Genomic DNA, 56,752 nt, shown 5'->3' on the forward strand with positions numbered 1-56,752 from the left:
GAGAAGATCATTCCCCGCAACAGCACCATCCCGGTGGCGCGCGCGCAGGAATTCACCACCTTCAAGGACGGCCAGACGGCCATCGCCATCCACGTGCTGCAAGGCGAGCGCGAACTGGCGAGCGATTGCCGCTCGCTGGCGCGCTTCGAGCTGCGCGGCATCCCGCCGATGGTGGCTGGCGCGGCACGCATCCGCGTGACCTACCAGGTCGACGCCGACGGGCTGCTGTCGGTCTTCGCGCGCGAAACGCAATCCGGCGTGGAAGCAACCATCGCCGTCAAGCCGTCCTACGGCCTGGCCGACGATGAGATCGCCCGGATGCTGCAGGACAGCTTCCGCGAAGCCGAGCATGACATGAAGAGCCGTGCGCTGGCGGAGGAACGGGTGGACGCCGCGCGCCTAATCGAAGCCACGCGCCGCGCGCTGGAGCTCGATGGCGACCTGCTCTCGGCCGAAGAGCGCGCCGACGTGGAACGCCTGATCACGGCTACGAGCGACATCGCCGCCGGCGAAGATCACCACGCCATCAAGACGGCGGTGGAAGCGCTGTCCCACGGCACCGACGAATTCGCCGCCCGCCGGATGGACCGCTCGATCAAGAGCGCGCTGGCCGGCCGCAAGGTGCAGGACCTGGGCTGATCCCCGAGGCCAATCGCACCGTATCTCTATCCAGGACATTCCATGCCACAGATCATCGTATTGCCCCACGTCGAACTCTGCCCCGAAGGGGCTGTGTTCGAAGCCAAGCCCGGTATCAGCATTTGCGATGCGTTGCTCAGCAACGGCATCGAGATCGAGCACGCCTGCGAGAAGTCCTGCGCCTGCACCACCTGCCACGTAGTGGTGCGCGAGGGCTTCAACTCGCTGGACGAGGCGGAAGAAAAGAGGAAGACCTGCTCGACAAGGCCTGGGGCCTGGAGCCCAACTCGCGGCTCTCCTGCCAGGCCGTGGTTGCCGACAGCGACCTCACCGTGCAGATTCCCAAGTACACGATCAACCATGCCAAGGAAGAGCATTGAGCGCGGCGCGCTCGCTGACTTGCTGGCCTGACCCGAGCTGACCGGAGAGAATTCCCATGAAGTGGACCGACACCTACGACATCGCCGCCGCCCTGTACGACAAGTACCCGGACGTGGATCCCACCACCATCCGCTTCACCGACCTGCATCGCTGGGTCATGGAGCTGGACGGTTTTGCCGACGCGGCCGATCGCTCGGGCGAGAAGATCCTGGAAGCGATTCAATCCGCCTGGATTGAAGAAGCGGAGTAAGCGCAAGTACGAGCGCAAGAACGAAAAAAGCCGCGTTTTCCGCGGCTTTTTTATGCTTTGACCGATGCCGGCTCAGCCAGCGACCAGTTGGCCATCCTGCATGTGCACACGCTCGCCGACCTGCACGCCCGGATCGGCCTGATACGTGAAGGTGCGGTGGCTGCCGTTGTCCATCTGCACGCGGACCTGGTAGCTGGTGTCCTTGCGCACGGTCTTCTCGATCTGGTTGCCGGCAAAGCCGCCGCCCACGGCACCGGCCACGGTGCCCAGGATGCGGCCATTGCCCTTGCCGATCTGGTTGCCGAGCAGGCCGCCTACCACCGCGCCGCCGACGGCGCCCAGGCCGCTGGCCGGCTTGGCGGTTTCGATCGGGGTGATGGCGACTACGCGGCCGGCATACGCGCTTCCTGGCGCCGGCTGGCGTTCGGCGTAGGCGCCGTTGTCATTGCGGCTGGCCGCGGGGCCGTAGCCTGCGTCGCGGCTGGCGGTGCTGCGCTCCTGGGCGCGGCGTGCGGCGGGTGCCGGTGCCGGTGCTGGGGCGACCGGCGCTTGCGCCAGGTTCGCGGCTTCGGGCGGTCGAGTGGTGCTGCCCGGCGCCACCGGCTGTGGTGCGGTGTCGGCGCCATTGACGGTGCCATTGGCGGTGCCATTGACGGCGACAGGCGCGGTCAGGGACTGCGGCGCCCCCTGCGTGGCCTTGCTGGTGGGCAGCACGCCGGTCATGGCGGCGACCGCGGTCAGGCTGGCGATCACGATGGCCACTGCGGCGGCGCCTACCAGCGGGTGCAGGCGGCGTTGGGCGGGCAGGGAAGCGGGCAAGGCAGGCTCGTTGGATTGGTGCAAGGTCGGATTCGACATATTGTTTTCCTCGCAAAACGCTGCCGGTCAGCGGTACTGAAGGCTAGCGATTCGATGGACTTAGTTTGGCCCAATCCACCGCCATTTTCCGTTTGATTTTGTAAGTTTGTGTAGGCTGGAATTCTCTTTTAAATCATGGATTTAGCGGCGAAAGTGCATGGCTTTCGCGGACTATCTTTGTAACAATCGCGCAGCCGCAAGCAAAAAGCCCCACCAAAGTCGGTGGGGCTCAGCTTGCTGACAAAGCCGGCTCTGCGTTGTCGTGCTCCCCTCTCCCGCGTGCGGGAGAGGGGCTGGAGGAGAGGGCGGGCGCTCGTTACGCCCGTGTGCGGGACAAAACCGAAGGCTTCGCTTCAAGTGGCTCCTAGCTAAGCCACCCCTCTCCCCGGCCCTCTCCCCTGAGGGGAGAGGGAGAGACAGCCGTCGTCATGGCGCGCGGCTTTGGCCCATCCGGCGGCTTCGGCTTGCGCATCGGCGTGGCTGCCGAATGTGTGTCAGTCCTCGCGGCGCAGATGCGGGAACAGGATGACGTCGCGGATGTTCGGGCTGTCGGTCAGCAACATCACCAGGCGGTCGATGCCGATGCCGCAGCCGCCCGTCGGGGGCATGCCGTATTCCAGCGCGCGGATGTAGTCGGCGTCGAAGTACATCGCTTCCTCGTCGCCCGCATCCTTCTGGTCGACCTGCTTGCGGAAGCGCTCGGCCTGGTCCTCGGCATCGTTCAGCTCGGAGAAGCCGTTGGCGATCTCGCGGCCGGTGATGAACAGCTCGAAGCGCTCGGTGATGCCCGGCTGGGTATCCGAGGCGCGCGCCAGCGGCGAGACTTCGACCGGGTAGTCGATGATGAACGTCGGCTCCCACAGCTGGCTCTCGGCGGTTTCCTCGAACAGCACCAGTTGCAGCGTGCCCAGGCCCGCGTTGAGGAATTGCGGAGCGCCGGTGTTGATGCCGAACTTCTTCAGCTCGGCGCGCAGGAATTCGGTGTCGGCCAGTTGCGCGTCGGTATATTGCGGCGCGAACTTCTGGATCGCCTGCGTGATGGTAAGGCGATGGAACGGCTTGGATAGGTCCAGCTCGCGATCCTGGTACGTCAGCACGGCGCTGCCGCGCGCATCGATCGCCGCCTGGCGGATCAGGTCCTCGGTGAAGTCCATCAGCCAGCGGTAGTCCGTATAGGCCGCGTAGAACTCCATCATGGTGAACTCGGGATTGTGGCGCGGGCTCACCCCTCGTTGCGGAAGTTGCGGTTGATCTCGAACACGCGCTCGAACCCGCCCACCACCAGGCGCTTCAGGTACAGCTCGGGCGCGATGCGCAGGAACATCTGCATGTCCAGCGCGTTATGGTGGGTGATGAACGGCTTGGCCGTGGCGCCGCCCGGGATCGGGTGCAGCATCGGCGTTTCGACTTCCATGAAGTCGTTGTTGGCCATGTGCCGGCGCAGCGAGCTGATGGCGTTGGTGCGGGCGCGGAAGGTGGCGCGCGTTTCCGGCGACACGATCAGGTCGACATAGCGCTGGCGGTATTTCTGTTCCTGGTCGGCCAGGCCGTAGTAGTCGCCGGGCAGCGGGCGCAGGCTCTTGGACAGCAGGCGCAGCTCGGTCACCGCCACCGACAGCTCGCCGGTCTTGGTCTTCATCAGCGTGCCGCGCGCGGCCACGATATCGCCCAGGTCCCACTTCTTGAAGGCGGCGTAGTACGTCTTCACCGATCGCGTCGCGGCTGATGTAGAACTGGATGCGGCCCGAGCCGTCCTGCACGGTGGCGAAGCTGGCCTTGCCCATCACGCGCTTGAGCATCATGCGCCCGGCGATGGCGACTTCCACCGGGGTGGCTTCGAGCGCGGCCTGCTCGGTTTCGCTGTACTGCGTGTGCAGCGCGGCGGCCTGGTGGGTCGGGCGGAAGTCGTTGGGGAAGGCCGGGCCTTGCTGACGCAGGGCCTGGAGCTTCTCGCGCCGTTCCGCGATGATCTTGTTTTCGTCGGCTGCGGCCGGGACGTTGGTCTCGGCGGGAGCGCGGTTGGATTCGGTCATGATGTCTTGGTGAGTCGCTCGGGCCAGGCCCGCGCGAGGTTCATGTATTGCGGATGTCGTCGAGCTCGGTGCTGCCGAAGTCAGGCCGCTGCAGGTAAGCGGCGATGCGCTGCGCGGTGTCGTCGGCCGAGGCCAGCTGGTCGTTGTCCTTGAGGTCGCGGAAACGCTGCACCTGCGCAAAGTCGGCGCTGCGGATGGTGGCCTGCATGCCGGTATCGACCACGCCCGGCGCCAGCGCAACCGCACGCACGGCGCGCTCCGCCGGCGCCTGCGCGTATTCGGCGTTGATGGAGCGCACGAACATGTCCAGGCCCGCCTTGCCGGCGCAATACGCGCTCCAGCCCTCGACCGGGCGGCGCGCGGCGCCGGACGAGATCGCCAGGATCTTGCGCGGGCAGCCAAAGCGTTCGGTGTGCGCGAGGAAGGCCGCGGTCATGGTCATCGGCGTGGCCAGGTTGGTCAGCAGATGCTGCACCAGCGCCGGCTCACGCAGGTTGGCGATGGGGCCGATCGGATCGATCATGCCCGCGTTCAGGATCAGCGTGACGCTTGCGGGCGTTTCCTCGACGACATCGAGCACGCTGCCGAGCCAGGTTGCCGACGGGCCGGCCTGCGAGAGATCTTGCAGGTGCCAGGCTACCTTGACGCCGCTGGCGGTCGCGGCACGTTCCAGCTCGGGATTGCGGCTGCGGGACACGCACACCAGGCGGTTGCCCGGTTTGAGCAATACCTGCGTCAGCGCGGCACCGAGTCCGCGCGAGGTGCCCGTGATGATGATCAGATGCGTTGCTGCGGTCGATGCTGCGGTCATGGTCGAGATTGTCCCGGCAGGTGAGTTGCCGCACCTGCCGCCGCCACGCGCCGGTCCGTTCGGGGGCGCGTGGCGGCGGCGCGGCGCCGCTGCGTGTTACAGCCCTTGCTTCAGGCTGGCTACGATGAAGGGATCCAGGTCGCCGTCCAGCACCTTCTGCGTGTTGGACATTTCCACGTTGGTGCGCAGATCCTTGATGCGGCTCTGGTCCAGCACGTACGAGCGGATCTGGTGGCCCCAGCCCACGTCGGTCTTGGACGACTCCAGCTTGTCGGCTTCGGCCTGGCGCTTGCGCATTTCGTGCTCGTACAGGCGCGACTTCAGCATCGACATGGCTTCGGCGCGGTTGCGGTGCTGCGAGCGGTCGTTCTGGCACTGCACCACAATGCCGGTCGGGATGTGCGTGATCCGCACGGCCGAATCGGTCTTGTTGATGTGCTGGCCGCCCGCGCCGGAGGCACGGTAGGTATCCACGCGCAGGTCCGCCGGATTGACGTCGACCTCGAACGACTCGTCCACCTCGGGGTAGACGAAGACCGACGAGAACGACGTGTGGCGTCCGCCCGACGAATCGAACGGCGACTTGCGCACCAGGCGGTGCACGCCGGTTTCCGTGCGCAGGTAGCCGAACGCGTACTCGCCCTCGACCTTGATCGTGGCGCTCTTGATGCCCGCCACGTCGCCTTCCGACTCTTCCAGCACTTCGGCCTTGAAGCCCTTGCGCTCGCAATACTTCAGGTACTGGCGCAGCAGCATCGACGCCCAGTCGCAGGCTTCAGTGCCACCGGCGCCGGCCTGGATGTCGATAAAGGCGTTGGCCTGGTCCATTTCGCCGGAGAACATGCGGCGGAATTCCATGTCGGCGACGATGGCCTCGAAGCCGGATACGTCGGTCTCGATGGCTTCCAGCGTGTCGTCGTCGCCTTCTTCGCGCGCGAGCTCGAACAGCTCGTCGGCGCCGCTAAGGTCGTCGGTGAGCTTGCTGAGCACGCTGACCACGCCCTCCAGCATTTTCTTTTCCTTGCCGAGATCCTGGGCCCGCTTGGGGTTGTTCCAGACCTCGGGGTCCTCGAGTTCGCCGTTGACTTCGTCGAGTCGTCCTACTTTGACATCGTAGTCAAAGATACCCCCGTAGATCTTCCGTTCGCGAACGGAGATCAGAGATGGCACCGGAGATGGCGTTGAGGCGTTCTGCTTCCATGATGTTCCTGCGCTTTCAAAACCCTGAATTATAGCGGATCGGAGGCTTCGGCCCCCGCTGTGATAGCGTCTGTTGCGTGATTTCGAACGGATTGCCCCCTGGAGGGTCTACAGTTGCGGGTGCGGCATGGCCGACTCGAACGCGCCGTCGGCCCAAGGCAGGTGACAAGGCCGGCTTCAAGATATGGACAGGGAGGGACAATAAGTACGTGATGACGCAAAGCAACCACGACAAGACGAACGCGCGGCGCCGCGCGCTTGGCCTGCTGGCCGCCGCTGCTGCCGCGTGCCTGGCCGCCGGCTGCGGCACCCTGGCCAGCGAGCCCGCGCCGGATGGTTACTACCGGGTGCAGAGCGGCGATACCTTGTACACCGTGGCCCGGCGGCACAAGCGCTCGGTGCGCGACCTGGTGCGCTGGAACCAGTTGCCCAGCGCGGACCGCATCGAAGTCGGGCAGCTGCTGCGGATCCGCCCGCCGGCTGGCGCCAGCGCCAGCTCCGGTACGGGCGCTGGCAACGGCCCGGTGGCGGTCGGGGACACCCCGCGGGTGGACAACAGCGCGCCGTCGCGCGCGCCTGCCACCAGCATCCGCCTGCAATGGCCGGCCGACGGCCGCGTGACCGCCAGCTACGGGCCGCCCGCCAGCAAGGGCCTGCGCATCAACACGGCGCCCGGCAGCGTGGTACGCGCGTCCGCCGCGGGCAAGGCCATCCACGTAGGCAACCTGCGCGGCTACGGCATGCTGGTGATCATCAAGCACGACGACAACTGGCTGACCGTGTACGGCAACCTGGACAAGCCCTCGGTCAGCGAGGGCGCGCAGGTCTCCAGCGGGCAGGAGGTCGGGCGCATGGGCACGGCCGACAGCGAGCTGCATTTCGAGGTGCGCAACAACGGCAAGCCGGTGGATCCGGCGGGATTGCTCCCGGCGCGCGGCTAAGGTTAAGCCGCTGGCCAGCCGGGCGCGCTACTGCGCGTGCTCGATCACCATCTGCACCCGCGTGATGCCGTTGAAGGTGTTGTTGTCGAGCCGGTAGGCCACCAGCGCGCTGGCGCCCAGCGAATCCGCGTGGTTGAACCAGATCGCGTCGAAGCGCTGGCTGCCGCGCCCAAGCTGCAGCTTCAGGTGCTTGCCCTTGAGCACGCTCTGGCGCAGCACGTTGAACTCGCCGCAGAAGGTGGGCGCCGGGAAGCCCTGGCCCCAGACCTGCTGCTCCAGCAGCGAGACGAATTCCGGGCTGAAGCAGGCATCCTCGATGTCGCCATCGGTCTCGATCACCCGCGCCAGCTGCTCGTCGCTCAGCCATTCGCGCCCCACGGCCTCGAACGCTTCCATGAACTGCCCGAAGCTGTCGGCGCCGAGGGTCAGGCCGGCCGCCATGGCGTGGCCGCCAAACTTCTTCAGCAGGCCGGGATGGCGCTTGGACACCAGGTCCAGCGCATCGCGCAGGTGAAAGCCCGGGATCGAGCGGCCCGAGCCCTTGATCGTGTCCTCGTCGCCCGGCGCGAAGGTGATGGTGGGGCGGTGGTATTTTTCCTTGAGCCGCGAGGCCACGATGCCGATCACGCCCTGGTGCCAGGTGTCGTTGAAGACGCTGACGGTAAAGCGCGCGGCCGGGTCCAGCGCGCCCAGTGGGCCTTCCAGGATCTGCAAGGCTTCCTGCTGCATGCCGGCTTCGATGTCGCGCCGCTCGCGGTTCATGCCGTCGAGTTCCTGGGCGATCTCCCAGGCGCGGTTGGCGTCATCGGTCAGCAGGCATTCGATGCCTAGCGACATGTCGGCCAGCCGCCCGGCGGCGTTCAGGCGCGGGCCCACGCCAAAGCCCAGGTCGAAGGTATTGGCGCGCGTGGCCTCGCGCCCGGCGGCGCGGAACAGCGCGGCCACGCCGGCGTGCATGCGTCCGGCGCGCATGCGCTTCAAGCCCTGCGCCACCAGGATGCGGTTGTTGCTGTCGAGCTTGACCACGTCGGCGACCGTGCCCAGCGCAACCAGGTCGAGCAGGGTGTCCAGGCGCGGCTGGGTCTGCGCGTCGAACACGCCGCGGCGGCGCAGTTCGGCACGCAAGGCCAGCAGCACGTAGAACATCACGCCCACGCCTGCCAGGTTCTTGCTGGGGAATTCGCAGCCGGGCTGGTTGGGATTGACGATCACCGCCGCGTCGGGCAACTGGTCGCCGGGCAAGTGGTGGTCGGTCACTACCACGTCGATGCCGAGCGCATTGGCCGCCGCCACGCCGTCGACGCTGGCAATGCCGTTGTCCACTGTCACGATCACGTCCGGCTGCTGCTTCGCGGCCAGCGCGACGATCTCCGGGGTCAGGCCGTAGCCGTACTCGAAGCGGTTGGGCACGATGTAGTCGATGCGCGCCCCCAGCATGCGCAGGCCGCGCACGCCCACCGCGCAGGCGGTGGCGCCGTCGCAGTCATAGTCGGCCACGATCAGCAGGCGCCGGCCGGCGGCGATGGCGTCGGCAAGGTAGGTGGCCGCGTGGTCGATGCCTTTCATGGCCGCCGGCGGCACCAGGCCGGGCAGCTCGGTGGCGAGCTCGGCCGGCTCGCGCACGCCACGTGCCGACAGGATGCGCGCCAGCGTGGGATGCAGGCCGAACCCGGCCAGCTTGCCGGCGTGCTCGGCGGAAAAAGAGCGAACAGCGATTTTTGTCATTGCGGGGTCTTGCGGAAAACCAGGTGATCGGGCGGCATATCAGGCGGCATAAGCCAGGTCGGACAGCAGCGCGCGCCAGTCGCCGCGCTGCCCCAGGCCGCGCCAGAACTTGCGCAGGTCGGCGCGGCGGACGGTGAACTCGGCGTAGTGATTGTCGCCAGACAGCATCAGCGTGAGCGCCTGCAACTGCCCGCCTTCGAGGGCGGCCAGGGCGGGCGCGAACCATTCGGCGTCGAGCGTGTGCATGCGCTCGATCCACAGGCCCCAGTCCTGGGCGATATAAGACTCGATGGCGTCCTCCAGCAGCACCATGGCGCTGCCCTGCATGCCTTCGACGGCCTTGAAGCGGGGCGGCAGGGGCTGGCATGCGGCGCCGCCGGCCAGCGCCAGGCCGCGCACGAAGGCGTCGCCGGTCAGTACCGTGTCGGCCAGGCGCGGCACCGGTTGCAGGGTGCCGCCGCCGTGGAGCCAGACCGAATTGACGGAAAACTCCCCGGCAGCTTCCCTGGCCTGGTTCACCGGATGGTCGTGCCAGGTCATCTGGATCTCGTTCTGGATCCGGCGCCAGTCGCGCGCGCGCTCACCGGCCTGCATCCACACGTCGATGTTGCGGCCGGTGGCGCGCAGGGGCTGGCGGCGACAAGCGGCCCGAACACGGCTTGCGGGATGTACCAGCGCGCCGGATGCGGTGTTTCAAGCACAATGCCGGATTCCTGCAGCAGCGCCGCCACCGCGGCATGCAGGGCGGCGGACTCCTCTGCCCGGATATGCAGCTGGGCCGGGTCCATCAGCACCAGGTGGTCGCGCGCGGCATGGATATGCACCGGCTGCAGGCAGGCCCAGGCCTGGCCATCGTCCGCGGCGGCGCCCGTGCCGGCGGCGGTCATGTCGGCCAGGCGCATGTACGGGGCGCTGGGCACACGGGCTGTGTCGAGCCCGGCACGCCCGGCCAGCCAGCGCTCATGCGGCAGCGCGCGCAGGAAGGGGTCGTCGTGCCGCTCGCGCGGGCCGGGGCTGGCGCGCGTGAGCAACTTTCCCAGCGCCGGCAACTCCAACTGCCGCAGCAGGGCTTCGAGCATGGCGTCGTTGCCACCGCCGTCGGCGTCGATCGCGGCGCCGGGCGGGACAGAAAAGGGCACAATCAGGGTCAGGTGCGTCATCATGGTGCCGAGATTGTAAACTTGCGGCTGGCCGGCGGCGGAAATATCGTCCCCGGCCCGGTTGCGACAGTGGCGCGGGCGGCGCCTCGGGTGCGCGGCCGGCAAGCCATCAGCGGCGTTGGCGGTGTGGCGCCGGCGTTTCTCCTTAACAACAGGAACCCTCTTGAACTTTCCTTACGAGTGGCAGATCGGTTGGCGATACACCCGCGCAAGCAAGCGCGCCAGCCGCAACACCTTTATTTCCTTTATCTCGATGATTTCCATGCTCGGCATCGCGCTGGGCGTGGCGGCGCTGATCGTGGTGCTGTCGGTGATGAACGGCTTCCAGAAAGAAGTGCGCGATCGCATGCTCTCGGTGCTGTCGCACATCGAGGTGGTCGGCCCCGGGGCGCTGCCCGACTGGCAGAAGACCGCCGCCGAGGCGATGCGCAACAAGGAAGTGATCGGTGCCGCGCCCTATGTGGCCGCGCAGGCCATGCTGACCCGCGAGGATGCCGTGCGCGGCGTGCTGTTGCGCGGGGTCGAGCCTTCGGAAGAACCCAAGGTTTCCGATATCGGCAAGCAGTTCCGGGGCGGCAGCATGGATGGCCTGCTTCCGGGCGAATTCGGCATCGCTCTCGGCAATGAACTGGCCAACGCGATGGGCGTGCAGGTGGGCGACAAGGTCACGCTGGTGGTGCCGCAGGGCACCATCACGCCGGCCGGCGTGCTGCCGAGGCTCAAGCAGTTCACCGTGGTCGGGGTGTTCTCGTCCGGCCATTTCGAGTTCGACAACGCGTTGGCGCTGATCAATATCCGCGACGCCGAAGCCATGTTCCGTCTCACCGGGCCCACCGGCGTGCGTTTGAAACTGACGGACATGCAACGCGCGCCCCAGGTGGCCGACGAGCTGGCCGGCACGCTCTCCGGCGAGCTCTACCTGCGCGACTGGTCCAAGCAGAACCGCAACTGGTTTGCCGCGGTGCAGACCGAGAAGCGCATGATGTTCATCATCCTGACGCTGATCATCGCGGTGGCGGCCTTCAACCTGGTGTCCACGCTGGTGATGACCGTCACGGACAAGCAGGCTGACATCGCCATCCTGCGCACCATGGGCGCCCAGCCCAGTTCGATCACCAAGATCTTTATCGTGCAGGGCATTGCCATCGGCTTTATCGGGACCTTGGCGGGCGTTGCCGGCGGTGCGCTGATCGCCTTCAACATCGATGTGATCGTGCCCTTTATCGAGCGGCTGCTGCATGTGCAGTTCCTGCCGCGCGACATCTATTTCATCAGCGAACTGCCCTCGGATCCCCGCGTGAACGACATTGCGACCATCGGTATCGTCTCCTTTGTGCTGTCCATCCTGGCCACGCTCTACCCAAGCTGGCGCGCTGCCCGCGTCAACCCGGCGGAGGCGCTGCGCTATGAGTGAAACCCTGCTGCGTGCCGTGCCGGCTGGCAATGCCGCCGATTCCGCCGATTCCGCCGGCAAGGCCGCATCCGATACGCCGGTGTTGCTGGCCGAAGGCCTGACCAAGCGCTTCCGCCAGGGCGGCCTGGACGTGACCGTGCTCAAGGGCGTGGATGTCCGGGTGGATGCGGGCGAGAAAGTCGCCATCGTCGGTGCGTCCGGTTCGGGCAAGAGCACGCTGCTGCATGTGCTGGGCGGGCTCGACAACCCGGACAGCGGACGCGTCGCCCTGAAGGGCCGGCCCTTCACCGCGCTGCGCGAGAGCGAGCGCAATATCGTGCGCAACCGCGAGCTGGGCTTCATCTACCAGTTCCATCACCTGCTGCCCGAGTTCACCGCGCTGGACAACGTGGCCATGCCGATGCGCATCCGCGGGCTGCGCCAGCCCGAGGCGCGCGCGGCGGCGATGACGGTGCTGGAGCGCGTGGGCCTGGGCGACCGGGCGCAGCACCGGCCCGGCGAGCTGTCCGGCGGCGAGCGCCAGCGGGTCGCCATCGCCCGCGCGCTGGTGGGCGGCCCAGCCTGCGTGCTGGCCGACGAGCCCACCGGCAACCTGGACGACCACACCGCGGGCGGCGTCTACGACCTGATGCTGGAGCTGTCGCGCACGCTGGGCACCAGCTTTGTCATCGTGACCCACGACCTCGACCTGGCCAGCCGCTGCGATCGCGTGCTGCGCCTGCGCGACGGGCATATCCACCGCGAGCGCTAACAGCGCGCCAGCCCGGCACCAGCGGAGCCTGCCATGTGGATCGATACCCATTGCCACCTCGACGCCGGTGAATTCGATGCCGACCGTGACGCCGTTGCCGCCGCCGCTGCCACGGCGGGGGTGACGGGCATCGTGCTGCCGGCGGTGGCCGTGTCGAACTTCGCCGCGGTGCGCTCGCTGGCGCACCGCCACGATAGCTGCGTCTACGCGCTGGGGATCCATCCGCTGTGCACGCCGGGTGCGGGGCGGGGCGACCTCGACGCCTTGCGCCGCGAGGTGCAGGCCTCGCTGGCCGATCCGCGCTTTGTCGGCATCGGCGAGATCGGGCTCGACTTCTTCGTGCCCGGCCTCGATGCCGCGCATCAGGCCTGGATCTATGCCGAGCAGCTCAAGCTTGCCCGCGAGTTCGACTTGCCGGTGCTGCTGCACGTGCGCAAGTCGCAGGACCAGGTGGCGGCCCAGTTGCGCCGCATCGGCGTGCGCCAGGGCATTGCCCATGCCTTCAACGGCAGCGTGCAGCAGGCCCGGGGGTTTATCGACCAGGGCCTCAAGCTGGGCTTTGGCGGCAACCTGACCTTCAGCCGCGCCAACCAGATCCGGCGCCTGGCGGCGGAGCTGCCGCTCGACGCCATCGTGCTCGAGACAGACGCGCCCGACATCGCACCTGCATGGCTGTCCGACGACCAGTTTGGCGAGCAGCACAAGGCGCGCAACACGCCTGCCGAAGTGGCCGGCGTGGCCCGGGTGCTGGGCGAGTTGCGCGGCCTCGAAGCCGCGCCGCTGGCGCAGGCGATGTGGCGCAACTCCGTGGGCGCATTGCCGCGGCTGGGCGCGTTTGCGGCAACCATGTTCCCCTCAGCATTGCCTGCCCCGGCCCCGGCCGAAACAATCGGCAACCAACCCGTTTCATCCTGACAAGCCTCACGGCCGGTGACGGCCGTATAAGCGAGACGCATCCGATATCCCATCTAACCGTTGGGGAATCCGCATGCGTCTGTTCTTGCTCGCCTTCGTGGGGCGGGCTGCTGGTGGCTGCAGCAACAAGGCTCGCTGCCGCGTGGCGGCGCGGCGTGGGTGTTGGCGGCTGCCGGGCTCCTGGCGGCCGCGCTCGCGCTGCGTCTGCGCACGCGCCATACCGGCTGGGCGCGGTTGGCCTTGATCGCGTTGTCGCTGTTGGCTGGCTTCGGCTGGTCGGCGTGGCGCGCCGAGGTTCGCCTGGGCGAGCGCCTGGCGAGCGCGCAGGAAGGCGTGGACCTGGTGGTGAGCGGCGTGGTGGCCGGGCTGCCGGCCCAGGCCGCGCGCGGCCAGCGCTTCGCGTTCGCGCTCGACGATGCGGGCGGCATGCCTTCCCGCGTCTTGCTGGGCTGGGAGGACGCGCCGGCCGGCTTGCGTCCGGGCGAGCGTTACGTCTTCACGGTGCGCTTGCGCCAGCCCCATGGCCTGGCCAACCCACATGGCTTCGATTACGAGTTCTGGCTGATGGCGGCGGGGCTTGGCGCCACCGGCTACGTGCGCGATGCCATGGGCGAGCCGCGAGACGCTGTCGGCGAACGGCTCGCGTGGCGAATCGCGCGATGGCGGGCGCAGGTGCGCGATCACGTCTTGCAAAGCCTGCCAGCCGATGCCCGCTTTGTGCCAGTGCTGGCTGCCCTGGTGGTAGGCGATCAGCGCGGAATCCAGCAGCGCGACTGAACCTTGTTCACGCGCACCGGCATCGGCCACCTGATCAGCATTTCCGGCCTGCATATCACCATGATTTCCGGCCTTTTCTCCAGCCTCGTCTATTGGCTGTGGCGGCATTCGTTCGGGCTCGGGCGATGGCTGCCGCGGCCCTTGCCGCTGTGGTGGCCGGCACGGCGCGCCGCACTGGTGGGCGCGGTGATTGCCGGCTTCATCTACGGTCTGCTGGCGGGCATGCAGGTGCCGGCGCTGCGCACCGTGTCGATGTTGGTGGTGGCGGCGCTGGCGCTATGGAGCGGGCGCACGCCGCCGGTCTCGCTGGTGCTGTCCTGGGCCGCGTTCGTGGCGATCGGGCTAGACCCTTGGGCGGTGCTGTCGCCCGGCTTCTGGCTTTCCTTCGGCGCGGTGGGCGTGATCTTCCTGGCCGCGGCGCAACCGGCCAATCACGCTACGCTGACGCGTTGGCAGCGTTTTCGAGCCAGCCTGGCGCAGGCCACGCGCACGCAATGGTCCGTCACCATCGGGCTGGTGCCGCTGACCTTGCTGCTGTTCCAGCAGGTCTCGGTGATTTCGCCGCTGGCCAATGCGGCGGCGATCCCGCTGGTCAGCCTGCTGGTGACGCCGATGGCGTTGCTGGCGGCGGCGGTGCCGGCGCCGCTGGCGGGCTGGTTGCTCAGCCCCGCGCATCTGTTGCTGCACTGGCTGGTGCTGGGCCTGGAGTGGCTGTCGGCGCCGCCGTGGGCGGTGTGGCAGGCCGCGCGCGCCGGGCCGGTGGCGCTAGCGCTGGCCGTGCTCGGCTCGCTGCTGTTGCTGGCGCCCGTGCGCTGTGGCGTGCGCGCGCGCCTGCATGGCGTGGTGCTGCTGTTGCCGATGGTGCTGGCGGGGCGGCAGCCGGTGGCGCACGGGGAGTTTCGCGCCACCGCGATCGATATCGGGCAGGGCACGGCGGTGCTGGTGGAAACGCGCTCGCGCGTGCTGCTCTACGATGCCGGGCCGGGTCGGGTTACGGCTGGGGCGCCGGGCGTGGCGAGCTGGGCAGCAGCGCCGGCGCGCGGGCCATCGAGCCGTTCCTGCGCGGCGCCGGCGTGCGCCGGCTGGACACGCTGGTGATCAGCCATGAAGACGCCGACCATGCGGGCGGCGCGCGCGACATCATGGCGGCGCTGACGGTGGACACCCTGCTGTCGGGCGCGCCGCCGGGACATCGGCTGCTGGTGCCGCCGGCGAACGCTGCGCACCTGGAGGCGCAGCCCTGCGCGGCGGGCCAGCAGTGGGAGTGGGATGGCGTGCGCTTTGCCATGCTGCATCCCTTGCCGGGCGCCGCGCAGAATGCCGCCATCGACAGCAATGCGCGCAGTTGCGTGCTCAAGCTGGCGGGCAGCGCGCGCAGCCTCCTGCTGACCGGCGATATCGCCCGGCGCGACGAGGCGGCGCTGCTGGCGCGCCTGTCCACGCAAGACTTGCGCGCGGACTTCCTGCAGGTGCCGCATCACGGCAGCAACACCTCATCGAGCGGCGCGTTCCTGGCCGTGGTGGCGCCGGAGGTCGCGCTGTTCCAGGTGGGCTACCGCAACCGCCACCGGCATCCGCGGCCCGAGATCTGGGACCGCTACGGCTCGCACGAGATCGCGCGCTATCGCAGCGACGAAACCGGCGCGGTCCAGCTTACGACGCGCGGCGAGTCTTACGCGCTGCGGGCTTACCGCCAGCACGAGCGGCGCTACTGGCGCGCGGCGCCGCCTGCGCCTCGTTGAGGTGCGCGGGCTCGGCCTGGGCGATACGGCGCTCGCGCAGGTGCGCCTTGGCGCGTTGCAGGCCCGCGCAGACGGTGTCGGCGCGTTCCAGGGCAACGCCCGCTGCCAGCACGTCGCCCAGTACCAGGTGGCAGATGCGGGAGGTCATCGGGGTGTAGACCTGGCTGTCTTCTTCCACGTCCGAGAACACGCAGACGTCGGCCAGCGCGGCCAGCGGCGAGCCGCTGTGGGTCAGCGCCAGCACGCTGGCGCCGCTGGCGCAGGCCAGCGTGGCGGCGGCCAGCATGTCCCAGGTGCGCCCGCTGTTGGAGACCAGCACCGCCACATCGCCGGGCCCGAGCAGTGCCGCCGACATGCTGAAGACGTGCGAGTCCGAGTAGGCAACGGTGGGCATGCCGAGGCGGAAGAACTTGTGCTGGATATCCAGGGCGACGATGCCCGAATTGCCGCAGCCATAGAACTCGATGCGCCTGGCCGCGGCGAGCAGCTGGATGCCGTGCTCGATCTGGTCCGCGGACAGCGCGTTGCGCACCGTCATCAGGGTGGCGATGGTGCGGTCGAACACCTTGCCGGCGATATCGGCAGGGCGGTCCTCGGCCTTGACGTCCTGGTGCACGAAGGGCGTGCCGCCGCCCACGTTCTGGGCGAACTGGAGCTTGAACTCGCGAAAGCCGTCGTAGCCCAGCGCCGCGCAAAAGCGCGCAATGGTGGGCTGGGACACGCCCGCGCGCTCGGCCAGCTCGGGCATCGACAAGCGGATCACGCTGGCGCCGTGGCGGGCGACATAGTCGGCAAGGCGGCGTTCGGAGGGGCGAAGCGTGTCGTAGACGGCAAGAATTCGGTCGCGCATGGTAGAGGAGGGATGGCTGTCTGTGCCGGGGAATTGTTTTGGCTCTGGCCCCGGAATCCGTGGCTCGACGGATCGAGCCGCATGTAGATATTCTACAGAATTAGAGGCGATGTCATTGTGGCTTCGGTGAGGCGGATGGCTAGGGATTTCACCTATGTGAGCCAAAAATACCATGAATAAAGCGCTTTGTGATGCGTGCGCGTAGTGTTTTCAAATTGTCTTTAGATATAATGTAGAAAATCTACAAGCAATAGCACCCAGTAGCGCCAACTAAGTCCCCCAGTCCTCCCGGATACGATCAGGCATCACGACCAGGAACTCCCCAATGTCAAAAGCCCTCCACGCCGAAGTCCACGCCGTCACCGAGCGCGTGATCGCACGCAGCCGGCGCAGCCGCGCCGCCTATCTCGCGCGCTGCGAACGCGCCCAGCAGGAGCTCGGTCCCTTGCGCGGGCTGTCCTGCGCCAACCTCGCGCACGGCCTGGCCGCGCTGCCCGCGCATGACAAGCTCAAGCTACGGGTCGAGCATGCCGCCAACCTCGGCATCGTCACCGCGTACAACGACATGCTGTCGGCCCACCAACCGTACGAGCGTTATCCCGGCGTGATCCGCGAGGCCGCGCGTGCCGTTGGCGCGGTGGCGCAGGTGGCGGGCGGGGTGCCGGCGATGTGCGACGGCATCACGCAGGGCAATGCCGGCATGGAGCTGTCGCTGTTTTCGCGCGACGCCATTGCGATGGCCACGGCGGTCTCCTTGTCGCACAACACCTTCGATGCCGCGCTCATGCTGGGCGTGTGCGACAAGATCGTGCCGGGCCTGCTGATGGGCGCGCTGCAGTTCGGCCACCTGCCGGTGGTATTCGTGCCGGCCGGGCCGATGTCGACGGGCTTGTCCAACAAGGAGAAGGCACGCGTGCGCCAGCTTTACGCAACCGGCCAGGTGGGCCGCGAAGCGTTGCTGGAGGCCGAGTGCGAGGCCTATCACGGCGCCGGCACGTGCACCTTCTACGGCACCGCCAACAGCAACCAGTTCCTGATGGAAATCATGGGCCTGCATATGCCGGGCGCGGCCTTCGTGCATCCGGACAGTGGCCTGCGCGACGCGCTCACCGCCGCCGCCGCGCAACGCGCGCTGGCCCTGACGGCGCGGGGCGGCGACTACCTGCCGCTGGCCCGCATCGTGGACGAGCGCGCGGTAATCAACGCCGTGGTCGGCCTGCTGGCCACGGGTGGCTCGACCAACCACACCATCCACCTGGTGGCGATGGCGCGCGCGGCGGGCATCCTCATCGACTGGGACGATTTCGATCGTCTCTCTCGCATCACGCCGCTGCTGGCGCGGGTCTACCCCAACGGCTCGGCCGACGTGAACCACTTCCACGCCGCGGGCGGCGTGGCCTACGTGATTCGCCAGCTGCTCACCGCCGGCTTGCTGCACGAGGACGTGGAGACCGTGGTCGGGCGTGGCCTGGCCCGCTATACGCAAGAGCCCGTGATGATCGACGGCGTGCTCCAGTGGCGCGATGGCGCGGCTGTCAGCGGCGATGCCGCGGTACTGGCCACCGCGGCCGAACCGTTCTCCGCCGAGGGTGGCTTGCGCCTGCTGCAGGGCAATCTTGGCCGCGGCATGATCAAGGTGTCGGCGGTGGCGGACGAGCATCGCGTGGTGGAAGCGCCGGCACGCGTTTTTGACTCGCAAGAGCAATTGCAGGCCGCGTTCGAGGCCGGCGAGTTCACGGGCGACATGATCGCGGTCGTGCGTTTCCAGGGGCCCAACGCCAACGGCATGCCTGAACTGCACCGCCTCACCCCGGTGCTCGGCGCGCTGCAGGACGCCGGCCACAAGGTTGCGCTGGTGACCGATGGCCGCATGTCCGGCGCCTCCGGCAAGGTGCCAGCGGTCATCCATGTGGGGCCTGAGGCACTTGCTGGCGGCCCGCTGGCGCGCGTGCGCGACGGCGACCGGATCCGCGTGGACGCCGTGGCGGGCACGCTGGAATGGCTTGGCGCCGCCAACGGCGACGGTGACCTGGCGACGCGTGCCTCGGCCGTGCTGCCAGACGACGCCTTCACGAATTTCAGCGTTGGCCGGGGCCTGTTCGGGCTGTTCCGGCGCAATGCGCGGATCGCGGAGGAGGGCGGCAGCGCGCTGGACCTGTCCGAGGCCGACGCGCCCGGCGCTGTCCAAATGGGCGCGGCCGTCGCACAATAGGCAGCGCCCCATAAATTTGTGTCATTTGTGTCCCCGGCAGTCGACGGCTGGCGGGGACGACCCCGAGCCGGCCCATGCGGGTCCTATCATGGCTTCATGGCTGAATGCTTCCGGAACCGATCGGCGGCCGGCGCGGGGACTACCGACAAGGATGGGAAAACCATCCGAACATGATCGTTGGAGCAGACATGATCTACATCCTGATGGGCGTTTCCGGCAGCGGAAAGACCACGGTCGGCCAACTGCTGGCCAAGACCTTGCAATGCGGCTTCCATGACGCCGATGAATTCCACAGCGCCGCCAACAAGGCGAAGATGCACAATGGCATCCCGCTGACCGACGACGACCGCTGGCCCTGGCTGGCCGCGATGCGCGCGGCGATCGATACGGCCCGCGCCGAAGGGCGCACCCACGTGTTTACCTGTTCCGCGCTGCGGCAAACCTACCGCGACCGCCTGACGCCCGCCGACGGCGGCGTGACCTTTGTCTACATGAAGGGCGATGCGGCCGTCATTGGCGGCCGCCTGGCCGAGCGCAGCGACCACTTTTTCAATCCCGCCCTGCTGCAGAGTCAGTTCGAGACCCTGGAGGAGCCGCGCGATGCCCTGGTGCTCGATATTCGCCAGACGCCGGAGGCGCTGGTGCAGCGCATCCTGGCCGGAGTGCAGGCGCAAAGGCGCGGCGATCGCCCGCTAGGGCGATCGCCAATGCCGGCCCGAAGCCAAGGCTGGCAAACATCTTGCTTAATCCATGTTTGATGGCGCGAATGCTTGCCGCTTGCGGCTTTCGTGGTCATAGGTATCCTATAGGGACAGCACTTCGAAGCATGACGAGACGGTCCGCGGCCAGGCCGCCGGGCCTCGGGTGGTGATCTCAAGGTGCTGTGCCGGGAACAACAAGCCAATCAAAACGGGTAGCCGGCAGTTTGGGCGGCACTCAAATCATGGGGGAACGGCCATCATGGCGGCGCGGTTTTTCGACGAGATGCTCGATTGGCAAGATGGCGTGGCTGCAGCAATCCACGCTGGCGAGTCCCTGCCGGCAGGTGCCGTGCGGGGGCATTACAAGCAGTTCGCGGATTGGTTGGCGCGCCAGTCCGAAGGCACCATGGACAACAAGCGCGCCGAGGCTGATCTGATCTTCCGGCGCGTGGGCATCACGTTCGCCGTTTACGGTGAAAAAGACGAGTCCAACAGCGGCACCGAGCGGACCATCCCGTTCGACGTCATTCCCCGCATCTTCCCCGCCAGCGAGTGGGCAACGCTCGAGCGCGGCCTGCGCCAGCGGGTGTCGGCGCTGAACCGCTTCATCCACGATATCTACCACGGGCAGGACATCATCCGCGCCGGTGTGATCCCACCCGACCAGATCTATAACAACGCGCAGTACCGCCCCGAGATGCTCGGCATCGACGTGCCCCGCGATATCTATGCCCACGTGGCAGGCATCGACGTGGTGCGCGCGGGCGAGGGCGAGTTCTACGTGCTGGAAGACAACCTGCGCGTGCCCTCCGGCGTGTCCTACATGCTGGAGAACCGCAAGATGATGATGCGGTTGTTCCCGGACCTGTTCGCGCGCAATCGCGTGGCGCCTGTCGCGCACTATCCCGACCTGCTGCTCGACATGCTGCGCGGCGTCTCGCCGCAGAACATTGCCGACCCCACGGTGGTGGTGCTCACGCCCGGCATGTACAACTCCGCCTACTTCGAGCATGCCTTCCTGGCCCAGCAAATGGGCGTGGAGCTGGTCGAGGGCAGCGACCTGTTCGTGCAGGACGATCACCTCTACATGCGCACCACCCAGGGCCCGCAGCGCATCGATGTGATCTACCGCCGGGTCGACGACGATTTCCTCGACCCGCTGGTGTTCCGCTCGGATTCCACGCTGGGCGCGGCGGGCCTGCTCTCGGTCTATCGTGCCGGCAATGTCACCATCTGCAACGCCATTGGCACGGGCGTGGCCGACGACAAGTCGATCTATCCCTACGTGCCCGACATGATCCGCTTCTACCTCGGCGAGGAAGCGATCCTCAACAACGTGCCGACGTACATGTGCCGCCGCCCGGACGACCTACAGTACGTGCTGGACCACATGAGTGAGCTGGTGGTCAAGGAAACCCATGGCGCCGGCGGCTACGGCATGCTGGTGGGGCCTGCCGCCACGCGCGCGGAGATCGATACGTTCCGCGAGGTCGTGCGCGCGCGTCCCGAGCAGTACATCGCGCAGCCCACGCTGGCGCTTTCCACCTGCCCGACGTATGTCGAGTCGGGGATCGCGCCGCGCCACATCGACCTGCGTCCGTTCGTGCTGTCCGGCAAGGACGTGCGCATGGTGCCGGGAGGGCTGACCCGCGTGGCGCTGCGCGAAGGCTCGCTGGTGGTCAACTCCTCGCAGGGCGGAGGCACCAAGGACACCTGGGTGCTGGAGCGCTGACGCGCGGCGCACGCAAGGATTGTTTGTGATTCCCGCGCTGGCCGCCGCGTTGCCGGCGGCGCGCGGGTGAACAGCGCTGTACGAGGGGACTAAACATGCTTAGCCGCACCGCCGACCATCTGTTCTGGATGGCGCGCTATACCGAACGCGCGGAGAACACCGCGCGCATGCTGGACGTGAATTACCAGACGTCGCTGCTGCCGCAATCCGCGGAAGTGGCGGAGCAAGGCTGGTGGGCCATGCTCGATATCTCCGAGCTGACCACGGTGTTCGACGAAAAGTACGGCCTGCTCACGCGCGATGACGTGATCGATTTCATGGTGCGCGACATGACCAATGTCTCGTCCATCATGAGCTGCCTGCGCGCGGCCCGCGAGAACGCGCGCGCGGTGCGCGGCTCGCTGACCACCGAGGTCTGGGAGACCATCAACACCACCTGGCTCGACGTGCAGCGCATGATCGCCGACGGCGTGCTGGCGGCGGATCCTTCGCAGTTCTTCGAGTGGGTGAAGTTCCGCTCCCACCTGGCCCGCGGCGTGCAGTTCGGCACCATGCTCAAGGACGATGCCTTCCACTTCATGCGGCTGGGCACCTTCCTGGAGCGCGCCGACAATACCGCGCGGATTCTGGACGTGAAGTTCCAGGCCGGCACCGTCGACGACAGCGACCCCAATCGCGACGCAAACGACTTCTATCACTGGGCGGCGGTCTTGCGCTCGGTGTCGGGCTTCGAGGTGTACCGCAAGGTTTATCGCACCGTGATCACGCCCGAGCGCGTGGCCGAACTGCTGGTGCTGCGCCCCGACATGCCGCGCTCGCTGGTATCGAGCATGGATGAGGTGGTGTCGATCCTGGCGCTGGTGGGCAACCAGCATTCTTCGGAGACCGAGCGCCAGGCTGGTAAACTTCACGCCGATTTGAAATATGCGCGCATCGACGACATCTTCGCCGTCGGGCTGCATGCTTACCTGACCAGTTTCCTGGAGCGCATCGGCGACCTCGGCAACGGCATCAGCCGGGATTTCCTCGTGCCGTTGCTGGCTGCCTGACCTATAGAAGTGGGAGGGTCGTGCCGGCCTCGCCACATCATGAAATACAAGATTCACCACAAAACGGTCTACCGTTACGCCGAGCCGGTCCGGCGCAGCGTGCACGAACTGCGGCTCGCGCCGCGTTCGGGCCCGCTGCAGGCCGTGCAGGAATGGCAGTTGTCCGTTCCCGGCAACCTGTCCGAGGCGCGTGACGGCTTCGGCAATATCGTGCACAGCTTCACTGTGGCCGGGCCAGCACATACGCTGGTGATCGAGGCCAGCGGCGTGGTCGATGTAACGCCGCCAACTGACGCGGATGGGCCGTTTTTCTGCGATGCGCCGCCGGCCGGCGAGGCGCGTGTCTCGCCGCTGTATTACCTTGGCGGCACAGCGCTGACCGCCGCCAAGCCGGAAATGGTGCGTTTTGCCGCGCCGTACCTGGCGGCGGGGGCGACGGTGCCCGCGCTGCTGGCGCTGGCCAACGGCATTGCGGGGCGGGTGCGCTACCAGGCTGATAGCACCGACGTGGGCACGTCGGCCAGCGATGCGTTCGCGCTGGGCAGCGGGGTTTGCCAGGACCAGGCGCAGGTGATGGTGGCATGCTGCCGCGCCCTGGGCCTGCCGGCGCGCTACGTCAGCGGCTATTTCTATGACCCGGCGGCCTCGGAGCTGGCCAGCCATGCCTGGGCCGATGTCTGCGTGGATGCCGGCAAGGAGTTGTGGTGCAGCATCGACGTGACCCACGGCTGCCTGAGCGACGCGCGCCATATCCGGCTGGCGGTCGGGCGCGACTATCGCATGGCCGCACCGGTGCGCGGCATTCGCGAAGGTGGCGGCGGCGAGCGGCTGGCGGTCGAGATCGCCATTGCACCGCTGCAGTGAGTGAAGTGGTGCGTCGCGCACCAAGAGCGGGCGCGCCGCAAGGTTCCGGGCGCACCGGCGCGGCGCTAGAATGCGGCCTTGACCCGGGTGACAAGCTTGGCGATGCGCCGGGCGTGAATTTGCACCATTACAAGACAAGATCATGACGTACTGTGTAGCCATGCGGCTGGACACCGGGCTGGTGTTCCTTTCCGACTCCCGCACCAATGCCGGCGTCGACGCGATCTCGACCGCGCGCAAGATGACCGTGTTCGAGGAGCCGGGCGACCGCGTGATGGTCTTGCTGAGCGCAGGCAACCTGGCGATCAGCCAGGCGGTGCGCCAGATCCTGGCGGAGGGCCGTGACGAGAAGCGCTCGCTGTGGACGGCGCGCGATATGTTCGAGGCGGCCGCCATCGTCGGCGACGCAGTGCGCCAGGTGCACAAGCACGACGCCCATGCGCTGCGCGAGGCCGGCATCGAATTCAATGTGAGCCTGATCTTCGGCGGCCAGATCCGCGGCGAACGCGTGCGCCTGTTCCATGTGTACGCCGCCGGGAATTTCGTCGAGGCCACGCCCGAGAACTGCTATTTCCAGATCGGCGAGGCCAAGTATGGCAAGCCCATCATCGATCGCGTGGTGGAGCCGACGCTGCCGCTGGGCGAAGCCGCCAAGTGCGCGCTGATCTCGATGGACTCCACGCTGAAGTCGAATATCTCGGTGGGCCTGCCGTTGGACCTGCTGGTCTACGAGGGCGATTCGCTGCGCGTGACCCGCTTCGTTAATATCGACGAGAAGAACGCCTACTTCCGCATGATCCGCGATACCTGGGGGCAGCGCCTGCGCCAGGTCTTCGGCGAGATCAACGATCCCGAGTGGGATGCCGACGCGCCGGCCGAGTTTCCGCTGGCGCGCCAGGGCGCCGGCGACCGCTGGGGCCAGCCGGTGCGCGCCACGCGCGAACGTGCCGGCACGCAGGACTGAGGGCGCACGGCGAATACCCCGATGCGCGACATCCTGCATTTTTCGCATGCCAACGGCTTCCCGGTCAGCACCTACCGCAAGCTGTTTGGAACGCTGGAAGACGATTTCGAGATCCGCGCCGTGGACCGTTATGGCCACGACCCGAAATTCCCCGTCACGCGCGAGTGGCCGCACCTGGTCGATGAACTGCTGGCTTCGATCGACCAGAAGTACCGCGAGCCGGTATGGCTGGTGGGACATTCGCTTGGCGGTTTCCTGTCGCTGATGGCCGCGCTGCGCCGCCCGCAGTGGGTGCGCGGCGTGGTGATGCTGGATTCGCCCGTGATCGCCGGGTGGCGCGCCGCCTTGCTCAAGGCCGGCCAGCGCTTCGGCCTGGATGAGCGGCCCAGCCCGGCGGCCGCGACCCGGCGCCGCCGCACGCACTGGCCGGATGCCGAGGCGGTGTGGGAGCACTTTCGCGCCAAGCCTGTGTTCGCGTCGTGGGACGAGGAGGTGTTGCGCGACTATGCGATGCACGGCACGGAGCCGACCGGCAACGACGCCGAGCGCCGCCTGCGTTTCGAGCGGGAGATCGAGTACCAGATCTATCGCACGCTGCCCACCAGCCTGGGCGCGCGCGTGGCGCGCGGGGCGCCGGTGCCGGTCAGCTTTGTCGCCGGCACGCGTTCGCGCGAAGTGCGGCAATGCGGGCTCGGCGCCACGCGCAAGCTGGTGGGCGAGCGTCTGCGCTTTATCGAGGGCGGCCATCTGTATCCGATGGAGCGGCCCGGGCAGACCGCCGGGCTGATCCGCGATCTGGTCGGGCAAATGCGGGGCGATGGCGCCGCGAGCGCGCGTCCGTAGCCGGGGCAGGATAGCGCGGTGGCGGGGGCGCGGGCGCGAAGCGGCGAATGCGTCTCCGCGGCTGCCGGGCAAGGCGACTTGTCGCAAATGCGGCGCTGCAGCAGGCGGCCTCTCATGTATAATCCCGATTTCCCCGGCAAGCTCGGTTTATGACCAAATTCGTCTTCGTCACCGGTGGTGTCGTCTCTTCTCTCGGCAAGGGCATCGCTGCTGCTTCGCTCGCGGCCATTCTCGAGTCGCGCGGCCTCAAAGTCACCCTCCTCAAGCTAGATCCCTACATCAACGTCGATCCCGGCACGATGAGCCCCTTCCAGCATGGCGAAGTGTTCGTCACGGAAGACGGTGCGGAAACCGACCTCGATCTCGGCCACTATGAGCGCTTCGTCTCGGCCAAGATGCGCAAGTCGAACAACTTCACCACGGGCCAGATCTACGAGTCGGTGATCCGCAAGGAACGCCGCGGCGAGTACCTCGGCAAGACAGTGCAGGTGATCCCGCATATCACCAACGAGATCCAGGCCTTCATCGAGCGCGGCGCGGCTGCGTCGCACGGTGGCAAGGCGGACGTCGCACTGGTGGAGATCGGTGGCACGGTGGGTGACATCGAGTCGCTGCCGTTCCTGGAAGCCGCGCGCCAGATGAGCCTGCGCATGGGCCGCAACCATGCTGCCTTCGTGCACCTGACGCTGGTGCCGTTCATTGCCAGCGCCGGCGAGCTCAAGACCAAGCCGACCCAGCACTCGGTGCAGAAGCTGCGTGAAATCGGCATCTCGCCGACCGCGCTGCTGTGCCGCGCCGACCGCCCGATTCCGGACGAAGAGCGCGCCAAGATTTCGCTGTTCTCCAATATCCCGCAAGAAGCCGTGATCTCGGTGTGGGACGTGGACAGCATCTACAAGATCCCGCAGATGCTCAACGAGCAAGGCCTCGACCGCCTGATCTGCGAGGAGCTGCGTATCGATCCGAAGCCGGCCGATCTCTCCATGTGGCAGCGCCTGGTCAATGCCCAGGAAAATCCGCAGCACGAGGTCACCATCGGCATGGTGGGCAAGTATGTCGACCTGACCGAATCCTACAAGTCGCTGATCGAAGCGCTGCGCCACGCCGGCATGCACACCGCCACCCGCGTGAACATCGAGTACATCGATTCGGAAGAACTTGAATCGGGCCACCTTGAAGTGCTCAAGCCGCTGGACGCCATCCTGGTCCCGGGCGGCTTCGGCAAGCGCGGCACGGAAGGCAAGATCCGCGCTATCCAGTACGCTCGCGAGAACAAGGTGCCATACCTGGGCATCTGCCTGGGCATGCAGCTGGCCGTGATCGAGTTCGCGCGCCACGTGGCGGCGATGGCCGATGCCAACTCGACCGAGTTCAACCTGGAAACCGAACATCCGGTGGTCGCGCTGATCACCGAGTGGGTCGATCGCGAAGGCAAGGTCGAGCAGCGCTCCGCCGAGTCCGACCTGGGCGGCACCATGCGCCTTGGCGCGCAACGCGTGCCGGTCAAGGCCGAGACCAAGGCAAGCCAGATCTATGGCGCCGAAGTCAACGAGCGCCATCGCCATCGCTACGAAGTCAACAATCACTACGTGCCGACGCTGGAAAAGGCGGGCATGGTGATCTCGGCCCGTACGCCGACCGAAGACCTGCCCGAGATGATGGAACTGCCGGAAAGCCTGCACCCGTGGTTCGTGGGCGTGCAGTTCCACCCGGAATTCACCTCCACCCCGCGCGATGGCCATCCGCTGTTCAAGGCCTACGTGGAAGCGGCGCTGGCCAGCCAGCAGAGCAAGGCGGGCTAAGCCCCGGCACCGCAAGCAGGAGATTAGTGATGAAACTCTGTGGATTTGACGTCGGCCTGGACCGGCCCTTCTTCCTGATCGCCGGTCCGTGCGTGATCGAGTCCGAGCAGATGGCGCTGGATACGGCCGGTGAGCTCAAGGCGATCACGAGCGAGCTCGGCATCCCCTTTATCTACAAGTCCTCGTTCGACAAGGCCAACCGCTCGTCGGGCCGGACCTTCCGCGGCCTGGGCATGGAGAAGGGGCTCGAGATCCTCGCCACCGTCAAGCGCGAGATCGGCGTGCCTGTGCTGACCGACATCCACGAGATCGACGAGGTCAAGCCGGTGGCGGCCGTGGTCGACGTGCTGCAGACGCCGGCCTTCCTTTGCCGCCAGACCGACTTCATCCGTGCCTGCGCGCAGAGCGGCCGCCCCGTCAATATCAAGAAGGGGCAGTTCCTCGCGCCGCATGACATGAAGAATGTCATCGACAAGGCGCGCGATGCCGCGCGCGAGGCCGGGCTGCCGGAAGACAGCTTCATGGCCTGCGAACGCGGCGTTTCCTTCGGCTACAACAACCTGGTCTCGGACATGCGCTCGCTGGCGATCATGCGCGAGACCGGCGCGCCGGTGGTGTTCGACGCCACCCACTCGGTGCAGCTGCCGGGCGGCCAGGGCACCAGCTCGGGCGGCCAGCGCGAGTTCGTGCCGGTGCTGTCGCGCGCGGCCGTGGCGACGGGTGTTGCGGGCCTGTTCATGGAAACGCATCCGGACCCGAGCAAGGCCATGTCGGATGGCCCCAACGCCGTGCCGCTGTCGCGCATGAAGGAACTGCTGTCGGTGCTCAAGGATCTCGATACGCTGGTCAAGCGCTCGGGCTTCCTCGAAGACAATTTCGGCTGGCCGGCGGCTTGCGCCTGAGCTTGCCGTGCCACCCCGATCATGGCCGTCATCAGGCGGCCATGATCAGCCAAGTAGAATCAACATCATAAGAACACACGGAGATACGCCATGGCCAGCGGCTATATCATTGCCCACGTCGATGTCACCGATCCCCAGCAGTATGAAGAGTACAAATTGCTCTCCAGCCATGCCATGAAGGTGCATGGCGCCGAGGTACTGGTGCGCGGCGGCAAGACCGAGAAGCTGGAGGGCGACTGGGCCCCGACGCGCGTGGTCGTGCTGAAGTTTCCCAGCTATGACGCGGCAAAGTCGTTTCACGACAGCGAGGAATACCGCGCCGCGCGCAAGTCGCGCGAGCACGCCGCGCGTATGAACATGATCGTGGTGGAAGGCGCTTAAGCGTTGGTCGGCGTTAGTCGGCGTTAGTCAGCTTCATTCAGTCAGCGGTAGTCCAGGGCATGGCGCCCGTGTAGTAAGAAGTCATCAAGCATCAACAGTCCAAGAGGAATCCATGAGTGCAATCGTAGATATCATCGGTCGCGAAGTTCTCGACTCGCGCGGTAACCCGACGGTCGAGTGCGACGTCCTGCTCGAATCCGGCGTGATGGGCCGCGCGGCAGTGCCGTCGGGCGCATCCACCGGCTCGCGCGAAGCCATCGAGCTGCGTGACGGCGACAAGTCGCGCTACCTCGGCAAGGGCGTGCTGAAGGCGGTCGAGCATATCAATACCGAAATCTCCGAAGCCATCATGGGCCTGGACGCTTCCGAGCAAGCGTTCCTGGACCGCACCCTGATCGACCTCGACGGCACCGACAACAAGGCCCGCCTGGGCGCCAACGCCACGCTGGCCGTGTCGATGGCCGTGGCGCGCGCCGCTGCCGAAGAAGCCGGCCTGCCGCTGTACCGCTACTTCGGTGGTTCGGGCGCCATGCAGATGCCCGTGCCGATGATGAACATCGTCAACGGTGGCGCGCACGCCAACAACAGCCTGGACATCCAGGAATTCATGATCATGCCGGTGTCGCAGACGAGCTTCCGTGAAGCCCTGCGTTGCGGCGCTGAAGTGTTCCACGCACTGAAGAAGATCCTGTCCGACAAGGGCATGTCCACGGCGGTTGGCGACGAGGGCGGCTTTGCCCCAACTTCGCTTCCAACGAAGAGTGCCTGAACACCATCCTGCTCGCCATCGAGAAGGCCGGCTACCGCGCTGGCGAGGACGTGCTGCTGGCGCTGGACTGCGCGGCGACCGAGTTCTATCACGAAGCCGAAGGCCAGTACCACCTGGACGGCGAAGGCCTGAAGCTGACCTCGACCCAGTTCGCCGACTACCTGGCCAACCTGTGCGACAAGTTCCCGATCGTGTCGATCGAGGACGGCATGGGCGAAGGCGACTGGGACGGCTGGAAGGTGCTGACCGACAAGCTGGGCAAGCGCGTGCAGCTGGTGGGCGACGACCTGTTCGTCACCAACACCAAGATCCTGAAGGAAGGCATCGAGAAGGGTATCGGCAATTCGATCCTGATCAAGATCAACCAGATCGGTACCCTGACCGAAACCTTCGCCGCCATCGAAATGGCCAAGCGCGCCGGCTACACGGCCGTGATCTCGCACCGTTCGGGCGAGACCGAGGACAGCACCATCGCCGATATCGCGGTGGGCACCAACGCCGGCCAGATCAAGACCGGCTCGCTGTCGCGTTCGGACCGTATCTCGAAGTACAACCAGCTGCTGCGCATCGAGGAAGATCTCGGTGATATCGCCAGCTACCCGGGCAAGAGCGCGTTCTACAATCTGCGCTAAGCTCGTGTCCTGCCCCGGCCGCGCTCAATGCCGCGGCCGGCGCAGGACGCAACTCCCTTTTTTGCTTAAGCGCCAGAACCCATGCGCCTGATCTCGTTGCTGTTGTTTGTGCTGTTGCTCGCCATCCAGTATCCCTTATGGCTGGGCAAGGGCGGCTGGCTGCGTGTGTGGGATATGGACAAGCAGGTGCAGGAACAGAGCGCGCACAACCAGGCGCTCAAGCTGCGCAATGCCAAGCTGGAAGGGGAAGTGAAGGACCTGCAGGATGGCACCGGGGCCATTGAAGAGCGTGCCCGCTACGAGCTGGGCATGGTCAAGGATGGCGAGGTGTTCGTGCAGTTCGTGGCGCCGGCCCCCAAGGTCAGCGCCACGCCGCCGCTGCCGCCTCCGGCGAACTCCCCGGCATTCAATCGCCATTGACTGGCGTCAGCCTCGATCGGTAGCGGGCGCAAACACCATCGTCATTTCAGTCGGTTTTGGCGCATTCCCGCAAGCTCACCACCAGTACGGGTAGCCGCCCCAACCCCGGTAGTATCCCGGGCTGCTGAAGCCAACCCCGCCGCCCCAGTGGCCACCTCCCCATCCGCCGTAATACAGGTTCCAGCTTGGCGAAGGATAGCCATAGGTTGCGGCCCGCGCCATGGCCTCCGCCTGTTGCTGGCGGGCAATCGCGGCCTCCTGCTCGCGCAGCACCTGGCGGTTCAGCGCATCGATCTTCTGGATATCTTCTGCGGTGACGGGAGGCGGCGGCACGCCATTGGGCACCAGGCGGGCAGTAGGCGGCGAGCCGTTGATGTCGCGCGGCAACTGGGCGCAGCCGCCGCAGGCCAGTACGATGCCTAGAAGCAGGGCGCTGATCGTGGCGCACGGGTGAGAAGGCAAAGCGGGCATGATGACTCCCTGACTCTGGTGGGTCGCTGACGCTTGGACCCCGGCGCAGGGCAGAAAGGTTCCTGCCGCTGCGCCTGGTGTCGTCGCTTGCATCGTCCGCCGCGGCTGCCGCTCAGTGCTGCTGGCCCGCGCCGTCGCCGGCGCCGGTAGCCACGGGGACCGGCGTGAACAGCTGCGCGCAGTCGACCGGGTCGAAGTGGTATTGCTGGCCGCAGAAATCGCACTGGATTTCCACTTCGCCGCGTTCCACCAGGATGTCTTCAATCTCCACGCGGCCCAGGTTCTGCAGCATGCCCGCCACCTTGGCGCGCGAGCACGAGCACTGGAAGTGCGGGGTCAGCGGCTCGAACACACGCAGGCCGGTGGCTTCCAGGTCTTCCCAGAACAGGCGGCGCAGCAAGGTATCCGGCGTCTCGGCCAGCAGTTCGGCGTCCTTCAGCGTGGCGCCGAGCTGGCAGGCACGGTCCCAGGTGTCGAGATCCTGCGCGCGGCCGCTTTCCCCTAGCGGCGCGCCGGTTTCGCCGACCTCCGCGGGCGGGCGTTCGGCGTGGCCTTCCAGCGTGCCGCCGTAGGACGGCAGCTTTTGCAGCAGCATGCCCGCGGCGACCTTGTCGTCGGCGGCCAGCCACAGCCGCGTGTCGAGCTGCTCGGACGTCTGCATATAGTGCTCGAGCACGGCGGTCATGGATGCCATCGGGCCATGCTTGTCGGCCAGCGGCACGATGCTTTGGTAAGGCTGCTGCCCGGGGAGCTTGTCCTGCGGGTCCAGCGTGATGGCGAAGCGGCCGTGGCCGCTGACGTTGACGAGATCCGCCAGCGTGGCGTCGTCGGCCAGCGTCACGCCTTCGGCGAGCTTGGCGGTTGCGCGCATCGACAGGTCGGACAGGCACTCCACCACCAGCATGCGCACCGGGCCGTCGCCGTGCACTTGCATCACCAGCGCGCCGTTGAACTTCAGGTTGGCTGAAAGCAGGGCGGCGGCCGACATCATTTCGCCCAGCAGCCGGCGCACCGGCGTGGGGTAATGATTGCGGCGCAGCACTTCTTGCCAGGTGGCCTGCATGCGTACCAGCTCGCCGCGCACGGGGGCCGCGTCGAACAGGAATTTCTGCAGGGTGTCAGGGGTGGTGGTGTCAGTCACGATGATCCGTCGGTAAATCGGTGCCGCTGGCGCGGCGCCTTGGTCGCTTAGTCGATGCGTTTGAGTTGCGTCTTGTACATGGCCTGGCGCGTGGCGTAGGTCTCGGCATTGCGATACAGGTTGGCCACGTCCTGCTCGGTGAGCTCGCGCACCACCTTGGCCGGCGCGCCGAGGATCAGCGAGCGGTCCGGGAAGACCTTGCCTTCCGTGACGACGGCGCCGGCGCCGACCAGGCACTCCTTGCCGATCACGGCACGGTTCAGGATCACCGCCTGGATGCCGATCAGCGAGCCTTCGCCCACCGTACAGCCGTGCAGCATGGCCTGGTGGCCGATCGAGACCTTGTCGCCGATGGTCAGCGGGCAGCCGGGGTCGGTATGGAGCACGGTGCCTTCCTGCACATTGCTGGACTCACCCACCACGATCGGCTCGTTGTCGCCACGGATCACCACGCCTGGCCATACGCTGGCACGCGCCTTGAGCGTCACGTTACCGATGACGGTGGCCTCCGGCGCCACGTAGGCATCCGGATCGATGGTGGGGGCAACGTCGCCGAGCTGGTAAAGCGCCATGGGGTCTCCTGCACAAGTTCGTATGGGTATATGGGGTTTGCCGCCAGGCTTTAAAGGGTGCGGGGCGGGGGTGCGACTGCGCGGTCCGCGGCACCCTACAATGGCGGCAACCCGGATTTTACGCTTATGCCAGCAAACCTTCCTGATCCCGATGCCGGCGGCGCGCCGCTTGCTGCACCTGAGCTGCCGCGCGGCTTCGCTTCCCTGTCCTTGCGCCGCCAGGCGCTCGCTATCCTGTGCCTGAGCGATGCGCACCAGAAGGCCGGCGCTACGCGCTGGATGCGGCAGGCGGTCGCCGCCGTGACGCCGGAGGCGCTCGGCATCGATGAGTCGATCCTGGCCGAGCTGCCGGTACCGGGCCGGCCGCCACTGCCCGAACTGGTGCCGCCGCAAAGGGTGGAACGGCGGCGCTCCGTCCATACGCCGGCCGGCCGCGCGGCGCTGATCCACGCGCTTGCGCATATCGAGTTCAATGCCATCAACCTGGCGCTGGATGCGATCTGGCGCTTTGGCGGGATGCCGCCGGCCTTCTACGTGGACTGGCTGCGTGTGGCCGACGAAGAAGCGCTGCACTTCAGCCTGCTGGCGGGGCACCTGGCCACGCTAGGCGCGCGTTACGGCGACTTGCCCGCGCACAACAGCCTGTGGGAAATGGCGGACAAGACCGCTGGCGACGTGCTGGCACGCATGGCGCTGGTGCCGCGCACCCTGGAGGCGCGGGGGCTGGACGCCTCGCCGCCGGTGCGGGCCAAGCTGGCCGCGGCCGGCGATCATGACGCCGCCGCCATCATCGACATCATCCTGCGCGATGAAGTTGGCCACGTGGCGATCGGCAACCATTGGTATCGCTGGCTATGCGCGGGCCGTGGCCTCGACCCTGTCGCCACCTACGCTGAACTTGCCGAGCGCTACCAGGCGCCGCGCCTGCGCCCGCCATTCAACCTGGCGGCGCGGCGCGCGGCGGGCTTCGACGAGATCGAGCTGGCCTTGCTGGAAGGGCAGGCGGCTCAGTAGTAGTCGGCCATCAAGACGATGCCTTGCCGGCTGCTGCCGGGATCGCTGCCTTTCACGAACTGCACGGCCTAGACGGATGTCCGCGCGGTCTTCAGCATGGCCACCTTGCCGGGCACCGGCGGCAGCGCGGCGAATTCCGCGGAATGGCTGCCGTTCGCCGGACAACTTACCGAAGGGGTTCCGCTCGCGCTCATCTGTGCGGTGCAGGACGGCGCCACGATGGCTCCCTGGAAGATGATGACGCCATCCGCGGCCCACGCGCAGACGGATAGCGTTGCACTCGCCAGGGCGAGAGGCAGGCGCCTTGCGAATTGTCGGGCGGCGCAGTGGCCGGTGCGTGCAAACGTGCTCATCGTGACCCCCTGTTCAGCATCGAGTTGAAGCGCGTTAGGAAATTTCTGCGCGCTCTTTGGGAATTTTATTTCCAATAATCAGAAAAAATATTCACGCTAATCTGAATTTTCCTAAACATATCTTTGCACTATTCTGTTCGGCCAGATTGGCGCTGATAGGTGTATTGAGCGCGGCAGAGAGTGGTCATGCATAGGAGTATTCCTAGTTTGAAAGGGGATCTGGTTTGTTTTTCAGGGTTTTTATAAGAACATTCTTATAAATATTCCTGGAATTTTAAATTGCCATAGGCGACTCCCCGGGCCTGGCGTTGCATGTCCTTGCTAACGTCAGATTCGGGGAATACTTGACCGGGGGAGGGGGCGATGAAAGGCGATAGGCGGGCGGCAGCCTTGCGGCGCGCCCCCGCCCGGCTACGGGCGCGTAGCGGTATTGCGCTTGGCTTCCATCTCGCGCAGCAGGCGGCGCTGGATCTTGCCGGTGGTGGTCATCGGCAACTGCGCGATGAACTCGATGGCCTTGGGATATTCATACGGCGCAAGCTGGCCGCGCACATGCTGCTGCAGCTCGGCGACCAGCGCGGCGTCGGCTTGCGCCGAGCGCGCGACCGATGGCACCAGCACGATGAACGCCTTGACCACCGCGCCGCGCTCCGGGTCCGGCGAGGGCACCACCGCGCAGTTCGACACGGCGGGATGCTTGAGCAGGCAGTTCTCGATCTCGCTCGGGCCAATGCGGTAGCCGGAGGACTTGAAGACATCGTCGGCGCGCCCCTGGTACCACAGGTAGCCGTCTTCGTCGATGCGCGCCAGGTCGCCCGTGCGGCACCAGCGCAGCCCGTCACGCTCCAGGTACTTGCCGGCAGTGGCGTCCTCGTTGCGCCAGTAGCCGAGGAAGAACACGGGGTCGGGGTGGCCGTGGACGTCGGTGCTGCACACGGCCACCTCGCCGTCCTCGCCCGCCGCGCAGGGCTTGCCCTCGTCGTCGACCACGGCGATGCGGTGGCCGGGGTAGGGCCGGCCCATCGAGCCCGGGCGCGCCGGCCAGCCTAGCTGGCCATCGTCGTTCTGCGCGGTGCAGTTGCCCACGATGTAGTTGATCTCGGTCTGGCCGAACATTTCGTTGACGACCACGCCGAGCGCGTCGCGGCACCAGGCGAACACGGTTTCCCCCACGGCTTCGCCCGCGCTCATCAGCGCGCGCAGGTGCAACTGATAGTGCTCGCGCGGCGCGGGGCAGGTCTTCATCATCTGCTTGAGCGCGGTGGGAAACAGGAAGGTATTGGTGACGCGATAGCGCTCCATCAGCGCGAAGGCGGTTTGCGCGGAGAACCTGCCCTGATAGCCCACGATGGTCTTGCCGAAATACAGCGTGGGCATCAGCGCATCCCACAGCCCGCCGGTCCAGGCCCAGTCTGCCGGGCTCCAGAACACGTCGCCGGCTTGGGGAAACCAGTTTTGCGAACAGACGAAGCCGGTGAGATTGCCGATCAGCGCGCGGTGCGGGATCAGGGCGCCCTTGGGCTGGCCGGTGGTGCCGCTGGTGTAGATCAGCACCGCGGCCTCGTCAGCCTTGGTTTCCACGGCGGTGAATTCAGGCAGTTCCGCAGCGAGCATCACGTCCCAGTCATGCTCCGCGCGGCCCACGGCAGCGCCGACGCCGATCACCGAGGCCAGGGCGGGGCACTGCGCGCGCGCGGCCAGCACGTTGTCGATCGAGGATTCGTCGGCGATGGCCACGCTGGCCTCGCTGTGCTGGAGGCGGTAGGCCAGCGCTTCCGGGCCGAACAGCATCGACAAGGGCATGGCAATGGCGCCGAGCTGGTAGATCGCCATGTGCGCAATCACCGTCTCGATGCGCTGGGGCATGACGATGCCGACGCGGTCTCCGCGTGCCACCCCCAGCGTGCGCAGCGCCCGCGAGAGGCGATCGGCCTCGGCCTGGATGAAGGCGTAGCTGTAGCTGGCGCGGCGCCCGTCCTCATGCTCGGTGTGGACCGCGATGCGGTCCATCGTGGCGGGGTCGCGTGCCCAGCGGCCGCAGCATGCGTCGGCCAGGTTGAATAACTCGGGCACATGCCAGTGGAATTGCGTGTAGAGCGCGGGATAATCGTCGCGCCGGCTTGCTGGCAGGGCGGGTGCGGCCATGCTGGGTCTCCTGGGTTGCGCTCGCTTTGCGCCGGAGGCGGGCCGGGATGTGGGTCGGGCCGGCTTGCCGCTATAATCCGCAAACGAACGATCGTTCTATTTTTAGGCTTCCCCGTTGTCGCGGGTGAAAGCGTCCGCCACGATCAGGGAAAAGGCACCCGGGGAGACACCATGACAATAAGAGAAACCTCGCGCTCGGAATTTATCACGTTGCGCGGCCTTAACATGCACGTGCGCCACTGGGGTGAGCCCGGCGCGCCCACCTTGTTCCTGCTGCATGGCTGGATGGACGTGGCGGCCTCGTTCCAGTTCATGGTGGACGCGCTGGAACGCGAGTGGCACGTGATCGCCCCGGACTGGCGCGGCTTTGGCCAGACCGACTGGCCCACACGCTATCCCGGCACCGAGTCCTACTGGTTTCCCGACTATGTCGCCGATCTCGAGGCCGTGCTCGACCACTACCAGCCGGACGCGCCGGTGAACCTGGTGGGGCATAGCATGGGCGCCAACGTGGCCTGCTTTTATGCTGGCATCCGTCCCGAGCGGGTGCGCCGCGTGGTCGACCTGGAGGGATTTGGCATGACGGGCACGCGCGCCGAGCAAGCGCCCGGGCGCTATGCGCGCTGGCTCGATGAGTTGCGCCAGCGCCAGCCGCTGCGATCCTATGACAGCGTGGGGGCGGTGGCGGCACGGCTGCAGAAGACCAACCCGCGCCTGCCCGATGACCGCGCAGCTTTCCTGGCTGAGCACTGGTCAGCGCGCAATGCGGATGGCCGTTGGGAGATCCTGGGCGATGCCGCGCACAAGATGGTCAACCCGGTCCTGTACCGGCTCGACGAGGTGATGGCGATCTGGGCGCAGGCCACCGCGCCGGTGCTGCATGTGGAAGCGCGCAATTCGCAGACGCTCAGCCATATCGCAAAGGGGCAGCCGCTGGAGACGTTCAAGCAGCGCTTCAAGGCGTTCCGCGATTTCCGCGAGGCCGTTGTCGATGACGCCGGCCACATGCTGCATCACGACCAGCCGCGGATGGTTGCCGGGCTGGTGGAATCCTTCTGCGCCTGAAGCTGCGTGGCCGTGGCTGTTGACGCGCTCAGGCGTGCGTCAGCTTTTCCTTGAGCGTGGCGTTGTTGCTGGTGTGGACATGGACCAGCGCCTTTTCGGGGAAGGCGTAGTGATACGCGCGCCGCAGGGCCAGCGCGGCCTCGTGGAAGCCCGACAGGATGAGCTTTTGCTTGTTGGGGTAGAAGGCGATGTCGCCCGCGGCGAAAATGCCGCGCCGGGACGTTTCGTAGGTGGTGGTATCCACCATGATGCGCCCGGCGTGCATGTCGAGGTCCCATTGGGCGATCGGGCCGGGCTCGGAGACCAGGCCGTACAGCGCCACGAGTTCGTCGGCGGGCAGGCTGATGGTGTCGTCGCGGGTACGGATGTCGACGCCGGCCAGGGTGTCGCCCTCGCTCTTGAGCGCGCCCAGCATGCCCACCACGAAGTCCATCTCGCCGGCGGCGACGGCCGCGCGCATCTCGGCTACCGTGCCGTCGGCCGCGCGAAAGGCTTCCCGGCGATGCAGCAGCGTGACGCGCGCGGCGGTCTTGCGCAGCGCCAGCGCCCAGTCCAGGGCGGAGTCTCCGCCGCCGGCCACCACCACGCGCTTGCCCTTGAAGCGCGCGGTGTCGCGCACGGCGTAGTGCAGGTGGCGGTCTTCCAGCGCGGCGGCCTCGGGCAGCGCCACGCGCTGCGGGGCGAAGGCGCCGGCGCCGGAGCACACCAGCACCGCGGCCACGTCGAAGCGCCTGCCGGTGTCGGTTGTGACCAGCAGGCGGTGCGCGTGCTCATGGCCGGCCGCGGCGTGATGTTCGCGCGGGATCTCGGCCAGTCCGTTGGCGCGCTCGTTGAAATGCATGGGAAAGGCGAACGGCGCGCATTGCTCGAGCAGGCGGTCGACCAGGTCCTGCGCCAGGCAGCCGGGCACCGCGGGGATGTCGTAGATCGGCTTTTCCGGATAGAGCTCGGTGCACTGGCCGCCGGCGCGGTCCAGCACGTCGATGAGCTCGCACTTCAGTCCCAGCACGCCCGCCTGGAAAGCGGCAAACAGGCCGACCGGGCCGGCGCCGACGATCAGCACATCGGTGCGGATCACGTCGGTCGGGACGATTGGGGGCGGGCATCGGGCGTGGCGGAAGCAGGGGCTTGGGTCGGCATGGCTTGGCAGGCGGCGCGCGCGGCGGCGCCAGGCAGGAGGGTCGTCAGGCCCCAACTATACCGCGCAGGGCCGGGCCGGCCGCCTACGCCAGCGTTGGCGGCAGGGCTATCGGCGCGAATGTGTGGGCCAGCCCACGCGGCGCGCATTGGCGCGGGATTAAAGTCGGATTGAAGTTGGATTAACGCGGAATTATCGCGAGAGTAGAATAGACGTATGCAAAATTCACACGCAATCAACGCAGATCTGCATTGCCATTCCACGGTGTCCGACGGCATGTTGTCCCCCGAGGAGGTTGCCGCGCGCGCGCACGCCGGCGGCGTGGCGTTCTGGGCGCTGACGGACCATGACGAGGTCAAGGGCCAGGCCAGGGCGCGTGCCGCGGCCGAGGCGCTCGGCATGCGCTACGTGCCCGGGGTGGAGATCTCGGTGACGTGGGCCGGCCAGACCGTGCATATCGTTGGCTTGCAGATCGATCCTGACTGCCAGGTGCTGGTCAATGGCCTGGCCGCCACGCGCTCCGGGCGCGCCGCCAGGGCGCAGGACATCGGCGAGGCGCTGGCCGCGATCGGCATCGAGGGCGCCTATGAGGGCGCGCTGCGCCATGTCGGCAATCCCGACCTGATCTCCCGCACCCATTTCGCGCGCTGGCTGGTGGAGCAAGAGCGGTGCAAGACCATCAGCGAGGTGTTCGACGATTACCTCGGCGAAGGCTGTCCGGGCTATGTCGGGCACCGCTGGGCCAGACTGGCCGATGCGGTGAAGTGGATCCAGGCCGCCGGCGGCATTCCGGTGATGGCGCACCCGGGCCGCTACAACTACACGCAACTCCAGCACGATGCGCTGTTCGACGAGTTCAAGCAGCTCGGCGGGGCGGCGGTCGAGGTGGTCACCGGCAGCCATACGCCGGAGCAGTACCGCCAATATGCCAATGTCGCGCATCACTACGGCCTGCTGGCCTCGCGCGGCTCGGACTTCCATGGGCCGGGCGAGGGACGGATCGAGCTGGGCTCGCTGCCGCCGCTGCCGTCGTCGGTCACCCCGGTCTGGCATGACTGGTAAGCCGCGCCGGCCACTGCCCGCCCGGCGCCAAGGCCGCCCGAATCCGCCATGCGCTCCCTTCGCATCTCCCCATCGCAGAACCGGCCCGGTGTGCGCGCGGTGTTTGCGCGGATCCCGCGGCTGGCCGCCCCAGGCCCGCACATGTCCCAATACTTCGAAATCCATCCGCTCAACCCGCAATCCCGCCTGATCAAGCAGGCCGCGCAGATCATCGGGCAGGGCGGGCTGATTGCCTTGCCCACCGACTCCAGCTACGCGCTGGCCTGCCGGCTCGACGACAAGGCCGCGGTGGAGCGGCTGCGCCGCCTGCGCGGGATCGACGACAAGCACCATCTGACCCTGATGTGCAGCGACTTGTCAGAGCTCGGCAACTTCGCGCGGGTGGACAACCGGCAGTACCGCTGGCTCAAGGGCGCCACGCCCGGGCCCTACGTCTTCATCCTCGAGGCCACCAAGGAAGTGCCGCGCCGGCTCTCGCATCCCGCCCGCAAGACCATCGGCGTGCGGGTGCCCGACCATCCCATCCCGCTGGCGCTGCTGGCCGAAGTGGGCGAGCCGCTGATTTCGGCCACCCTGCAGCTGCCGGGAGACGAAGCCCCGCTCAACGAGCCGGAAGTGATCCGCGCCCGGCTGGAAAAGCTGCTGGAACTGGTGATCTGCGGCGGCGCCGCGCCGGCGCAGCCGACCACGGTGATCGACCTGACCGCCGGCGAGCCCGAGCTGGTGCGCCAGGGAGGCGGTGATATCGAACGTTTCGGCCTCTGATTGCCACCGAACAGTCGCTTTGCCGCGGCCCCGGTACAATAGCGACCCATGGATTCTTCCCTGATTCAGACCCTAGCGGTCTACGCCCTGCCGGTCCTGTTCGCCATCACGCTGCATGAGGCCGCGCACGGCTACGTGGCCAAGCTGTTCGGCGACAACACCGCCTACTCGATGGGGCGCGTCAGCCTTAACCCGGCGCGCCATATTGATCCCATCGGCACCATCGCGGTGCCGCTGCTGCTCTATTTCATGACCAGCGGCCAGTTCGTCTTCGGCTACGCCAAGCCAGTGCCGGTCGCCTTCGACCACCTGCGCAATCCGCGCTGGCATGGCATGTGGGTGGCGCTGGCGGGCCCGGGCAGCAATGTGCTGCAGGCCTTCCTTTGGGCGCTGATGGCGGTCGGCCTGGTGGTGGCCAGGGTGCAGGAGCCCTTCTTCAGCCAGATGGCGCAGGCCGGCGTGCTGGTCAACCTGGTGATGGCTGCGTTCAACCTGTTCCCCGTGCCGCCGCTCGACGGCGGCCGCGTGCTGACTGCGTTGTTGCCGCAGCGGATCGCGCACGCGGTGTCGCGCATCGAGCCCTACGGCATCTTCGTGGTGCTGGCGCTGGTGGCGGCTGGCGTGATCACCAAAGTGTGGATGCAGCCGGTGATGGGGGCGCTCAGAAGCCTGGTGCTGCTGATGCTGCAACCCATCCTGGCGCTGGTGCAGTAGGCCGCGCCGCGGCGCCGGTGCCCATGGCGGCGCCGACGTCGAATACGAGTACCCGTACCTGCACCGATTCCCACAAATACAGATAGACATGTTTCCCGATCGCGTTCTTTCCGGCATGCGGCCTACCGGCGCGCTGCACCTGGGTCACTATCACGGCGTACTCAAGAACTGGGTCCAGCTCCAGGCCGAATATCCCTGTTTCTTCTTCGTGGCAGACTGGCATGCGCTCACCACGCACTATGAATCGCCGGAGGTGATCGGCGAATCGGTGTGGGAGATGCTGATCGACTGGCTCGCCGCCGGCGTCGATCCCGAGCGCGCCACGCTGTTTATCCAGAGCCGCGTGCCCGAGCATGCCGAGCTGTTCCTGCTGCTGTCGATGGGCACGCCGCTGGGCTGGCTGGAGCGGGTGCCGACCTACAAGGACCAGATCGAGAAGCTCAAGGACAAGGATCTCTCCACCTACGGCTTTCTTGGCTATCCGCTGCTGCAGGCCGCCGATATCCTGATCTACCGCGCCGGCCGCGTGCCGGTGGGCGAGGACCAGGTGCCGCACGTGGAGATCACGCGCGAGATCGCGCGCCGCTTCAACTATCTGTACGGGCGCCAGCCGGACTTCGAGGCGCAGGCGCAGGAAACCGCCAAAAAGCTGGGCGGCAAGCGCACCAAGGCTTATCTGGAACTGCGCCGCGCCTATCAGGAACAGGGCAAGGCAGAGGCGCTGGAAGAGGGCGGCGCGCTGGTGGCGCAGTCGCAGAGCCTGGCCCCCGAAGACCGTGAATTGCTGCTGGGCTACCTGGGCGGCTCGCGCAAGACCATCCTGGTCGAGCCGAAGGCGCTGCTGACCGCGGCGTCGCGCATGCCCGGGCTGGACGGCCAGAAGATGTCGAAGTCCTATGGCAACACCATCCGCATGCGCGAGGACAAGGCGTCGGTGGAAAAGAAGGTGCGCACCATGCCAACCGATCCGGCCCGCGTGCGCCGCACCGATGCCGGCGAGCCGGCGCGTTGCCCGGTGTGGCAACTGCACCAGGTCTATACGGATGCGCCCACCCGCGAGTGGGTCGAGAAGGGATGCCGCAGCGCCGGCATCGGCTGCATCGAATGCAAGCAGCCGGTGATCGAGGGCATCCTGCGCGAGCAGCAGCCCCTGCTCGAGCGGGCGCAAAAATACATGGACGATCCCGCGCTGCTGCGCGCCATCGTCGACCACGGCTGCGACCAGGCCAGGCGGGTGGCGCGCGAGACGATGCGCGACGTGCGCGCCGTCATGGGCTTGGGGTACCGGTGAGCACGGCGGCGGGCCTCCCCACGCGCCGCTGGGCGCGCCGTCGCCGTGGGTGACGCGCTGGGCACATCTGGTGCGCCCGGGCGGCCGCGTGCTCGACCTGGCCTGTGGCAACGGCCGCCACGCCACCTGGTTCGCGCGCCGCGGCCATGTGGTGCTGGGCGTCGATCGCGATGCGGCGGCATTGGCCGCGCTGGCGGCATTGCCCGAAGGCGTCGCCACGCGCCCGGCCGACCTGGAGCAGGGCGCGTGGCCGCTCGCGGACGAGCCGGGTTTCGACGCGATCGTGGTCACAAATTACCTGCACAGGCCTCTTTGGCCGCATTTGTTCGCTGCGCTGGCGCCCGGTGGCGTGCTTCTTTACGAAACCTTCGCGGCCGGCAACGAGACCGTGGGCAAGCCTTCGAACCCTGATTTCTTGCTGCAGCCGGGCGAGTTGCTGGATGCCGTGCGCGGCATCTTGCGGGTGGTTGCCTTCGAAGATGGTATGCTGGAAGTGCCTAAAACTGCCTTTGTGCAGCGTATTTGCGCGATTCGCGAAGAATCAGGCAAAACGGGCGGCCGAGCGCCGCCGCGGTATCCTTTGCCGGGCTGAAGTGCGGCCCCGGTTATGTGCGGGCCCGGTCGGCGAGACCTGGGCTTCACGCGTTGAACTGCCTTGGGTTTTCCCCGGTCGAAGGTGCGGTCGGAAGGCCTTGGGTATCCGGTACAATCGCGGTATTCGTTTCTCGAATTCTCAAACGTTATGACACAGATTAACGGCAGCATCGTCGCTATCGTGACGCCGATGCAGGAAGATGGCAGCCTGGATTTCCCCGCGCTGCGCGCCCTGGTCGACTGGCACGTGGCCGAGGGCACCGATGGCATTGTGATCGTCGGCACCACCGGCGAGTCTCCCACGGTGAACGTGGATGAGCATTGCGAGCTGATCCGCGTTGCCGTGGAGCAGGCCGACAAGCGCATCCCGATCATCGCCGGCACCGGCGGCAACTCGACCAAAGAAGCGATCGAGCTGACCGCGTTCGCCAAGCAGGTCGGCGCCGATGCGTCGCTGCAGGTGGTGCCCTACTACAACAAGCCCACCCAGGAGGGCATGTACCGCCATTTCCGCACGATCGCGGAAGCGGTGGAACTGCCGGTTGTGCTGTACAACGTGCCGGGCCGTACCGTGGCCGACATGCAGCACGACACCATCTTGCGCCTGGCGCAGGTGCCGGGCATCATCGGCGTGAAGGAAGCGACCGGCAACATCGACCGCGCCGCGCAGCTGATCAAGGATGCGCCGGAAGGCTTCGCCATCTACAGTGGCGACGATCCCACCGCGATTGCCCTGATGCTGCTGGGTGGTCATGGCAATATCTCGGTCACGGCCAACGTGGCGCCACGCAAGATGCACGAATTGTGCGTGGCTGCCCTGAAGGGCGACGCTATCACCGCGCGTCGCATCCATATGGAACTGGTTGCGCTGAACAAGGCGATGTTCGTCGAGGCCAACCCGATTCCCGTCAAGTGGGCGCTCCAGCAAATGGGCAAGATGCAGGGCGGTATCCGCCTCCCGCTCACCCCGCTGTCAACGGAATACCACGAAGCGGTGCGCAAGGCGCTGTCGGCGGCCGGCCTGCTCGGCTGATCGTCCAGTGTTTTGCCGTCATCCCATCAACTAGGATTGCGTGTCAATGAAACTCAAGCTTAACCGCCACGGTGCAACGCAAGTTGGCCGTGCCGCCCTGATCTTGCCCGTGCTAGTGGCAAACGCGATGTCCGGTTGCAGCAGCATCAACGACGCGATGGCGCCCGACAAGATCGACTACAAGTCCGCTGCCAAGCGCACCTCCACGCTGGACGTGCCGCCGGACCTGACCAAGATCGAAGGCGATCGCCGCTACTCCGTGCCGGATCAGAACGGCACCTCCACTCTGTCGACCTACAACCAGTCGACCAAGACCGTGCAGCAGCAGGCCGGTAGCGAGAACGTGCTGCCCTCCACGCAAGGCATCCGCATGGAGCGCGACGGCAACCAGCGCTGGCTGGTGATCAGCAACGGCATGCCGGCGGACAAGCTGTGGCAGTCGATGCGTGAATTCTGGCAGGAGAGCGGTTTCCTGCTGGTGCAGGACTCGCCCGAGACCGGCATCATGGAAACCGACTGGGCCGAGAACCGCGCCAAGATCCCGCAGGATTTCATCCGCAATACGATCGGCAAGGTCTTCGATGGCCTGTACTCGACGTCCGAGCGCGACAAGTTCCGCACGCGCGTGGAGCGCTCGCAGAACGGCAACCTTGAAGTCTTCATCAGCCATCGCGGCGCGCAGGAACAGCTGACCGGCATCGACAAGTCGAACACGATCTGGACGCCGCGCCCCTCCGATCCTGAGCTGGAAGCCGAATTCCTTTCGCGCTTCGCGCAGCGCCTGGGCGTGCAGAAGGAGCAGGCCGACCGCATGGCCAAGAACCCCGCCGCACCGGCAGCCGCTGCTGCGGGCACGACGGCGGCAGCCGCAAGGGTGCTGCGCCTAGCGCCAATTCCAACCTGACCCAGGTCAATGGCAGCCAGGCATTGCAGCTGTCCGAGCCGTTCGACCGCGCCTGGCGCTCGGTCGGCCTGGCACTGGACCGCGTGAACTTCACGGTAGAAGACCGGGACCGCGCGCAGGGCGTGTACTACGTGCGCTATGTCGACCCGCGCGACACCGTGGACAATCGTGGCTTCTTCTCCAAGCTGTTCACCAAGACCGGCACCGAAGACAGCAAGAAGGCGAAGAAATATCGCGTTGCGCTGAAGGGCGACGGCACCGGCACGACCGTGACGGTGCAGAACGATGCGGGCCAGCCGGAAGGCACCGAAGTCGGCAAGCGCATTCTTTCGCTGCTCGACGAGCAACTGCGCTGACCGGCGTGCGGGGCACGCAAACCAGCCCGCGGCGCCCGGTCGCGGGGTGGCCTGCCGGGCTGCCAGGGGAGGCGGGCGCATGATGCGCTTTGCCTTCCTCGGTAGCGGCAGCGAGGGCAATTCCCTGTTGATCGAGTCGCAAGAGGGCATCACCACGACCAGGGTGCTGCTCGATTGCGGGTTTGGCATTCGAGAAACCGCACGGCGGCTCGAGCGGCTTGGCGTCACGCCGGACCAGCTCGATGCCGTGCTGGTCACCCATGAGCACGGCGATCATGTCGGCTCGGCCTACGCCTTTGCTTCCCGTCACGATTTGCCGGTGCACACCAGCCACGGCACCTGGCTTGCCACCTCGCATATGCGCGGGGCGGACAAGGCCGACGTGCGCGTGTGCGGTGCCGACCATCCGCTGCTGATCGGCAGCCTCCACATACTCCCGTACACCGTGCCGCACGATGCGCGCGAGCCATTGCAGTTCGTGCTAAGTGACGGCGACGCCCGCCTGGGCGTGCTGACCGATGCCGGCATGGAGACGCCTTACGTCACCGCGCGGCTGGCCGGGGTGCATGCGCTGGTGCTGGAGTGCAACCATGATCGGGAGATGCTGCGCAATTCCGCCTATCCGTATTCGCTGAAGCGGCGCATCGGTGGCGACTTTGGCCACCTTGCCAATGAAGTTGCGGCCGGCATCCTGGAGCGGGTGGCGCATGCGGGGCTGCAGCGCGTGGTGGCCGCGCACCTGAGCCAGCAGAACAATACCCGGGAACTGGCTACCCAGGCACTGGCGACCGTGCTTGGCGTGTTGCCCGACGAAATCCTGGTGGCGGACCAGCACGAGGGGCTGGACTGGCAGCCGGTCAGGGCCTGAGGCGGGGCGGGCAATACGCCGACGAAACCTGCAAGTGCAAATGCTGCAGACGTAAAAAAGCCGACCCGAAGGTCGGCTTTTTTATCGGTCGAGACCGATTACTGCTTGGCAGCTGCAGCCGATGCGTCAGCAGCCGCGCCGGAAGCTTCAGCAGCCGAGGTCGCTGCGCTCGAAGCAGCAGCCGTTGCGTCAGCAGCAGCAGCCGATGCTTCGGCAGCAGCAGCCGGAGCGGCAGCAGCCGGAGCCGAAGCTTCCGGTGCCGGAGCAGCGGCTTCTTCTTTCTTGCCGCAAGCGGCGAGAGCAACGGCGGCGAGCAGCGATGCGATCAGGAGAGACTTCTTCATTGTTCGTCCTTTAACTTTAATAACAGAAAAACAGGCGATGAATAATTACCGGTAATTATCGCTCTTGAACTGCAAAATAGAGGCTCTCCCGGGTGCCGACAAATGCAGTGGTACACAGTACTAGCCAGCCGGTGATTATATCCGCGTTTTCCCGGCTTGTGTAGCGCTGTCTTTTCCTGTTTTTGGTTGTTACGGATTATTACAGCGACGCGGGTCCGAATTGCAGCCAGCCTTCCAGCGCCCAGTGATGGAAAGTCTCCATCAGATCCGGCAGATCCGCGCAGGCAGCCACTTCCGCGGCGCTCAGGCAGCGCTGGTCCGCCAGCAGGCGCAGCCAGCGCGCCAGCGCCGAGGGCGGTTCGTAGGCTTCGCCATTGATAAAGAAATGGGTGCGGTCATACAACGCAATGGATCCCGGCGCAAGTACTACGCCGTGAGACAAGGCGAGTTTGTTGTATTTCTTCAGCGTGATTTCGGGTATTTCCGCAAACTCCACGCTAGGCTTGGGCTCCGAGAGATGCGCACCCAGAAACTCCGAAACCATGCTACCCGACCAACGGAGGGCGCTCAGTTTTTCGGTCACCGCCAGCACCATCTTGGCCGGCAACTGGGCCGGATGTGCCGTTGCCGGCTCGCCGGGGTCAGCGTAGCGTCCGCCCAGGTCCTCGTTGTCCTCGACCGTTTCCGACAGCCAAGCCAGGAAGTGCCCCGCCAGCTCGCGGTAGGCCGGTGCGCGAAAGCCGATCGAGTATGTCATGCACTCGCCCTCGGCCACGCCGTCGTGGGCGTACTGAGGTGGCAGGTACAGCATATCGCCTGGCTCCAGCACCCATTCCTCTTCGGCCGTGAAGTCCGCCAGGATCTTGAGCGGCAGGTCCGGGACCAGGTCGAGCTTGGTCTGGGACGAGATGCGCCAGCGCCGCCGGCCCGATACTTGCAAGAGAAAACGTCGTAGGAATCGAAGTGCGGGCCCACGCCGCCGCCGTCGGTGGCGTAGCTGACCATCAGGTCGTCCAGGCGCGCATCCGGGGCGAAACGGAATTGCCCCAGCAAGTCCGCGGCTGCACTATCGTGGAGGTTAACGCCCTGCACCAGCAGCGACCATTGACGGGCTTTCAGGGAGGGCAGGTTGTCAGCGGCGAAGGGGCCTTGCTCGAGCTTCCAGCGGTTGCGAAAGTGCGACACCAGGCGCGACTCGACATCGTCGCGATCGGCCAGTTGGAAAAGCGACTCGCGCGATACCGGCGGCACGATTCCCGGTACGGCTTGTCGAATCAGCAGGGGTTTGCGGTGCCAGATATCGCGCATGAAAGCAGCTGGCGTCATGCCACCCAGGAGGGTGAGCGGCGCGTCAGGATCGACGGGGCCGGGGGCAAGGCCTGCGCGTATAATGCGGGATCGTTCATGGAGTCAAGAATTGAAAATCGCTAAGAACACGGTGGTATCCGTGGTGTACAAGCTGTCGGATGCGCAGGGCAATCTGATCGAGGAGTCGGATGAGCCGATGGTTTACTTGCACGGCGGATATGATGGCACGTTCCCCAAGATCGAGGAAGCGCTGGAAGGCCATGAAGCCGGCTTCGAAACCCAGCTGCAGCTCGAGCCCGAGGAAGCGTTCGGCGATTACGACGCCGATATGGTCAAGGTAGAGCCGCGCGACCGTTTCCCCGAGCCGCTGGAAGTCGGCATGCAGTTCGAAGGCGTGCCCGAAGACGGCGACGATGAAGACTCGATCATCTACACCGTGACCGACGTGGCCCAAGACAAGGTCGTGCTGGATGGCAACCATCCGCTGGCCGGCATGGCACTGCGTTTCTGGCTGCAGGTAGCGGAAGTCCGCGAAGCCACGGCCGACGAAGTGCAGCACGGCCACGCGCACGGTGCCTCGGGCATCGAAGTCGTGGACGAGGATGAGGACGACGAAGGCGACAGCAGCCGCACGCTGCACTGAGTGCGCGACGCGCGCGAGCCCTCGCGGAAGGTCCCACGAATAAAGCCGGCATCGCCGGCTTTTTCTTTGTGGTCGCGGGGTTGGACTGACGCCATTCATTCCGCCTCGGGGCCATCCTTGAGCGTGACTTCAAACAGCGAAGGCGACCCCGGCGTGATCGCCAGTTCGGTGTACTGGCCGGGCGCGCCGCTTGGCAACACCACGCGGGAAACATTGCGCAGCGTCTTGCCACTGGCATCTTTCACCGGCCTGTCGATGCCGAAGCCGCCCGGGCCGGTATGCACCAGCAGGACCTGGCCCCGGTAGCGCCCGGCCAGCTCACGCAGCTGGCGCTTGAACTCCAGGAAGCCATCGCGCGTGCGCCGGCGCAGGAAACCGTCGAACAGGGAGGGCTTGCCGCGCTGCTCCCAGCCGTTGCCGAACTGCGGGTCGGCATGCGTGAGCAGCACGATGCCGGGCAGGTTCTGCTGCTGCGCCAGCGAAAACGCGCGCGCCAGCCATTGGCGGTTGGCCTCGCGGCGATCCTCGAACTCGCCGTTGCGCCCGCCTTCCGAGCGATAGTGATTGTTGTCGCCCGGCAGGTTCAACCCCACCAGCATGACGCTGCCAGCGTGCCAGCGCACGTTTTCCCGATAGCTGCGAAAGGTAGCCTGCTCGGACTGCCGCATCAGCGGCAGCACCCGCTGGCCCAGCGTGGTATCGGCCGGATAGAACAGCTCGCGCAGGCGGTTCAGACGCTCCACCGCATCGAAGCGCCCATTGGCGGTGCGAGCGCATTCCGCCCAGTCGGTCTCGCCTGGCAGGTAGACGAGCGGCAGCGGCGACTGGTCGAGCAGCCGCTGGCGAGCGGAAAGCAAGGTGTCGCCGCAGGATTCGGTATCGCCCTTGATGCCGCCCAGATGGACGACAAATTCCAGCCGCCGCGCGGCCAGGAAATCGAGCAGGCGGGCGGTGCCCGCTTCGGCGGCCGGCCACTGCGGCTGGTCGGCGATCAGGGCCACGCGTATCGTTTCCGCGGCCGGAACCTGAGCCGGAACCCGGGCGCGGTTTGCCAGCGCCTGGCCCGGCAGCGCAGGCAGCGCCAGCAACACGCCGAGCATGGCCAGTCCGGCCAGGCGCTGCCTGCGCTGGCGCACGATCCCGATGGGCGTCATGCGGTGGCTACAGCATCCTTGGCGAGCGCGCGCAGCCGATAGAGCGCATCGAGCGCGTCGCGCGGCGTCAGGCTGTCCGGGTCGAGCTCGGCCACCGCGTCGAGCAGCGCGGCCTGCTGCGCAGAGATCACGTTGACCGGCTGGCCATCGCCAATGCGCTCGCCATTGCCTTCGCCTTGTTCCAGGTAGTCGTCGTCATCGTCCGGGGGCGAGGGCGGCGCGGCGAACAGGTCCAGCTGCGGCGTGGGCGTGGCGTCCGCCGACTGTTGCTCCAGCCAGGCCAGGTGCTTGCGCGCAGCCCGGATCACGGGCTGCGGCACGCCTGCCAGCTGCGCCACCTGCAGGCCGTAGCTCTGGCTGGCGGGCCCGTCCTGCACGGCGTGCAGGAAGACGATCCCGTCGCCATGCTCGACCGCGGACAGGTGGACATTGGCCGCCTGCGTGAACTCCTGCGGCAGCTGCGTCAGCTCGAAGTAATGGGTGGCAAACAGCGTATGGCTGCGGTTGTGCGCCAGCAGGTGGCGCGCAATCGCCCATGCCAGCGCGAGGCCGTCGAAGGTCGACGTGCCGCGGCCGATCTCGTCCATCAGCACCAGGCTGGCCGGCGTGGCGTTGTGCAGGATGCTGGCGGCCTCGGTCATTTCCACCATGAAGGTGGAGCGCCCGCCCGCCAGGTCGTCGGCGGCGCCGATGCGGGTGAAGATGCGGTCGATCGGGCCGATCACCGCGCGCCGGGCCGGCACATAGGCGCCCACGCAAGCCAGCAGCACGATCAGCGCGGTCTGGCGCATGAAGGTCGATTTACCGCCCATGTTCGGGCCGGTGATCAGCAGCAGCTTGCGCGCTTCCGTCAGCTGGCAATCGTTGGCGATGAACGGCACGGATTCCGCTGCGAGCTGGCCCTCCACGACCGGGTGGCGGCCCTGGGTGAGGTCGATCACGTTCTCGGCGACGCGCTCGGGCTGGGTCCAGTCCAGCGTCTGCGCGCGCTCGGCCAGCGCCGCGAGGACGTCCAGGCGCGCCAGCGCGCCGGCGACCCGCTGCAACTCGCCGATATGCGGCAGCAACTGCTGCAGCAACGCGTCATACAGCTGCTTCTCGCGCACCAGCGCGCGGTCCTGCGCGGACAGGGCCTTGTCCTCGAAGACCTTGAGCTCGGGCGTGATGTAGCGCTCGGCGTTCTTCAGCGTCTGGCGGCGGCGGTAGTCGTCGGGGACCTTGTCGGCCTGGCCGTTGGTCACCTCGATATAGAAGCCATGCACGCGGTTGTATTCCACGCGCAGGTTGGCGATGCCGGTGCGGGTGCGTTCGCGGGCTTCCAGTTCCACCAGGAACTGGCCGCAGTTCTCGGAGATATCGCGCAGCTCGTCGAGCGTGGCATCGTAGCCGCGGGCGATCACGCCGCCATCGCGGATCACGGTGGCCGGCTCCGGCGCCACCGCGCTGGCCAGCAGGGCATGGCATTCCCACGGCACCGCCAGTTCCGCCAGCGTCTGGTTGAGCAACGGCGCGGCATCATCAGCGCGCAGGCAGGCCTGCACGTCGGGCAGGGCGGCCAGCGTGTCGCGCAGCGAGGACAGGTCGCGCGGGCGGGCATTCATCAGGGCGAGGCGCGCGGTAATGCGCTCCACGTCGGACAGCCGGCGCAGCGCCGCGCGCAGCGCATCGGTGCCTTGGCCGATCAGCGCGCCGATGGCTTGCTGGCGCGCCTGCGGGATGGTGCTGTCGCGCAGCGGATGGTGCAGCCAGTGGCGCAGCAGGCGGCTGCCCATGGCGGTGGCGCAGGTGTCCAGCAGCGAGAACAGGGTCGGCGACTCGCCGCCGCGCAGCGTCTCAGTCAGTTCCAGGTTGCGCCGCGTGGCGGTGTCCAGGCCAACGAATTCGGATTCGCGCTCGACCGTCACGCCCTTCACGTGGCGCAGCGACTGTCCCTGGGTTGCGGCCGCGTAGTTCAGCAGCGCGCCGGCGGCGCCCAGCGCCGCGCCCAGCCCGGCACAGCCGAACGGATCGAGGCTGGCCACGCCGAGTTGCTCGCGCAGGCGGCGGGTGCCGGCTTCCTGGTCGAAATGCCATTCCGGCAGCCGGGTGCGCGCGCACTCCAGCGCAGGCAGTTCGATGCCATCAGCATACAGCAGCTCCGCCGGGCGGATCCGCTCCAGTTCGCGGCCGAACTGCGCGACATCGCACTCCATCAGGCGCAGCTCGCCGCTGGCCAGGTTGAGCCAGGCCAGCCCGGTCTTGCTCACGCCGCGGCGCGTGGTTTGCTGGTGCACCGCCATCAGGTAGGTATCGACCTTGTCCGGCAGCAGCGCCGCGTCGGTCAACGTGCCCGGCGTGACGATGCGCACCACCTTGCGCTCCACCGGCCCCTTGCTGGTGGCCGGGTCGCCGATCTGCTCGCAGATCGCCACCGATTCGCCCAGCTTGACCAGCCGCGCGAGGTATTGGTCCACCGAATGGAAGGGGATCCCGGCCATGCGGATCGGCACGCCGTTGGAGCTGCCGCGCGATGTCAGGGTGATGTCGAGCAGGCGCGAGGCCTTTTCGGCATCGTCATGGAAGAGCTCGTAGAAGTCACCCATCCGGTAGAACAGCAAGGTGTCCGGATGGTCGGCTTTCAGGCCGAGGTACTGCGCCATCATGGGCGTGTGCTTTTCCGCGTTGCCGGCCTTGGGCTCGGTCTTGGCGGACTGTCGGGGTTCTACGGACATGCAATCCTCTCGGGCGGTTTTGGCGAAACCGCCTGTTTTCGGGTACTCCGGCGGCCCGCGGGCCTGGCGCGGCGTGCGCGGCAGGCGCCGTGGATGGGCGGGCGCGGATAAACCAGCATTTTACTGCGAGCCGGGCGCCGAAGGGGGCGAGAAGGGGACAGAAGGGTGCAGGAAGGGGGAGGGGGCGGGAAGGGGCGGGGTCCGCGCGAGCCGGCAGCCCGCGCGGGCAGGGCAGGCCGCGCTAGCCCGCCGGTTGGCCGTAGCGCTTGCGCAGTTCGAGGTTGATGGCCAGCACATTGACCATCGGCTCGCCGGCCAGGCCGCCAAGGGGGCCTTGGCCCGCTGCTGCAACAGGTCTGCGATTTCCTGGCGCACCGGGCCGGCGTCGCGCTTGGTATCGCGCGCCCATGCGCCCGCGACGCGCTCAAGCTGGAATAGTGCGTTAGCCAGGGTGATGTCGGGGTCCAGGCCGGAGCCGGAGGTGGTGACCATGTCGGCGGGCACCGGCGCGATGTCGGCTTGCGGATGGTCCTGCCGCCACATGTCGAAGAAGACCGACTGGATGTCGCTGCCTTCCCGCACGGCCTCGACCGTGCTGACGGTCTTGCCGTCCGCGCCGGGATGGGAAACGTCAGTTGGGAACCTGCCGGGTTGCGCGATGGAGAAGGCTTCGAAGAAGGGTACGGCCAGGTCGGGCGCCTTGGGTTGCGGCGTGCCTGGATTGTCCTTGACCCACGCCGCCACCCGTTGCGGGTTGTGCTTTGCCCAGGCGTCGACATAGGCGCCATGCGCCGGGCTGGCGCTGACCCAGGCTTGCGCCAGGCTGCCGTGCGCCTGCGCCCACTGCGCCACCAGGTGCGGCTGCCCCTGGAAGCGGTCGGCCTGGAACCACCGTTCCACATCCGGCCCCACCGCTTGACCCTGCCGCGGCCCGCCGCCGTAGCGCGCCACCGGTCCGAGCGAGCGCGCCACGCGGTCGCGCAGCGCGTAGTTGCTGGGCGCCAGCGACGACGAGCCCGAGGCGGAGGCGTCGTACGAGACCGCCGATGGGCGCGCCTGGAAGTATTCGTCCTTGCTGAACGGCTGCGCGATCAGCAAGGAACCGACCAGCTTGCCATCGGGGCCGACGACCATGCTGCCGTTGGCCTGGAAGGGAAACGCGCTCTGGCCGATGACCCACAGCACGGCCGGATAGAGGCCGCACACCACCACCACCACGCTGACCAGCAACCCTATGCTCTTGATGACATGGCGAAACATGGCTTTCTCCTTTCATGTCCTTTCGTGTCCTTTCGTGGCACGAGCCTCAGCCCGCCAGCTGCAGCGCCACCAGCAGCAGGTCGATCAACTTGATGCCGATGAAAGGCACCACCACGCCGCCCAGCCCCCACACCAGGAGGTTGCGCCGCAGCAGGGCATCGGCACCCAGCGGCCGGTAGGTGACGCCCTTGAGCGCGATCGGGATCAGCATCGGGATGATGAGCGCGTTGAAGATCACCGCCGAAAGGATGGCCGAGGTGGGCGAGTGCAGTTGCATCACGTCCATCCCTTTGAGCCACGGCAGCGTGCCCGCGAACAGCGCCGGCACGATGGCGAAGTACTTCGCCACGTCGTTGGCGATGGAGAACGTGGTCAGCGCGCCGCGGGTCATCAGCAACTGCTTGCCGATCTCGACCACTTCGATCAGCTTGGTCGGGTCGCTGTCGAGGTCGACCATGTTGCCGGCCTCCTTGGCGGCCTGGGTGCCGGAATTCATGGCTAGGCCGACGTCGGCCTGGGCCAGGGCCGGGGCGTCGTTGGTGCCGTCGCCCATCATGGCCACCAGCTTGCCCTCGGCCTGTTCGCGCCGCAGGTAGGTGAGCTTGGCCTCCGGCGTCGCTTGCGCGATGAATTCATCCACGCCCGCGAGGTCCGCAATCGTGGCGGCGGTGAGGGCGTTGTCGCCGGTCACCATCACGGTATGCAGTCCCATCTTGCGCAGGTGCAGGATGCGCTCGCGGATGCCTTCCTTGAGCACGTCCTCCAGCACCACCACGCCGAGGATGGCATTGCCGGAGGCCACCACCAGCGGCGTGGCGCCCTTGCCGCCGATCATCCTGAGCATGGCGTCCAGTCCGGGCGGCACCGTGCCGCCGAGTTTGCCGACGTGGGCCAGGACCGCATCCGGCGCCCCCTTGCGCAGCACGCTCCCATCCGGCAGGTCGATGCCGCTCATGCGGCTCTGCGCCGAGAAGGGCACGATGATGGTGCCATGGGGCGGTGCATTGGCGCTGCGGCCAAGGGCTGCCGTCACGATGCTCTTGCCCTCGGGAGTCTGGTCGCCGGCGGAGGCGAGCGCCGCCAGCCGCTGCAGCTCGGCCTCGGAGCAGGTGGCCACGGGCAGGAACTGGGTGGCGCGGCGATTGCCCACAGTGATGGTGCCGGTCTTGTCGAGCACCACGGTGTCGATATCGCCCGCCACCTCGACCGCCTTGCCGCTCTTGGCGATGATATTGGCGCGCATCGCCCGGTCCATGCCGGCGATGCCGATGGCCGCGAGCAGGGCGCCGATGGTGGTGGGGATCAGGCATACCAGCAGGGCCACCAGGGTCGGGATATCGGTGCCCAGGCTCTTGAGCGGCGTGGCCAGCCCGAGGTACGACGTCATGTACTGCTCGGCGTTCAGGGCCATCGGCCACAGTGGCACCACCACGATCAGGAAGATCAGGGTGAAGGCGGACAGGACCAGCGTCAGCGCGATCTCGTTCGGTGTGCGTTGCCGTACCGCGCCTTCCACCAGGCGGATCATGTGGTCGATGAAGGTGTCGCCCGCGCGCGCGGTGATGCGGATGGTGATTTCGTCGGAGATCACCATGGTGCCCCCGGTCACGCCGGTGCGGTCGCCGCCGAACTCGCGGATCACCGGCGCGGACTCGCCGGTGATGGCGGATTCGTCCACCGCCGCCGCGCCCTCGACCACTTCGCCGTCGCTGGGGATGATCTGCCAGGCCTTGACGATCACCAGGTCGCCCGGCACCAGCTTGGTCGATCTGACGGTCTCCACGCGATCGCCCTGCAGCCGGTAGGCCACCGTGTCGTGGCGCGTACGGCGCATGGATTCTGCCTGTGCCTTGCCGCGCTCCTCGGCGATGGCCGTGGCGAAATTGGCAAACAGCACGGTCGCCCACAACCAGCCGTCGAGCGCGACGAAGTAGGTCAGCGGAACCTGGCTCACGGCGTGGCCCAACGCCACTTGCACGGTGTAGAACAGGGTCAGCAGCGCACCGAGCTCCACCACGAACATCACCGGGTTTTTCCATTGCACGTCCGGCCGCAGCGCCAGCACCGCCTGCCACATGGCGGTGCGCACCAGCGGCCAGGGAAGAGTTCGTGCGGCATCAGGCTGCGCGACGGCTTCAGCCCGGTGGGCAGGCCGCCAACCGCATCGTGAGGTGTCTTGATGCTAGCCATGACAGGGTTCCTTCGATAGAGGCATCACTGCAACACTGCAACCGGGGGCGCTCCTGGCTACCCCCGAACGGGATCGGCCCGAGATACTCGGCCAGCGGCCCAAGCGCTGCTACCGGCAGGAACAGCAGCGCACCCACGATGGCAATGGTGCCCAGCAGCAGCAGGCCGAAGGTCAGGGTGTTGTCGCGCATGGTGCCCAAGGTCGTCGGCGCCACCTTCTTGCGCCCGAGGAAGACCGCCATGGCGATCGGCGCAATGATCGGCAGGTAACGGCTGAACAGCATCACCAGGCCGGTCGACACGTCCAGCGGCACGGCCGACGGTGGCGGGGCCGGGTTGGCGTTGGGGCCATAGCTGACAGCCAGTCCATCGAAGGCGGATCCATTGTTGGCCGAGGCCGAGGAGAACTGGTAGGTGATCTCGGTGAAGGCGTGCGGGCCGGCATTGGGCGCGGCCTTGGGGCCCCAGTCGGTCGCGGAGACGATGCCGGTGGGGCCCAGGATCAGGATCGGATGGATCAACAGCGCGATCATGGCCAGCTTCATTTCGCGCGCGCCGACCTTGCGTCCCAGGTACTCCGGTGTGCGGCCCACCATCTGTCCCGCCAGGAACACGCCCACGATCAGGAACAGCAACAGGTTGATCATGCCGACGCCCTTGCCGCCGAACACGCAATTGATCCACATGCCGATCAGCGGCGGGAGCCCCGCCATCGGATGCAGGCTGTCGTGCTCGGCATTGACAGCGCCGCAGGTCACATCCGTCGTGATGGCGGCAAAGGTCGCGCCGGCGGAAGTGCCAAAGCGCAGTTCCTTGCCTTCCAGGTTGCCCAGGTGCTGGTCCACCGGCAGTGCGGGCAGCGCCGGTATCGTCAGCATGGCGGGCGAGCCCGCTGCCTTGCCGGGCATCGGGTAGCTGCGCGCCACCGGATGCGCCGTCAGCGCGGGATTGGGCTGCAAGGCGTCCCAGTAGATCGTCCAGCCGATCAGGCTGACCATCATGGTCAGCATCACGCCGTAGATCACCACGGCGTGGCGCAGCCGCCCGAGCATGCGGCCGTACATCAGCACGAGCGCGAACGGGAACACCATCATGGCAACGGTGGTCAGCACATTGCTGGCCGCCGTCGGGTTTTCAAAAGGATGCGCCGCGTTCATGCCATAGAAGCCACCGCCATTGGTGCCGAGCATCTTGATCGGCACCACCGCCGCGACCGGGCCGACGATGATGGTCTGCGTCTTGGGCTCGCCATTGTCGGCCGTGCCCATCGCGGCTGGCTCCAGCGTGCTCACCTGGTACGCGCTTTGGTAGGTCATGGGCGTGCCTTGCTGGATGAAGATCACGCCGCACACCAGCGCCGCCGGCAAGAACATGTAGATCACCACCCGCCACATGTCCACGAAGAAGTTGCCCAGGGCCGGCTCGCCGCGCAGCGCGCGGATGATGGCTGCCAGCGCGCACAAGCCAACCGCCGCCGACAGGAACATGTTCGGCAGGATGAAGAAGATCTGGCTGAAGTTGGAGAGGTGCTGGTCGCCCGAGTAGTGCTGCAGGTTGGTATTGGTGATGAACGAGATGACCGTGTTGAAGATGGTCGATGGCGCCAGCATGCCGCGGCCCATCGGGTTGAGCGGCGTGACGGGCTGCAGCGATAGCACCACGTAGCCATAGACGAACAGCAAGCCGTTGAACACCAGCAAGGCCAGCGTGTATTGCTTCCAGTCCTGGGGCCCGCTATCGAGGCGCGCTTCGAACCAGCGCAGGCCCGGCAGCGGCCGGTACTTGCCATCCATGATCCACGCCATGTAGCGGCTGAGCGGGATCGACACGGCAATGGCGAGGGCCAGGATGAGCAGGGGAGGGTCCACATAGGTCGCTCCGGGAAGTGACGGCGAATTTCGCCGCGCTAGAACCATTCCGGCCGGATCAGGGCCAGCA

General features: G+C 66.9%; 49 protein-coding genes and 7 pseudogenes (2 of these 56 only partly in view). 34 read left to right on the forward strand and 22 right to left on the reverse strand.

What is annotated here, in order from left to right; all coding sequences use genetic code 11:
- The 3 genes and pseudogenes from hscA to iscX all read left to right on the forward strand — a co-directional run.
- Positions 1-639: pseudogene (gene hscA / locus OMK73_RS35495) on the forward strand (Fe-S protein assembly chaperone HscA) (it extends 1,223 nt beyond the left edge of the window).
- A 42-nt stretch (positions 640-681) separates the two neighbouring features.
- Positions 682-1,019, forward strand: a pseudogene (fdx, locus tag OMK73_RS35500) (ISC system 2Fe-2S type ferredoxin).
- Positions 1,020-1,075: 56 nt separating this feature from the next.
- Positions 1,076-1,270: a Fe-S cluster assembly protein IscX gene (gene iscX, locus OMK73_RS35505; RefSeq protein WP_183035677.1), complete on the forward strand. Its 195-nt coding sequence runs from the start codon at positions 1,076-1,078 to the stop codon at positions 1,268-1,270.
- A gap of 72 nt (positions 1,271-1,342) precedes the next feature.
- Here the strand turns inward: iscX and OMK73_RS35510 are convergent, their stop codons facing one another.
- From OMK73_RS35510 to prfB, 4 genes and pseudogenes are all read right to left on the reverse strand, one after another.
- The gene (locus OMK73_RS35510) at positions 1,343-2,128 is read right to left on the reverse strand and encodes a glycine zipper 2TM domain-containing protein (protein WP_267606100.1); all 786 of its coding nucleotides are present in this window, start codon (positions 2,126-2,128) and stop codon (positions 1,343-1,345) included.
- A gap of 494 nt (positions 2,129-2,622) precedes the next feature.
- A pseudogene (gene lysS, locus OMK73_RS35515) lies at positions 2,623-4,161 on the reverse strand (lysine--tRNA ligase).
- Positions 4,162-4,201: 40 nt separating this feature from the next.
- On the reverse strand, positions 4,202-4,972 hold the full coding sequence (locus OMK73_RS35520) for an SDR family oxidoreductase (protein ID WP_267606102.1): 771 nt from the start codon (positions 4,970-4,972) through the stop codon (positions 4,202-4,204).
- A gap of 96 nt (positions 4,973-5,068) precedes the next feature.
- A protein-coding gene (prfB, locus tag OMK73_RS35525) for a peptide chain release factor 2 (protein WP_267606103.1) occupies positions 5,069-6,173 on the reverse strand; the annotation gives its coding sequence in 2 pieces (ribosomal slippage) (positions 5,069-6,091 and positions 6,093-6,173; 1,104 coding nt in all).
- 211 nt (positions 6,174-6,384) lie between these two features.
- Here prfB and OMK73_RS35530 point away from each other — a divergent pair.
- Positions 6,385-7,113, forward strand: a complete 729-nt coding sequence (locus tag OMK73_RS35530; protein WP_267606104.1) for a peptidoglycan DD-metalloendopeptidase family protein — start codon at positions 6,385-6,387, stop codon at positions 7,111-7,113.
- A 27-nt stretch (positions 7,114-7,140) separates the two neighbouring features.
- Here OMK73_RS35530 and recJ read toward each other — a convergent pair whose 3' ends face one another.
- Positions 7,141-8,838 carry a single-stranded-DNA-specific exonuclease RecJ gene (gene recJ / locus OMK73_RS35535; protein ID WP_267606105.1) on the reverse strand — a complete coding sequence of 566 codons (1,698 nt, stop codon included), beginning with the start codon at positions 8,836-8,838 and terminating at the stop codon, positions 7,141-7,143.
- Between the two features lie 39 nt (positions 8,839-8,877).
- Positions 8,878-10,001 (reverse strand): annotated as a pseudogene (locus tag OMK73_RS35540) (hypothetical protein).
- Positions 10,002-10,161: 160 nt separating this feature from the next.
- Between OMK73_RS35540 and OMK73_RS35545 the strand changes: the two are divergent.
- From OMK73_RS35545 to OMK73_RS38555, 6 genes are all read left to right on the forward strand, one after another.
- The gene (locus tag OMK73_RS35545) at positions 10,162-11,412 is read left to right on the forward strand and encodes a lipoprotein-releasing ABC transporter permease subunit (RefSeq protein ID WP_267606107.1); all 1,251 of its coding nucleotides are present in this window, start codon (positions 10,162-10,164) and stop codon (positions 11,410-11,412) included.
- Entirely contained in the window at positions 11,405-12,163 is a 759-nt protein-coding gene (gene lolD, locus OMK73_RS35550; RefSeq protein WP_267606108.1) for a lipoprotein-releasing ABC transporter ATP-binding protein LolD, read from the forward strand. Before OMK73_RS35545 ends, lolD begins: the two co-directional genes overlap by 8 nt.
- A gap of 33 nt (positions 12,164-12,196) precedes the next feature.
- Positions 12,197-13,078 carry a TatD family hydrolase gene (locus tag OMK73_RS35555; protein ID WP_267606109.1) on the forward strand — a complete coding sequence of 294 codons (882 nt, stop codon included), beginning with the start codon at positions 12,197-12,199 and terminating at the stop codon, positions 13,076-13,078.
- Between the two features lie 159 nt (positions 13,079-13,237).
- The gene (locus OMK73_RS38545; RefSeq protein WP_324291801.1) at positions 13,238-13,855 is read left to right on the forward strand and encodes a ComEC/Rec2 family competence protein; all 618 of its coding nucleotides are present in this window, start codon (positions 13,238-13,240) and stop codon (positions 13,853-13,855) included.
- A gap of 3 nt (positions 13,856-13,858) precedes the next feature.
- Positions 13,859-14,953 (forward strand): ComEC/Rec2 family competence protein, encoded by a 1,095-nt coding sequence (locus OMK73_RS38550; RefSeq protein WP_324291802.1) that lies wholly within the window; start codon positions 13,859-13,861, stop codon positions 14,951-14,953.
- Positions 14,929-15,597, forward strand: coding sequence for a ComEC/Rec2 family competence protein (locus OMK73_RS38555; RefSeq protein ID WP_324291803.1), 669 nt, complete (start codon positions 14,929-14,931; stop codon positions 15,595-15,597). The genes OMK73_RS38550 and OMK73_RS38555 overlap by 25 nt, the downstream gene beginning before the upstream one ends.
- On the opposite strand, the gene OMK73_RS35565 is transcribed toward OMK73_RS38555, so the two are convergent.
- A complete protein-coding gene (locus tag OMK73_RS35565; protein WP_267606110.1) occupies positions 15,509-16,447 on the reverse strand; it encodes a MurR/RpiR family transcriptional regulator in 939 nt (312 codons plus the stop codon). The two genes, OMK73_RS38555 and OMK73_RS35565, sit on opposite strands and share 89 nt — an antisense overlap.
- A 325-nt stretch (positions 16,448-16,772) precedes the next feature.
- Here OMK73_RS35565 and edd point away from each other — a divergent pair, with 325 nt between their 5' ends.
- The 12 genes and pseudogenes from edd to ftsB all read left to right on the forward strand — a co-directional run bounded on the left by edd (position 16,773) and on the right by ftsB (position 29,718).
- Entirely contained in the window at positions 16,773-18,659 is a 1,887-nt protein-coding gene (gene edd, locus OMK73_RS35570) for a phosphogluconate dehydratase (RefSeq protein ID WP_267606112.1), read from the forward strand.
- Positions 18,660-18,847: 188 nt separating this feature from the next.
- The gene (locus OMK73_RS35575; RefSeq protein ID WP_267606632.1) at positions 18,848-19,417 is read left to right on the forward strand and encodes a gluconokinase; all 570 of its coding nucleotides are present in this window, start codon (positions 18,848-18,850) and stop codon (positions 19,415-19,417) included.
- Between the two features lie 202 nt (positions 19,418-19,619).
- Positions 19,620-21,092, forward strand: coding sequence for a circularly permuted type 2 ATP-grasp protein (locus OMK73_RS35580; protein WP_267606113.1), 1,473 nt, complete (start codon positions 19,620-19,622; stop codon positions 21,090-21,092).
- Between the two features lie 95 nt (positions 21,093-21,187).
- Positions 21,188-22,141: an alpha-E domain-containing protein gene (locus tag OMK73_RS35585; protein ID WP_267606114.1), complete on the forward strand. Its 954-nt coding sequence runs from the start codon at positions 21,188-21,190 to the stop codon at positions 22,139-22,141.
- Between the two features lie 39 nt (positions 22,142-22,180).
- Positions 22,181-23,005, forward strand: coding sequence for a transglutaminase family protein (locus OMK73_RS35590; RefSeq protein ID WP_267606116.1), 825 nt, complete (start codon positions 22,181-22,183; stop codon positions 23,003-23,005).
- 142 nt (positions 23,006-23,147) lie between these two features.
- Positions 23,148-23,969, forward strand: coding sequence for a peptidase (locus OMK73_RS35595; protein ID WP_267606117.1), 822 nt, complete (start codon positions 23,148-23,150; stop codon positions 23,967-23,969).
- Positions 23,970-23,990: 21 nt separating this feature from the next.
- Positions 23,991-24,812, forward strand: coding sequence for an alpha/beta fold hydrolase (locus OMK73_RS35600; RefSeq protein ID WP_267606119.1), 822 nt, complete (start codon positions 23,991-23,993; stop codon positions 24,810-24,812).
- 149 nt (positions 24,813-24,961) lie between these two features.
- A complete protein-coding gene (locus tag OMK73_RS35605; RefSeq protein WP_267606121.1) occupies positions 24,962-26,614 on the forward strand; it encodes a CTP synthase in 1,653 nt (550 codons plus the stop codon).
- Between the two features lie 29 nt (positions 26,615-26,643).
- Positions 26,644-27,516: a 3-deoxy-8-phosphooctulonate synthase gene (gene kdsA, locus OMK73_RS35610; RefSeq protein ID WP_267606122.1), complete on the forward strand. Its 873-nt coding sequence runs from the start codon at positions 26,644-26,646 to the stop codon at positions 27,514-27,516.
- A 90-nt stretch (positions 27,517-27,606) separates the two neighbouring features.
- On the forward strand, positions 27,607-27,897 hold the full coding sequence (locus OMK73_RS35615; protein ID WP_267606123.1) for a DUF1330 domain-containing protein: 291 nt from the start codon (positions 27,607-27,609) through the stop codon (positions 27,895-27,897).
- 112 nt (positions 27,898-28,009) lie between these two features.
- Positions 28,010-29,298: pseudogene (gene eno / locus OMK73_RS35620) on the forward strand (phosphopyruvate hydratase).
- An 81-nt stretch (positions 29,299-29,379) separates the two neighbouring features.
- The gene (ftsB, locus tag OMK73_RS35625; protein WP_174422818.1) at positions 29,380-29,718 is read left to right on the forward strand and encodes a cell division protein FtsB; all 339 of its coding nucleotides are present in this window, start codon (positions 29,380-29,382) and stop codon (positions 29,716-29,718) included.
- Between the two features lie 75 nt (positions 29,719-29,793).
- Here the strand turns inward: ftsB and OMK73_RS35630 are convergent, their stop codons facing one another.
- The 3 genes from OMK73_RS35630 to OMK73_RS35640 all read right to left on the reverse strand — a co-directional run bounded on the left by OMK73_RS35630 (position 29,794) and on the right by OMK73_RS35640 (position 31,902).
- Positions 29,794-30,189 carry a hypothetical protein gene (locus tag OMK73_RS35630; RefSeq protein ID WP_267606127.1) on the reverse strand — a complete coding sequence of 132 codons (396 nt, stop codon included), beginning with the start codon at positions 30,187-30,189 and terminating at the stop codon, positions 29,794-29,796.
- 112 nt (positions 30,190-30,301) lie between these two features.
- Positions 30,302-31,330, reverse strand: a complete 1,029-nt coding sequence (locus OMK73_RS35635) for an Hsp33 family molecular chaperone HslO (protein WP_267606128.1) — start codon at positions 31,328-31,330, stop codon at positions 30,302-30,304.
- 47 nt (positions 31,331-31,377) lie between these two features.
- A complete protein-coding gene (locus OMK73_RS35640; RefSeq protein WP_267606129.1) occupies positions 31,378-31,902 on the reverse strand; it encodes a gamma carbonic anhydrase family protein in 525 nt (174 codons plus the stop codon).
- A 126-nt stretch (positions 31,903-32,028) separates the two neighbouring features.
- On the opposite strand from OMK73_RS35640, the gene OMK73_RS35645 reads away from it, so the two are divergent.
- Positions 32,029-32,916, forward strand: a complete 888-nt coding sequence (locus OMK73_RS35645; protein WP_267606130.1) for a ferritin-like domain-containing protein — start codon at positions 32,029-32,031, stop codon at positions 32,914-32,916.
- Positions 32,917-32,984: 68 nt separating this feature from the next.
- On the opposite strand, the gene OMK73_RS35650 is transcribed toward OMK73_RS35645, so the two are convergent.
- On the reverse strand, positions 32,985-33,269 hold the full coding sequence (locus OMK73_RS35650) for a hypothetical protein (protein WP_267606131.1): 285 nt from the start codon (positions 33,267-33,269) through the stop codon (positions 32,985-32,987).
- A gap of 411 nt (positions 33,270-33,680) precedes the next feature.
- Positions 33,681-35,414, reverse strand: coding sequence for an acyl-CoA synthetase (locus OMK73_RS35655; RefSeq protein ID WP_267606132.1), 1,734 nt, complete (start codon positions 35,412-35,414; stop codon positions 33,681-33,683).
- 171 nt (positions 35,415-35,585) lie between these two features.
- On the opposite strand from OMK73_RS35655, the gene OMK73_RS35660 reads away from it, so the two are divergent.
- Entirely contained in the window at positions 35,586-36,479 is an 894-nt protein-coding gene (locus OMK73_RS35660; protein WP_267606133.1) for an alpha/beta fold hydrolase, read from the forward strand.
- A 28-nt stretch (positions 36,480-36,507) separates the two neighbouring features.
- Here the strand turns inward: OMK73_RS35660 and OMK73_RS35665 are convergent, their stop codons facing one another.
- Entirely contained in the window at positions 36,508-37,557 is a 1,050-nt protein-coding gene (locus tag OMK73_RS35665) for an NAD(P)/FAD-dependent oxidoreductase (RefSeq protein ID WP_267606134.1), read from the reverse strand.
- Between the two features lie 276 nt (positions 37,558-37,833).
- On the opposite strand from OMK73_RS35665, the gene OMK73_RS35670 reads away from it, so the two are divergent.
- The 8 genes and pseudogenes from OMK73_RS35670 (at position 37,834) to OMK73_RS35705 (ending at position 45,204) form a co-directional block, all read left to right on the forward strand.
- Entirely contained in the window at positions 37,834-38,679 is an 846-nt protein-coding gene (locus tag OMK73_RS35670; RefSeq protein WP_267606135.1) for a 3',5'-nucleoside bisphosphate phosphatase, read from the forward strand.
- Positions 38,680-38,820: 141 nt separating this feature from the next.
- Positions 38,821-39,444 (forward strand): L-threonylcarbamoyladenylate synthase, encoded by a 624-nt coding sequence (locus OMK73_RS35675; RefSeq protein WP_267606633.1) that lies wholly within the window; start codon positions 38,821-38,823, stop codon positions 39,442-39,444.
- Positions 39,445-39,492: 48 nt separating this feature from the next.
- Positions 39,493-40,158: a site-2 protease family protein gene (locus tag OMK73_RS35680; protein ID WP_267606136.1), complete on the forward strand. Its 666-nt coding sequence runs from the start codon at positions 39,493-39,495 to the stop codon at positions 40,156-40,158.
- A gap of 88 nt (positions 40,159-40,246) precedes the next feature.
- Positions 40,247-41,449 (forward strand): tryptophan--tRNA ligase, encoded by a 1,203-nt coding sequence (locus OMK73_RS35685; RefSeq protein WP_267606137.1) that lies wholly within the window; start codon positions 40,247-40,249, stop codon positions 41,447-41,449.
- A 28-nt stretch (positions 41,450-41,477) separates the two neighbouring features.
- Entirely contained in the window at positions 41,478-42,041 is a 564-nt protein-coding gene (locus OMK73_RS35690) for a class I SAM-dependent methyltransferase (RefSeq protein ID WP_267606634.1), read from the forward strand.
- A 150-nt stretch (positions 42,042-42,191) separates the two neighbouring features.
- Complete coding sequence (gene dapA / locus OMK73_RS35695; protein ID WP_267606138.1) at positions 42,192-43,076, forward strand: 4-hydroxy-tetrahydrodipicolinate synthase; 885 nt, start codon at positions 42,192-42,194, stop codon at positions 43,074-43,076.
- Positions 43,077-43,122: 46 nt separating this feature from the next.
- Positions 43,123-44,336: pseudogene (gene bamC / locus OMK73_RS35700) on the forward strand (outer membrane protein assembly factor BamC).
- 79 nt (positions 44,337-44,415) lie between these two features.
- A complete protein-coding gene (locus OMK73_RS35705) occupies positions 44,416-45,204 on the forward strand; it encodes an MBL fold metallo-hydrolase (RefSeq protein ID WP_267606139.1) in 789 nt (262 codons plus the stop codon).
- A 98-nt stretch (positions 45,205-45,302) separates the two neighbouring features.
- Here the strand turns inward: OMK73_RS35705 and OMK73_RS39495 are convergent, their stop codons facing one another.
- From OMK73_RS39495 to OMK73_RS39505, 3 genes and pseudogenes are all read right to left on the reverse strand, one after another.
- Positions 45,303-45,548, reverse strand: coding sequence for a hypothetical protein (locus tag OMK73_RS39495; RefSeq protein ID WP_400095646.1), 246 nt, complete (start codon positions 45,546-45,548; stop codon positions 45,303-45,305).
- 199 nt (positions 45,549-45,747) lie between these two features.
- Positions 45,748-46,305, reverse strand: coding sequence for a winged helix domain-containing protein (locus tag OMK73_RS39500; RefSeq protein WP_420715693.1), 558 nt, complete (start codon positions 46,303-46,305; stop codon positions 45,748-45,750).
- A gap of 15 nt (positions 46,306-46,320) precedes the next feature.
- A pseudogene (locus tag OMK73_RS39505) lies at positions 46,321-46,553 on the reverse strand (cupin domain-containing protein); the annotation flags it as partial.
- Between OMK73_RS39505 and OMK73_RS39510 the strand changes: the two are divergent.
- Together OMK73_RS39510 and OMK73_RS35725 are read left to right on the forward strand one after the other, a co-directional pair.
- On the forward strand, positions 46,512-46,979 hold the full coding sequence (locus tag OMK73_RS39510) for a hypothetical protein (RefSeq protein ID WP_420715699.1): 468 nt from the start codon (positions 46,512-46,514) through the stop codon (positions 46,977-46,979). The pseudogene OMK73_RS39505 and the gene OMK73_RS39510 sit on opposite strands and share 42 nt — an antisense overlap.
- The gene (locus tag OMK73_RS35725; protein ID WP_267606142.1) at positions 46,966-47,499 is read left to right on the forward strand and encodes an FKBP-type peptidyl-prolyl cis-trans isomerase; all 534 of its coding nucleotides are present in this window, start codon (positions 46,966-46,968) and stop codon (positions 47,497-47,499) included. Before OMK73_RS39510 ends, OMK73_RS35725 begins: the two co-directional genes overlap by 14 nt.
- 95 nt (positions 47,500-47,594) lie before the next feature.
- Here OMK73_RS35725 and OMK73_RS35730 read toward each other — a convergent pair whose 3' ends face one another.
- The 6 genes from OMK73_RS35730 to OMK73_RS35760 all read right to left on the reverse strand — a co-directional run.
- Entirely contained in the window at positions 47,595-48,653 is a 1,059-nt protein-coding gene (locus OMK73_RS35730; RefSeq protein ID WP_267606143.1) for a hypothetical protein, read from the reverse strand.
- A complete protein-coding gene (gene mutS / locus OMK73_RS35735; RefSeq protein WP_267606635.1) occupies positions 48,650-51,295 on the reverse strand; it encodes a DNA mismatch repair protein MutS in 2,646 nt (881 codons plus the stop codon). Before mutS ends, OMK73_RS35730 begins: the two co-directional genes overlap by 4 nt.
- A gap of 189 nt (positions 51,296-51,484) precedes the next feature.
- Positions 51,485-52,624 carry a potassium-transporting ATPase subunit C gene (locus tag OMK73_RS38565; protein WP_324291804.1) on the reverse strand — a complete coding sequence of 380 codons (1,140 nt, stop codon included), beginning with the start codon at positions 52,622-52,624 and terminating at the stop codon, positions 51,485-51,487.
- A 46-nt stretch (positions 52,625-52,670) separates the two neighbouring features.
- Entirely contained in the window at positions 52,671-54,701 is a 2,031-nt protein-coding gene (gene kdpB, locus OMK73_RS35750; RefSeq protein ID WP_420715694.1) for a potassium-transporting ATPase subunit KdpB, read from the reverse strand.
- 58 nt (positions 54,702-54,759) lie between these two features.
- Positions 54,760-56,682 (reverse strand): potassium-transporting ATPase subunit KdpA, encoded by a 1,923-nt coding sequence (kdpA, locus tag OMK73_RS35755; RefSeq protein ID WP_267606145.1) that lies wholly within the window; start codon positions 56,680-56,682, stop codon positions 54,760-54,762.
- A gap of 38 nt (positions 56,683-56,720) precedes the next feature.
- Positions 56,721-56,752 carry the end of a potassium-transporting ATPase subunit F gene (locus OMK73_RS35760; RefSeq protein ID WP_267606146.1) on the reverse strand. The gene runs 64 nt beyond the window's last position, so the window shows 32 of its 96 coding nt (coding positions 65-96); its start codon lies off the right edge, out of view; it ends in the stop codon at positions 56,721-56,723.

This window comes from Cupriavidus sp. D39 (assembly GCF_026627925.1).
In the GTDB taxonomy this organism is placed as follows: domain Bacteria; phylum Pseudomonadota; class Gammaproteobacteria; order Burkholderiales; family Burkholderiaceae; genus Cupriavidus; species Cupriavidus ulmosensis.

What these genes read in the sequence shown, in the direction of transcription:
- kdsA (WP_267606122.1), top strand. Translation starts at nt 26,644, where the DNA reads ATGAAACTCTGTGGATTTGACGTCGGCCTGGACCGGCCCTTCTTCCTG.
- OMK73_RS38565 (WP_324291804.1), bottom strand. Translation starts at nt 52,624, where the DNA reads ATGTTTCGCCATGTCATCAAGAGCATAGGGTTGCTGGTCAGCGTGGTG.
- OMK73_RS39500 (WP_420715693.1), bottom strand. Translation starts at nt 46,305, where the DNA reads ATGACATACTCGATCGGCTTTCGCGCACCGGCCTACCGCGAGCTGGCG.
- OMK73_RS35645 (WP_267606130.1), top strand. Translation starts at nt 32,029, where the DNA reads ATGCCAGCAAACCTTCCTGATCCCGATGCCGGCGGCGCGCCGCTTGCT.
- OMK73_RS35685 (WP_267606137.1), top strand. Translation starts at nt 40,247, where the DNA reads ATGTTTCCCGATCGCGTTCTTTCCGGCATGCGGCCTACCGGCGCGCTG.
- ftsB (WP_174422818.1), top strand. Translation starts at nt 29,380, where the DNA reads ATGCGCCTGATCTCGTTGCTGTTGTTTGTGCTGTTGCTCGCCATCCAG.
- OMK73_RS35640 (WP_267606129.1), bottom strand. Translation starts at nt 31,902, where the DNA reads ATGGCGCTTTACCAGCTCGGCGACGTTGCCCCCACCATCGATCCGGAT.
- OMK73_RS35630 (WP_267606127.1), bottom strand. Translation starts at nt 30,189, where the DNA reads ATGCCCGCTTTGCCTTCTCACCCGTGCGCCACGATCAGCGCCCTGCTT.
- edd (WP_267606112.1), top strand. Translation starts at nt 16,773, where the DNA reads ATGTCAAAAGCCCTCCACGCCGAAGTCCACGCCGTCACCGAGCGCGTG.
- OMK73_RS35730 (WP_267606143.1), bottom strand. Translation starts at nt 48,653, where the DNA reads ATGACGCCCATCGGGATCGTGCGCCAGCGCAGGCAGCGCCTGGCCGGA.
- OMK73_RS35675 (WP_267606633.1), top strand. Translation starts at nt 38,821, where the DNA reads ATGTCCCAATACTTCGAAATCCATCCGCTCAACCCGCAATCCCGCCTG.
- OMK73_RS35590 (WP_267606116.1), top strand. Translation starts at nt 22,181, where the DNA reads ATGAAATACAAGATTCACCACAAAACGGTCTACCGTTACGCCGAGCCG.
- OMK73_RS35585 (WP_267606114.1), top strand. Translation starts at nt 21,188, where the DNA reads ATGCTTAGCCGCACCGCCGACCATCTGTTCTGGATGGCGCGCTATACC.
- OMK73_RS35575 (WP_267606632.1), top strand. Translation starts at nt 18,848, where the DNA reads ATGATCTACATCCTGATGGGCGTTTCCGGCAGCGGAAAGACCACGGTC.
- OMK73_RS35595 (WP_267606117.1), top strand. Translation starts at nt 23,148, where the DNA reads ATGACGTACTGTGTAGCCATGCGGCTGGACACCGGGCTGGTGTTCCTT.
- OMK73_RS39495 (WP_400095646.1), bottom strand. Translation starts at nt 45,548, where the DNA reads ATGAAGAAGTCTCTCCTGATCGCATCGCTGCTCGCCGCCGTTGCTCTC.
- OMK73_RS35565 (WP_267606110.1), bottom strand. Translation starts at nt 16,447, where the DNA reads ATGCGCGACCGAATTCTTGCCGTCTACGACACGCTTCGCCCCTCCGAA.
- OMK73_RS35655 (WP_267606132.1), bottom strand. Translation starts at nt 35,414, where the DNA reads ATGGCCGCACCCGCCCTGCCAGCAAGCCGGCGCGACGATTATCCCGCG.
- OMK73_RS35530 (WP_267606104.1), top strand. Translation starts at nt 6,385, where the DNA reads ATGACGCAAAGCAACCACGACAAGACGAACGCGCGGCGCCGCGCGCTT.
- kdpB (WP_420715694.1), bottom strand. Translation starts at nt 54,701, where the DNA reads ATGTGGCAGGCGGTGCTGGCGCTGCGGCCGGACGTGCAATGGAAAAAC.
- OMK73_RS35705 (WP_267606139.1), top strand. Translation starts at nt 44,416, where the DNA reads ATGATGCGCTTTGCCTTCCTCGGTAGCGGCAGCGAGGGCAATTCCCTG.
- OMK73_RS35520 (WP_267606102.1), bottom strand. Translation starts at nt 4,972, where the DNA reads ATGACCGCAGCATCGACCGCAGCAACGCATCTGATCATCATCACGGGC.
- OMK73_RS35615 (WP_267606123.1), top strand. Translation starts at nt 27,607, where the DNA reads ATGGCCAGCGGCTATATCATTGCCCACGTCGATGTCACCGATCCCCAG.
- iscX (WP_183035677.1), top strand. Translation starts at nt 1,076, where the DNA reads ATGAAGTGGACCGACACCTACGACATCGCCGCCGCCCTGTACGACAAG.
- OMK73_RS35555 (WP_267606109.1), top strand. Translation starts at nt 12,197, where the DNA reads ATGTGGATCGATACCCATTGCCACCTCGACGCCGGTGAATTCGATGCC.
- OMK73_RS35600 (WP_267606119.1), top strand. Translation starts at nt 23,991, where the DNA reads ATGCGCGACATCCTGCATTTTTCGCATGCCAACGGCTTCCCGGTCAGC.
- OMK73_RS35510 (WP_267606100.1), bottom strand. Translation starts at nt 2,128, where the DNA reads ATGTCGAATCCGACCTTGCACCAATCCAACGAGCCTGCCTTGCCCGCT.
- OMK73_RS35605 (WP_267606121.1), top strand. Translation starts at nt 24,962, where the DNA reads ATGACCAAATTCGTCTTCGTCACCGGTGGTGTCGTCTCTTCTCTCGGC.
- dapA (WP_267606138.1), top strand. Translation starts at nt 42,192, where the DNA reads ATGACACAGATTAACGGCAGCATCGTCGCTATCGTGACGCCGATGCAG.
- OMK73_RS35580 (WP_267606113.1), top strand. Translation starts at nt 19,620, where the DNA reads ATGGCGGCGCGGTTTTTCGACGAGATGCTCGATTGGCAAGATGGCGTG.
- OMK73_RS35660 (WP_267606133.1), top strand. Translation starts at nt 35,586, where the DNA reads ATGACAATAAGAGAAACCTCGCGCTCGGAATTTATCACGTTGCGCGGC.
- OMK73_RS35670 (WP_267606135.1), top strand. Translation starts at nt 37,834, where the DNA reads ATGCAAAATTCACACGCAATCAACGCAGATCTGCATTGCCATTCCACG.
- mutS (WP_267606635.1), bottom strand. Translation starts at nt 51,295, where the DNA reads ATGATGGCGCAGTACCTCGGCCTGAAAGCCGACCATCCGGACACCTTG.
- recJ (WP_267606105.1), bottom strand. Translation starts at nt 8,838, where the DNA reads ATGACAAAAATCGCTGTTCGCTCTTTTTCCGCCGAGCACGCCGGCAAG.
- OMK73_RS35680 (WP_267606136.1), top strand. Translation starts at nt 39,493, where the DNA reads ATGGATTCTTCCCTGATTCAGACCCTAGCGGTCTACGCCCTGCCGGTC.
- OMK73_RS35650 (WP_267606131.1), bottom strand. Translation starts at nt 33,269, where the DNA reads ATGAGCACGTTTGCACGCACCGGCCACTGCGCCGCCCGACAATTCGCA.
- lolD (WP_267606108.1), top strand. Translation starts at nt 11,405, where the DNA reads ATGAGTGAAACCCTGCTGCGTGCCGTGCCGGCTGGCAATGCCGCCGAT.